The organism is Ruegeria sp. BC3 (assembly GCF_056539265.1).
Genome location: NZ_JBQFUP010000008.1, coordinates 1 through 56308 on the forward strand (window position 1 = coordinate 1; position 56308 = coordinate 56308).

The following is a 56308-nucleotide window of genomic DNA, read 5'->3' on the forward strand; positions in this document are numbered from 1 at the left end:
CCAACGCTAAGTGTCGCGGGATGGAGCAGCCCGGTAGCTCGTCAGGCTCATAACCTGAAGGTCGCAGGTTCAAATCCTGCTCCCGCAACCACTTGGGTCGAACAATGTGTCACACAAGCCGCCGCAAGGCGGCTTTTGTCGTTCTGGGCCAGCCCAATCATCGCTGCTAACGCACCCTCCAGTTCGATCTGCACGCCATCCCGTTCATGTTGGATCGTAACACGTTCGATCAAGCCCCGGATAATCTCCAAAGCCCCTGTACGGATCGACGGATCCGATAGAGCCTGCGCCAAATCTGCGACCTTGGAGCGATAGAGTTCGGGCAGATTTGGGTGCAGTCGCACCGGTGAGGGCGCAGGCTCAGACAGCTTCGCCTCAAGATCGGCAATCTGCGCTTCGAGCTCTTCGAGCCTCGCTTGAAGTCCGGGGGTGCGAATGCCCTCTGCGATTGCATCATAGAACCCATTCAGTTTGCGCTCAGCTTTGTCCCGCTCGGATTGTAGACGAGTCCGGGCTACCTCCGCTGTGCCTGCTTCCGCGTTGGCGGCTTCGCTGAAGGACTTGATAAAAGCGGCCACTGCGTCGGGCTGCATCAGACGCTGACGAAGCAAATCCAGAACGGCGTCTTCCAGGACATTGCGACGAATGGATTGCTTATGGGAACAAGTACCGAGTTTGCGAGCGGCAGAGCAGGCGAGGTAGTCGCGCCCGACTGTGGCGAGTGGCCCTCCGCAGGTGCCGCAGAACGCAAGACCTGTCAGAAGGTGCTTCTTGCGACGCTTCTCCCAAAACCTGGTTTCCTTGATGGCTTTGACGCGGGGATCGGCTTCGATCTCACCTTGTCGCTGTTTGACCGCCTCCCAAAGCTCATCCCCGACGATCCGCAGCTCGGGGACCTCCGCGATGATCCATTTGGACGGATCGTTTAGACGGGAAACACGTCTGCCGGTCTCCGGGTCCTTGATGTAGCGCAGCCGGTTCCAAACCAGGCGGCCGATATAAAGCTCATTGTTGAGAAGGCCCGTCCCACGCACTCGGTGCCCTCGAATGGCCGTGTCACGCCATAACTTGCCACGGGGACCGAGGACACCCTCGGTGTTCAGGCGGCGCGCAATGGCTTTGGGAGAATGCCCCTCGGAGAACTCTTGAAGCACCCGCCGGATAATCTCAGCTTCCGCTGCGTTGATCATTCGTTCTCCCGTGACGGGTTGGCCGTCGGGCCCAAGACGCCGGACGACGTCGTATCCGTAGCTGTTTCCGCCGCCGGAACGGCCAAGCTCGACCCGCCCGCGAAGACCACGCCGGGTTTTGTCGGCCAAGTCTTTGAGGAACAGTTGGTTCATGGTGCCCTTGAGACCTACGTGCAATTCGCTGATCTCGCCCTCAGCCAGTGTCACGATGCCAACCCCTGCAAAGCTTAGCCGTTTGAAGATCGCGGCGATATCCGCCTGGTCTCGGCTCAACCGGTCCAGCGCTTCCGCCAAAATCAGATCAACCTGTCCTTCCTGTGTTGCATGGAGCAGCGCTTGCAGACCGGGGCGCAACATGGAGGCGCCGGAGACCGCACGATCAGAATAGGCGTCAACAACGGTCCAACCCTCCCGCTCAGCACGTTCCCGGCACAGTCGCATTTGGTCATCGATGGATGCGTCTCTCTGCATTTGGCTGGAGAAACGGGCATAGATTGCAACTCGGGTCATCGCCGGGCCTTTCTCTTTTGGTTGATCAGATCCGCATAGTCGCGGCCCGCTTCAATTGTCTGGGCGTGGATGTAGTGGCGCTCGGCGGTTCCGAAGCTCGTATGCGCAAGAATTGGTCGAATTAGCTTGGCGTGTTCCGGAGAAGAGCGGGCCAGGGTTGTCGCGGCAGCATCCCGAAAGAAATGCGGTGGAATACGGCGACCCGTCAGCTTCAGTGTCTGCTCTGCGATCCGGGGGCTCAGCGCGTCTTTCTTCAAAGGAGTGCCAGACCGGCCAACCCACAGGACATTGTGATGCTGTTGTCCACGCTCCATAAAAAAGGGACGGGCTTCGTTGACATAACGGCGCAAGAGCGGCTCAACGCTCTGGGGAACATCAGCTTCCCAGGGATGCCCTGATTTGGTGAGGTCTCCCGGGAGCGCGACGGTCATCGTTTCTGCTGTGACATGCAGGGATGTGCCAATCCGAAGGCCCGCGAACGCACGTCGCCGCATCGGCATCAAGGCCAACATCGCTATCATGGTGCCATCCCGCAGGCACATCATTCTGCGCAGCGGTGTCGGCGCCGCTTCTGCATGACCCGTCGCCAGAGTCAGCCCTGCACGGAATAGAACCTCGCTGGACAACACACGCCCAAGTTTGCGATCCCGATCACCTCGACCCGCGGCGCGCTTCAATCCCGCTTTTAACTTCCGCTGAGCGGACCAGTCCCGCGTTGGGTCAGCTGCGAAGAGGATACGCAACACGCCATCAATGAACATCAACCGGGTCATCGGCCGGGTGTGTGAGAGGTCCCGAAGCCAAGCGGAAAGGCGCGGTAGGGTCCCGCGTCGAGCCGGAGGCAGTGTGATCGCCTCCGCATCGCTGGTAATCAGCCATTGCAGCCATCGGGCGTAGCGCAATTCTAACGTCTTCAACGAGGTCGCGCGTAGATGTGATAGCGCGCCGCAATCGTCAAGCGGGCCACCTTCCGTCTGAAGGTTGAGCCACATATCCCGGTCTTGTACGGGCCAATCAGACAGAGGCAGAACAAGGCTCATCAGCGACGCCCTTTCTTGGCGTCGATCAGGTCCGCAAAGGCGCGGGTTGCCGAACGCGCTTCAAGACCGGAATACATGTTGATCGTGTGGCTGACTTCCGAATGGCCGAGCAACCGGCGCGCAACCTCGTAGCCGCCGGGATTGGCGTCGAGCCAGTTCATCACCGCGAAATGCCGAAACAGGTGGGCGTTCATCTCTAACCCCGTTTCTTTCCGGATCCGTTTGGAGATGCGCGCAGACAGAACGCCGGGATCAACCGAATGCTGACCATCCCTCCGGGGAAACAGCCAAGGCGTTCCCGCGGGGCAGAGTTCCGGACAGCGAGATTTGAGATGTACGTCGATCATGCGCAATACTTCACGCGGGATCTCGAACTCGACAGGGCGCTCATTTTTGGTCTCGCCGTCTTCCAGAACCAGGTAGGCTCGGCCATCACCGGGACGGTGCAGGTGGCGTTCCAAGTGGATGTCAGCCAGGTTCTTCACGCGAACCGGGCAGACCAGCAAGATGGCGATGGCGAGCGCATCTTCGCGCGCCAGAGCCCAGCCGTACGGCTTGGACGTGCCGCGTGGTCGCGCGAATATCCGTTCAGGCAGAAGCAGCAGGCGTTGCTGATGCTGGTCCTCCTGCAACACCCGCAGCCGGCTTCGGTTTTTTTGGGTCATGCCATTCTGAGGTTTGACGGCCAGGCGCGCGGCAAGCCCCGACAGCGCGTCCCGGGTGTCATCGGGTGCGTTGAGTATCCGGGCCAAGTTGCGGAGCAGCGCGGCGATCTCGCTGATCATCTTTGTGGTCTGGTTGTTGGTGCGCGATAACATCTGGCGCAAACCGCGTTCAGCCATCACCGGATCGATCAGGACATCCAAACCGCCAATGTGCTTCATTGGGATGCCAGAGTGAACGAGTTCGGAGGCAAACCGAACCAACTGTCTTTGGTATTGGGACAGGGTCGCGGGTCGGAGCGCCCTGTTCTGACCGTCATCTGCCAAGGGGTCTGGATTGGACAGACGATGCATCAGTTCTGCAAGGGCAGTTTGGAATGGCGCTGGCAACGCGGTCATCGGAAAAGTGATGACCTTCTGACGCGATTCCAGAGGCAAAGTGACCTTGGGCCATTCCGGAATACGACGAACCGCCAGGTTCCAGCCGTTGACCGCAGCCCTATATGCAACATCAGGAGATTTGCTGATCTCATTATGCTCAAGGGCTTCTCGATAGGCTTGGGCATGCTCTTTACACACAATGGCAGGCTCAACGCCCTGCCGATTGAGAAAATGCACGAAACGGCAGAGCGCGGGTTGCAATGTCTTGTCACCGGACGCCAGCACATCCCCCCAGAGCGCTTTCCAACCGGGAGACAGATCATCGATCCGGTTGAAGCGCCGTTCTACCAGCCCGAAGTGGGCGAGCGCAGCCCGTGCATCACTGACCGCGTTTTGCCAGCTCTTTGGTGTGAGCCCAAGCGCAGCCGGCGTGACTTTGGCTAAACGAGGTTGCAGCCAGCGACTGTCGCAGGGCACGTCCCCGGGCGGCAGTCCAAGGGCTTTGGATGTACGACGCAGGCCGGAGATCATATCGCGGCGGCGTCCGTCTGTCAGAGAGCTATCGGAGCGCAGCTGTTTGATGACTTCGGCAAACATCGGAGTGTCGGCTTTGACGAAGGCCAGCGTCATTGGAACGGGGCTCTGCTTAGTCATCGGGTCAGCGTTCCTTTGGACAGATTAGGTCTCGGGTGGACGGGTGTGGACAGGAGGTCCGATTCGGGAAAAGCGTAGCACAGAAAGTTAGAAACTTACGGGCAGGCCCTCTTCCCGAAATGCACATAACGCACTGACATTAATGGACATTAATGGTCGCGAGTGCCTACCAGCAATGTGCCTGCCGGTAGGCGGCATGAGCTGCCGGATCAATGCGGATGAGGCGTCCGCCGGGGCCGACCCGGATAACCTCAAGCAGGCCTGCCGCAATTGCACGGCGCACCGTCTTCTCCGAGCAATTGTCCAGTTCAGCGACGTCTTTCACCGTCAGAAGCTTGCGGGTTTGTTTATTCTTCGCTTTGATATTTGGCATTCTGAGGCGCCTCCATTTGGTCAGAGGCGTTCCGACCCAGTTCCCGTACTGCTTGGGCAGCCAGCAATCGGACCAGCTGGTCAATCGCTGTCTCAACCTGCTGGAGTGCGTGGTCGTCAGAAGGGGGTAGGGCAGGAACGCGTGTCATGCCATGACCATGACAACGCGGGCTTGCTCATTCTAAGTGTATTGATTACCCGATTCCGGCGGTGCCCAACGCTCTTTCTCTTCGCGCTCAAGCTTGCCGCGAAAATCGTCAATATCCACTCGGATCGTCTCACCGCTCAGGATTTGCCCCGGCTCGGTGATCATCTTCACGACAGACTGGATGAAGTTGACGAGCGGACCTTGCCGTTGTCCTCCGGGGCGACCGTCTGAGTATGTCGTATAGGTCAGGGGGCGACCGGCATCTTTCCAGATATAGCAACAGCTCTCGACGATATACTGACGGCGTTTGTCGCGCGAGAACCGCTTGTCTCGGGGCGACATCTCCGCAACCGCGCCTGGCGTCCCATAAATGCGTCGGATGTCATCCACGATGTCTTGGCTAAGTGTCGTTGCGGACTCTAGCTTGTCGAGGACTTGAGGAAGGAGGTCTGCGTCTTCTGGCGTCGGCGCGAAATAAGTCGAAAGCGAGCTCAACGCGTTCCGGAGTTCTTGGGGAGCAATGGATCGCCTTTTGGCATTCCGCAAAAGTTGCTTGAGGTGCGTTTGACCTCGTTCAATCGCTTGCGAGCGTCGGACCTCGGTCAGATTGATTGCAATGTCGTCATCGTTGTTTAGGCAGTGACCAAGCATTGCGGACAAGTCGCGCACAAGCGGTGCTGGCAGGTCAAACTGGTCGCACAAGCCCCCGATCATGTCTTCTGTAAGTGCGCCTTGTTCTCCATAACTGCCGAGCTTCCACGACATAGAGGACTTGATCTCATCCATGTGCGGGTAGACGGAATAGTCACCTTCGGTATCTGCAACGTCTCGTTTGCCCTTCAGACCGCTGTCCGCGTTAGCGCTCATGTTATTCTCCGTTTGGGACACTCCGTAGTCGGGTCACACGTCCAATAGCCGACGCACATCACGGCAACACTGATTGCTGAGAAATCGTGCTAGTTGAGACGAGGCAACCGTTCCAAAAGTTGCACAAAAATAAGAGAACGGAAAGAGAACTATTTAGTCCCGGGTCTGTGTCGAGCCGCTGACCCGAACCGCCTGCGCTATTGGTGGGCTGCGGCGCTTCGGGTCAGCTAAGGTTTGTACAACTTGCGGCCGCGCGAAACACAAAGATCCCCAAAAAAAGCAGATCAATACACTTAGTCAGCAAGAGCGCAAAATCGGACGTTCCGGGCTGGGATGGGTCTTCCCCGTCTCCGTTGCGCCCGGTTTATACTTGCTGCTTTCCCTGGCAAACGATCAAAAAAAGTGGTGACCACGGTACGTTCACAACCGGCCTCCAAGGTGAACAAAGGTTCGGGGACTACCCCATCCCGCACCGAAGCGGCTCCTTCTGGCCCGGTGCAGAAACGCGACTACGGAACCCACCGGCCGACAGCTGTCTCTAGACACCCGTCGGATCGGGGATCGCCGAGACCGTGCGCGGTCAAAGCGGGGCAGGTGAGAAGCCTGCGGGGAAGCGGCTGGCCTCCGACAAAAGGCATCGCGCGGATACGAACCTGAAAGCGAAGGGCCTTCTCCCGCAAGACCGGGGGGAAGGAGCGGGGGCCGGATATTGTCTGGCAAGCAAGGGCGAAGATGTGTTTTTGGTAAAAACGGCCGTGGCAATCGCCTCAGCACTTCCTCTTGTATACCATTACATCTCCATGGCAGCTTTAGGTTGCAACCAGCCGCCAATGCACGGTCGCACTGACAAAAAAAACCAAATAGCAACTGCGACACTAGCGTGCTGACGCTGTCCGCCTTTCCTGCAGATTGATGCTAATGCGGCGCTGTATTAAGTGTGTTACTTCTGGCTGAGCAGAGTTGAGTACGAATCGGCCTCATTGCATTTCCCCTTGTGCTCATTGATCCGTGTCAAGATTTGCGCGGGCAAGAAGTGGTACAGTCAACGGTAATTCAGGGGGGGCTCATGGAAGAGTTGATTGAAATCGGAAGATCATTCGTCCAGGCCATGCGTGAGCGCAGGGGCCTTGGAAGTGTTGATGAGATGTATGCCGAAAACGCGCAGTCGATAGAGGCTGTTGTGCCTCCGGTTCGACAATTCCGCGTAACAAAGGGTCGAGAAGCCATCAAGGGAAAAAGAGAGGATTGGTTGGCGTCGCATGAAATCCAAGAACTAGAAGTGGATGGCCCCTACGTCCACCCACCCAACCGCTTTGGAGTGCGCTTCAGAGCTGAAGTGATTCAGAAGGCTACGGGTGAGCGTATGACCCTGCGCGAGATCGCAGTGTATTCGGTGGCGGACGGCAAGATTGTGCTGGAAGAGTTCTTCATGCTGCCGAAGTAAGGGGAGCGACCAACAACATTGTCTCTTCGTTGGTTTAATCCGTGCGCACGGCTCTCGGGCAAATTGAAATTCCGGACGGAGGTCGGGAATGCAACACAGAACAGTGGCATATTACGTAGGAATTGATACTGACGACGCGTCGATTTTGAAATGCGCTGAAAGTTCCCGTAACCAGAACAGTCACTTGAATTGCGTGTTGATCGCGGACTTACCCAACCTGCCTTACCTAAAGTATGGATCAAACAGGTTCGTTGAGGCGGGTCTTCCTTCAAACTGGTTGGATGCTCTCAACGAAAAAAATGCCGCCTTGAAGTCCCGCGCCACAGAAGTTGAAGCGCTCCTGGTCGGGCAGGGCGTATCTGCAAATGTAATTGCCTTTATGGGATCTGGAGCAGAGTTAAAGCATCTTGTGGCTGGCCAAGCCAATAGCTCTGATATCGCTTTTCTAGACGCTGAGTTGCGAAAATATCCCGATTTGTTTCATAAGATCGCCTACGGAGTATTATTCCATTCGCCAGTAGCCCTGATGATAAACGGAGATCCGTTTGCCCAACGCGACTGCATTTTTTTGGCATGGAATGATAGTCTGCCTGCGTCTAGGGTTGCGCATTTAGCCTTACCCATTCTTCTGGCGGCCAACGAAGTTGTGATTGGGTGTTTTGATTTGCCGTCGCCTGATGACGTAGAAGGTCTAGTGCCCGGAACTGACCTAGCTGGATGGCTTAGCCATCACGGTTGCACCGTGACCGTGTCGCAGTTTCCGTGCGGCGGGAATTCAATTGAAGACTGCATTCAGGAACGCGCACGAGAACTGGGGGCCGACCTCGTTGTTATGGGCGCTTACGGGCATTCCCATTTGCGTCAGTCGGTATTTGGGGGAACGACGCAAGCAATGTTGGAGCAGACAAGTTTGCCAGTGCTATTCGGGCACTGATGAAGAAAGCTAGCGATTGTGATTTGCTGGGATAGGCGGCTCTATGCGTTCATCGGGTAATACGGGAACAGCCAGTTGTTATTGGGTACTCGCTTGAGGTTAAAGTTGATTTGCCCGACCGGTTCCGCCAAGAAAATCTATCACAATTGACGTCAGTTCATCCCAGTCAGTAAATTCCCGCACCCCATCTTGTGGATCGATTTTTCGACCAAGCAAGACAACGTGCTTAAGGATCTCCCTCTCAAAATACCCGTAGTTTTCCGGCTTCACTGCGCCTGCGACCAACGCCGTTGCATCTGGTTCAAAACCTGTTCGCATTAGCATTTCGTTGAGATAGTCGCGCGCTTCTTCTCGACCTGACACGAAAGCAGCTTTTAGACCGATAGAAAGCACGAGAGACTTTCGTTTCATTAGGGCATCTCTATTTGAAGCGACAAAAGCCTCGAATGACTCGGGGTGTCTACGCTCGTGGACAGGGGCCAGAAGAACAACCTTGACCACATCGTCAAGCGATACGTGGCTGGACATTTCATCGGTATTGGTCAGCTTTGCATTGAAACCGGCATTCTTCGCGACACTGCTGATGAAGCGCGCAATCTTTGCTGTCTGGCCTTCAACTGTAGCGAAGGCGATGAGTACGGTCATTCCGATCCTCCCATAAATCGGTCTGAATAGATTGCTGATTATGAATAAGAGGCGTGCTTTGCCCTTGATCTCCATCAAAGGCGTTACTTGGGAGAGTTGTGAAATTCCTTTTCTGTCCACGCAGATCATGTCTTTTGAGAAAGTTCGCGACGACATACATCTCCACGCAAATCAGCCTTTTTCGGCTGATAATTTTGAAGTTAGCCAAGGCTCAATAGTCTGCCTGGTTACCGTAAGGAAAAGGCCAAGACAGCGATGAAGACTATGAAACTGATGCACCAAACTGCGAACTTCACCTGTTTGCGTGTGGGCAGGTTTCTGAGCAGTCTAATCATAGTCAAACCTTTCAGACAAAATCCGGTGGGACGCGGTGCCCCGTGCGATCAGATGATCTTCGACGGCGTCCATCATGGCAGGGGGGCCGCAGAGAACAAAAAGCCAGCTTTCAAATTGTTCAGAAGACAAATTGCGATCCAACAGGGGACCGTCGATCAAGCCTGTCTCTCCGGACCAATCCCTTGGCGGTTCGGATAGAACAAATACTGTTTCTTCTTTGGACAACTCCAGGCGAAAAACAATCTGCTCCTCCACCCGGTTGCCATAGATAAGCTTGAGATCGTACTGTTTTCCGCTCAACCGTACCTGACGCACAATGCTCAACATGGGCGCGATCCCGACACCACCTGCGATCAGAACAATGCCTTTCTCAGTTCGGTGGCTGATCGACAGATTTCCGTGCGGGGCATCCAGATAGGCCGTGGTTTGCGGAGCGATCTGTCCGAGGCCGCATGTGAAATCCCCAAGCTCCTTTATCACGAATGAAACTTCGGGGCCTTCGGCTGGTGCGGAACTAATCGAGAATGGGTTCTCATGCAGCGAAAAAACACTGTGGCCGACGTTTAGCCAAGCAAATTGCCCTGCTTCGAAGTTTAGTCCGCTGTGACCATCTGGCACGACGCGCAACTCCCATTGCTTCGGCGTTAGTCGAGACACAGACGTGACACGCCACGGCCTTTTCCTCTGACGCAAAGGTCGAACGAGATAGACATACAGCAAAGTTCCAACTGCAATACTGGTCAGGGTAAGCCAGAGATACGTCAACAGCGGATGCCCACCGTAGCGCCCAGCATAGACCGTGTGATTCAACAGCAGGCATGCGATCACCAAGGCTCCCAGCCCGTGTAAGAGGCGCCATGTTTCGTATTTGTAATCAAGGGATTTACGGGCAATTGCCGAGGCGACCAGAATAAACAGTAAAAAATATGCGCCGATGCCCGATACCAGCGTAGAAAAGTCGGTCGAAATCGTAAGTTGGTTTGTTTCATCCCACGGGCGGCGTCCGCCAGAAGGCGTACCCTGATACAGCAGCGGGTGTATCAGCGCAAAGCCGAGTGCTGTACGCGCCATCAACTGATGCACCCGCATAGTTACGTCCATACCCAAACCGGAAGAGATGAACCTGAACCGGCCAGACAGCAGGAACTCGACTAAGATTATTGAAAACGCAAGCATTCCAAGCCCGGACGCGAGCTCTTGATGAAATGATCGCGATGGCCAGCCCAGAGACCAAGAAAAACCCAAGGGAGCCAAGATCAGCAAAACGTAAATCAGCGCCAGATAAGGCCATTTCATACGGTTTCGCTCCACTGTGCTAAAGCTAGGCAGCTCGGGCTCATTCAAAATAAACGCTAGGCTGACCTGGGGTTCCGATCAAGACTACTGAGATTGGTGTTAAATCCACCACGACATGGCAAGCTTGGTGGGCGATGTTTCCCGTTTCTGTTCGTTCAACCGGTGCGTGCGATCTAGCGAAGGATGAGGTTGAATGCTTGCGCAAGATCAAGGTCCTTGACGGCTTTTTCTGCCATAATGTTGCGCGCGCGAAATCAGACCAAAGGAGGAGGCTCAAAAAATGCTAGAAGACAAAAAATCCCCGCAACTTTTCACTGGAACGCATCCGCTCTCCGACAATTTTCGACGTGAAATGGAAACTCTGATGTCGCGGTTTTTTGGGGGAGGATCACCTTTCCTACCTATGGAAACGGCTGCGCAACGCACGGGTTTTCCGTCTCTTGATATGACAGGCGCGATTTCTCCGGCAATCGATGTCCAAGAGACGGATTCTGCGATAGTCCTTACGGCTGAATTGCCGGGGCTCGAAGAGGATGATGTGGAAATTGAAATCAAGGATCGCAGGCTAATCCTGCGCGGTCAGAAGAAGATTGCGCATGACGAAACTGGCGATCTGCGGGTCAGCGAAAGAAGCTACGGCAGCTTTTCCAGAGCCATGTCGCTGCCAGATACTGTGGAAGTCGACAAGGTTTCAGCAACATTCGACAAGGGTGTTCTGCGTATTCAAATGCCGAAGAGTGAGCCTCAGGATCCAAGCCGTAAGATCAAGGTATCGTCGAAATAGACAGACTGTTGGCTCGATACCATGCAAAAAAATGCCAATGCAGAGGGTCGATCATGGATCGGCCTTCTTAGAGTTGCGGCCTGATAAGTGTCTTTGGTTGAATCCGGGCAGGTATCGCAAGTGTTTGTATAAATGCGTTTTTTGTACATTCGCACCAGGCCATGGGTTTGGTGTTGCAGCGTGGTAGAATGCCCTCACGCGTTTGGATAGGGGGCCATAATGCGAAAACCAGAAGCGAGTAGCATTACATCCTCAGGAAATGCTGGTGAAGGTGAGGTGCGGGCCTTTCTGGAGAGCCTGACCGGACCCTCGCGCGGAAACGTGAACTGGCTTGTAGATAAAACCCTAACGGTTTCAGTTGACAATGGCAGGGTGCTAAACCTTCGACCTAAAGACAACCTGCCTCCCCATGATAACGATATTGCGACCCTACAGTGGGCTGACGACGGTTACACAATAACCGCATCGGTAGGGCGCAATGTATGGGTAAACGGACAAAAAGCCTCATCGGCGTCTCTTAACCATGGCGACATGATCGAGTTTGGCGAAATGGGACCTATGTCTCGATACAGGTTGTGCGATCACTCATTTCCCGCGCACCATACAGTCGAGGATATCCTCAGTGATGCATATGCTTACACCCGAACGAGCCGTCGACCTTTCGCTAAAAAGATGTCTGGTGCCCTGCGCGATAGTGGGCGGCGGCTTGCCTCTCAAACGACGATATTGTTCAGGATCACAGTTCTTTCGACGCTTCTTGTGATCGCGGGGTTTGGGTACCTGCTTTACCAAAACGACCGGCGCTTGGCGGATAGTATTGAACAGGAGTCCCGCAAGATTGAAGCGGTCGCAGTTATGCTCGCTCAGACGCGAGAAGACGCGCTTACGCCTGATGACTTGGCTTCGTTGCGTGACGCTTTTGAGAACCAGGTTTTGTCGACCGAGCAGCGTCTTGGAACCTTGGAGCAACGGGCGGGGGCACCCACACGGGTGATAACTGCCTCCACTCGATCTGTAGCTTTCCTTCAGGGGGCTTATGGATTGCGCCACGTGGAAAGCGGGAAGATATTGCGGCACGTTTTGGGACCGAACGGAGAAAACCAGAGGACCCCGTTTGGCCAGCCTTGGATAGAACCGGACGGGACCGGCGAACCTGCAGAATTTCAGTTCACCGGAACAGGGTTTTTGATTGCTGGGGTGCCATTGATGGCCACCAACCGCCATGTCGCTTTGCCCTGGACCTCGGGGAACCGAGAGAAAGCGCTGAGCGACGCTGGTCTTGAGCCAGAGATGTTGAGGCTGCTGGCCTATTTGCCTGATCAGACGAAACCAATAGAGGCGCGTTTGGTCCGGTTCAGTGAAGCGGCAGACTTGGCGATTTTGGCAGTTGAGCCAAGCCGCGTTCAGGACCTCGGCCTTCCTTTGGCGGATGCCACGTCGCGCGTCGGTGAAGAGCTTTATCTGTTGGGATATCCAACGGGTTTGAAAGCTTTGATCGCGCAGGCTGGTCCGAGCTTTCTAGAGGAACTGGAGGCAGAAGGAACGATGAACTTTTGGTCGATAGCGTCCCGGCTTTCCGCTCAAAGCAAGATTCACCCGCTAGCAAGCCGGGGGATCGTTGCGCGGACGAGTGGGAGCGCCATCGTTTATGACGCTGAGACTACGACCGGTGGGAGCGGAGGGCCAGCATTGAATCGGCGGGGCGAGGTAGTTGCCATCAATGCTGCGATCCTGCCCGAGTTTGGTGGTTCAAACATCGGCGTCCCGGTCTCACATCTCAGAGTTATGATGGGAGAGGTGGAAAGCCAGTAATCATTCGCTCGTTCGGAAGCGCGAGTTTTGAACGACGAACACTGTAGCCAGTGGAACGATCACTGAGATCACGGCCACAGAGATCAGCAAGTATCCAAGTTGACTATAGTCCGCGGTGGACGTGACCTCACCGGTCTCAGGGTTGGTGACAGCGCGCGTGATTACGTACGTCTGGTTGAGGTACTTGGTGCTGAGGCTGCTGGCCGACAATGCCATGTTTGTGAACGATGCCATCACGGCAAAAAAGGTCGCTTTCAATTGAACTGGGGCATTGCGTGCGATCCAAGCCAACATCGGGACCATGGCAATCTGCCCAAGCGGCGATTCAACCGCTGTATCAAGAATGGCAATGAACCTTGCGTCGACAACTCCGCCGGTATGCGCCGCCGTCCATTCATGTACACCGTAGTAGAGGGCAAGGTTGGGCAGTGCGAGAACGCCCGCGGCGATCGTCAGCAATACTACCACATGCGCAATGGAGCGATTGGCCATAAACGGCCGGAGAACGATTAACCCCAGCAACGCCAGCAGCGAAGTTAACAGAGCCAGAATTGCTAGGAATTGTTCATCGAACCCCAGTTCATCGATTTCAAACCAAGTCAGGCCTGGTCCCGGCAGAGGAACGGCACGGAAAACAAAAATGATTGTCGCTGTCCCGATTAAGGCTTTGGCTTGGGCCGGTTCCAGCTCTTTGAGCAGGCGCGACATGAGGTACAAGATTACCGCCAGGGAAACCGCAAAGACTGTTTCCTGCGCAAATTCGAAATCAGCGGTTCCCAGCACGATGCTAAGCACAACGAATGCCAGGCCGCCCAGCAATATGGACCATTTGACTTCGGTGACTTCATCCGGTGTGTAGGGCGGATGGCCCGATCTTATACGCTGACGCTGGATCAAGCTGTGAAGGACGACGCCGCTTACGGACAATACAGGGATAGCCAGAGCTATCAGGTAAACTTGGCCATAAAGTGCAAGACGATCGGGCTTTTGCAAGTCCTCTTTTCCAGAGAAAATCCAGATGTTTACAGCCGCAACCGCGGCAAACCCTGAAATAATGGAAACTCTGCCCAAGGTTTGCATCGTCGTGTGCTGAGCACGGGTTTCTTCAGGCGAAAATGGTAGGCCGTTTGGGTCAACCTTTGGCACCGCCTCAACCGTCATGGCGTCGGCAACAACGTCCTGAATGGCATAGCCCGAAGGCGCCAATAGCAACGCGACGACATACCAGTCTTCCAGTGGCATAATGGACGCCATTTGCACGGGAGCGGTCACAAGCCCATACATTGTGAGCAAAGAGAATGTGATCAGGGATGCGCCGAACAGAATCAGCAGGGACTTCCAGCGCCAGAACAGGTCCACGACATGGCCAAGCGGCATTTTGAGGATCCAAGGGATACCGGCCCAAAACGCGAGTCCTGCAACGAAAGAGGCGGATAAATCGAGGTAATCTTTCAGGAAAAAAGCGCCGACGACCGAGGTCAGGCCGGACACGCCGGCCGCAAAATAGACCATCAATGGCGGCAGATAGGACCATTGCAGCTGCTGAACTAGATCCACAAACGTTCTATGCCACCAGGCCGAGAGTTTTGATCCTATGGAAGTTTGGTCAGTCGTCATATGCCGTGGTAGCTCGTGGAAGCCTTTGGGTCGTTGTATTTAGTTAGAGAAATCCAGATCCGAAAAGCAATGCACTGGTGATCGCCCCAAGGATCGGTACCATAAGAGGAACGCGGAAGTGTCTGACGTCAGAGCCAATGGGACAGTTTAGGTTTATTTGATAAGAGAGGGTTTCTGGCTCATCGTAACCGCCTCCGGCGGTTAGTTTAGATCCTTCTGCATTGCTGAAGTTCTTTGCGCATTGCCGACCATTCGAAAAATTGGCGCGCTGGAGTTTTCGGCCATTGCCGTAGCCGGACGAAACCGCTCGGAAGGACTTTTGTGACTCGCAGATGACATAAAAACGCTTGCCCGGATTGCCGTTTCTTGAAGTGCTGGGGCGGGTCGCATCCTTGGCAAGGTAGCAGGGGTTCCTTACTTCGCCTCGTCGTAGTTTTTTGATGTAAAGCGCTCGCGCCCTTTCCAGAACGATTGGCGCGATTTGCCCCTCACCCGTACCCACGTGCTTTTGTAGCCACGCTGGAACATCTTGCGCTATCGCATCGACACGGTTGGGGAGGGTGCCCACCGATATGGCAAATGTTATGACTGAGAGTGTGAGACGGAGTGAATTCGGTAGCAACGGGAGATCTCCTGCTAGAATGTCCTCTGGGGCAGCCTACCACAATTCTTACGCGCTTAGGGGCTGGCCAAGTTTACGAACGAAGCCCCCTGTTGCCTCAAATCCCACTTTTCGCTTGGGGCGGCTTTTCGAAGATCTTGGACAATAAATGCTGGGATATTGCCTAGGTGTCTGGACATTCGGAGATTTGTTTGCAAATGAATGACATGATCACACGTCGAAAGTTTCTGTTGGCGACCGCTATTGCAATGAGTGCTCCGTATATTGCACGGGGACAAACGATGGCGCTGGATGATGCAATAAGCGGTCTTCCGCAGTTGCATTCACTTCAAATTCAACGCGGAGACGAAGTCATTTTCGAGCGGGCCCAACAGGGTGCAGGCCTAGATAGGCCGGCCAATATAAAGTCTTGTTCGAAAAGCATTTTTGCTTTGTTGCTTGGGACAGCGATCGACCGGCAGGAAATCCCGTCTGTGGATGCCACCTTGCAGGAGGTTGCTCCGCAACTCTTGCCGGCCAATGCCACACCCGGTTCTGAGAGCATCACAATGGAAGATCTGGTGACACTGCGGGCAGGGCTCGAAAGAACCTCGGGCAGCAACTATGGAGAATGGATCAACTCTCCCAACTGGATCGCGGATGCTTTGACACGACCGATGGTTGCAGAGCCAGGACAGCAGATGCTCTATTCCACCGGATCGACCCATGTGCTTGGCGCAGCCTTGACTGTGGCGACCGGCCAAAGCCTTTTGAGATTGACGCGTGAGAGGCTGGGTACACCGCTTGGTATAGAGATACCTGCTTGGACGAAGGATCCACAGGGTTACTACTTGGGCGGGAATGAGATGGCGGGTACGCCGAGGTCGATGTTGAAGATCGCGGTGTTGCTTCGGGACCGCGGGGCTTTTGCCAACAGGCAAATCATTCCTGAGCGTTGGATCTTGGAATCGACCAAGCCACACAGCCGTTCGCCATTCTCTGGATTGGATTATGGCTATGGCTGGTTTCTGTCCCCTTCAGGCTATGCATTAGCGCGTGGGTACGGAGGCCAAATCATAGCGGCGCATCCTGATCAAAACCTTGCTGTCGCAATTTCATCTGATCCTACGCGCCCTGCGCGTTCTGGAGGTTACTTTGGAGATTTGGTCGGATTGTTGGATGGTCCGATCCTGAACGCCATTTAGCGGCGACTAAGCGACTTCGTTGTCAGTCCGAAAACAATCTAAATTTGAGCCGGGCCCAGAAATTCAGCGACGGTGTCCAAATGGTAATCATCCATATGCACCAGCGCGGCTAACGGAACCGCCTAGCTCTTTTGTGCGGTCAGCGATTGCACGACGGTCTCTGCCTGGTTCGACTTTCCGGATGAAGGGGGTGCAGCGATTGCGACAATCGTCCGAACCCCGACCTGCCTCCAAGAGGAGATCAGGTCTCACACGCGCGTTGCATCCTGCTCGATCACGCGGCGTCATCTTTTGGCGGTTCTTTGGCGCCGGTCATAAACGCTACGGCATCGGACATCGTGTAATCCTTGGGATCAATTGTGCAGAGCCTTTTGCCCAGCCGGTGCACGTGGATTCGGTCAGCTACTTCGAAGACATGTGGCATGTTGTGGCTGATCAGGATGATAGGAATGCCGCGTGCGCGTACGTCTTGTATAAGTTCAAGCACCTTGCGGCTCTCTTTCACACCCAAAGCTGCTGTGGGTTCGTCCATGATGATGAACTTGGTCGCAAAAGCGGCTGCGCGCGCAACGGCAACGCCTTGACGCTGGCCACCAGACAGTGTTTCTACCGCCTGGTTAATCGACTGCACGGTCATCAGTCCAAGCTCAGTTAGCTTTTCACGCGCGAACTTTTCCATTGCGGGCCGATCTAGCTGACGCATGTATTTGCCCATGAAACCCTGTTTGCGGATCTCGCGACCCATGAACATGTTGTCCGCAATTGAAAGGGCAGGAGACATGGCAAGCTGCTGATAGACGATTTCGATTCCCATGTTCCGGGCGTCGATCGGAGAGGTGAAGTTAACCTTCTTTCCTTCGATCAGAATCTCCCCCTCATCCGGGATTGTGGCACCGCATATCGCCTTGACGATCGAAGACTTCCCTGCGCCATTGTCCCCGATGACGGCCAGGATCTCACCCTGACGCAGTTCAAAGTCGGAATGATCGATGGCGGTGACGTGGCCATAGCGCTTCACGATCCCGCGGCCTTGGACGACTGGAGTTGTGTCCGACATTAGCCCGATACCTTTCTGATCCACTGGTCGACTGCGACCGCTGCGATGATGAGAAGCCCGATAAGCAGGAAGGTCCACTGTGCGTCCGCGCCCAGCAGTCTCAGGCCAAGGGTAAATACGCCGACAATCAATGCTCCGAATAACGATCCCAAAATGGAACCCCGACCGCCGAAAAGAGAGATGCCGCCGATCACAACAGCAGTAATGCTCTCAATGTTTGCCAATTGGCCAGATGTCGGCGAGACCGATCCGATGCGTCCTATCAGCGCCCAGCCCGCAAAGGCGCAGATCAGGCCGGACAACATGTATACGGACATAAGTGTCCTATGGACGTTTACACCAGATAATTCAGCGGCCTCTGGGTCGTCACCCACGGCATAGACATGCCGTCCCCAAGCTGTGTGTTTTAGCGCATAGGCCAGCACGGCGATCAAGACGAGCATAAAGATCACGCCCACGGTAAACGTTGCACCACCGATCGCGAATTTAGTCCCGAAGAACTGAAGGAAAGGGGCGTTTGCTTCGATGTCCTGACTTCGAATGGTCTCGTTCGCGGAATAGAGGAAGTTGGTCGCGAGAACGATCTGCCACATCCCGAGCGTTACGATGAACGGGGGCAGCTTGACGCGGCTGACCAGCCAACCGTTGATGGCCCCGATCAGGGTTCCCATCGCAAGCCCGCACATCACAGCAATGGGCACTGGGATGCCGTATCTGAATGTGAACTGCCCCATGATGACGGACGAAAACACCATAATCGCACCGACGCTCAGATCGATACCAGCGGTCAGTATGACCAGGCTTTGCGCTGCGGCCACAATCCCAACAATCTGAACCTGCTGAAGGATCAATGTCATTGCAAAGGGTGAGAAGAATTTGGAGCCCAGAAGCAGGCCAAATATTACGATTGCACCGACCAGCACGATAAGCGGGACAAAGGACGGGTTCACGTGGAGAAGGTGCTGTAACTTCCCTAGCACGCCGCGCCGATGATCTTCGAACTCTGCCACGGTTTCCGATTTGTTTGCGGCGGTTTCAAATCCCTGAGCGCCCTGGTTTGCTTCAGACATATCTCCCCCTTTTCGCGACTGACATTGCACCCACGAGATCAGTGTACAGGAAGTTTCGGTTAACTGGTGAAAGGAATGATGGGGCGCGCGTGCGCGCCTCATCCATTAAGTCTGCGTTAGCCCCAGCAGAGTTCCAAACCTTCGGCGACTGAAATTGACTCCACGCCATCAACAGGCTGGTCCGTGATGAGCGCTACACCGGTATCGTAGAAGTCTTTGCCCGGTGTATTTTCAGGCTTAACGCCCTCTTCGGCCCATTTCTTTACAGCCTCAACACCAAGCGAGGCCATCAACAGTGGGTATTGCTGGCTTGTCGCCCCGATTACACCGGCCTGTACATTCTGCACGCCGGGGCAGCCGCCATCGACCGAGACGATCAGCACATCGTTTTCGCGTCCAATAGACTTCAAGGCTTCATATGCACCTGCTGCTGCCGGCTCGTTGATTGTGTGAACCACATTGATCGTCGAGTCTTTTGCCAGAAGGTTCTCCATTGCGCGGCGCCCGCCTTCTTCGTTGCCGTCGGTCACGTCACTGCCAACCAGTCGGGCATCGGTCTCATCGCCGATAACATTTGGATCCGCTAGGTCCACTCCGAAACCGTCGAGGAAGCCCTGATTTCGCAGAACATCCACTGTTGGCTGACTAACGTTCAAGTCCAGCGTCGCTATTTTGGCGTCCGCTGCCGCGTCACCCATTTTTGCCTTTGCCCATTGGCCAATCAACAGGCCTGCCTTGTAGTTATCTGTGGCAAAGGTTGCGTCGGCGGAGTCAATCGGGCTTAGCGGTGTGTCCAAGGCAATTACCAGCAGGCCGGCGTCCCGCGCCTGCTGAACTGCAGGGACAATCGAGCTGGTGTCAGACGCCGTTAGCAGAATTCCCTTTGCACCATCAAGGATACAGGTTTCGATGGCCTGAACCTGGGTTTCGTGGTCGCCGTCGATTTTGCCCGCGAAGGCCTTTAGAGTCATGCCAAGCTCTTCAGCTTTGGCTGTAGCGCCTTCTTTCATCTTAACAAAGAATGGATTGGTGTCTGTCTTTGTGATAAGGCAAACCGTCTCCCCGGCCGCTTGAGCAGATGCAGCAGCGAGTGTGAGTACAGTCGCTGATGTGGCAAGCTTGAGTAGATTTCTCATGTTGTCCTCCCAGAAAGTTGTTGTTGTCCCGCGTGGCATGACAGCGAGACCCACCTCCATCCTCCAATGCAGGTTGCGTTCAAGCAAACCGCGATTCTAGCCTTCGTGTCAATAAATAAATAAAGTTTATTTATTAATTTGCTTCGGCATCTTTTCATAAGAAAACAAGGGGTTTATGTTCAGGCTTATGGAAAGAGAAGCGCTAAAAACACTGACTGGCGGGGTAAGTCAAAGCGGGGTTCGCGATCACAACGAACGTTTGATTTTGACGGTTTTACAAAGGCATGGCCCTGCCGCGGGTGCCGATGTCGCGCGACTAACGGGCCTGTCTCCTCAGACGGTCTCGATTATTCTTCGCAAGCTGGAAAAGGACGAGATTCTCAAACGCGGAACCCCTTTGCGCGGAAAAGTAGGTAAGCCCTCAGTCCCTATGGAGCTCAACCCGGAAGGCATCCTTTCAGTTGGGATGAAGATCGGGCGGCGCAGCGCAGATCTGCTTTTGATCGACTTTATGGGCAACCCGCGCCACCAACTGTCCACGACATACGACTACCCGTTGCCAGAGGTCATTTTCGGGTTTCTGGAGTCTGGCCTTCGAACACTTCTCTCTCGCGAACCTCAACGTCTTCGCGACCGCGTATGCGGTATCGGGATCGGCACCCCGTTCGAACTTTGGAAATGGCATGATCTGTCCGGGCTCGCCGCCAAGAAATTCAGGTCATGGAAAAACGTGAACTTCTTTTCTGAGGTCGCCAAGTTCAGCGACTTGCCGGTTTTTGTGGTTAACGACGCAACGGCAGCCTGTCACGCAGAGCACCTTTATGGCCGCGGGGCTGAGTATCGGGATTACTTCTATTTTTTCATCGGCTCGATGATCGGCGGTGGCGTCGCATTGAACGGCACCGTATTCGAGGGCAACCAGGGCAATGCTGGTGCGTTAGGCGCTATGCGGACTACGGGCCCATTGGGTGAAAGCCAGCAACTAATCGACACAGCTTCGCTGTTCCTGCTCGAGGACAGATTGATCGAAGCAGGTGTCGATCCTGAAATTCTCTGGAAGAAGCCTCAGGATTGGAGCAGCATATCTCGCTATGTCGAGCCATGGATCGGCACGACGGCGCAGGAATTGGCCAAGGCTGCACTGTCTATTTGCGCGGTCATCGACTTTGAGGCGATTTTCATTGACGGTGCATTTCCACCTGAAGTGCGGGAAGAGTTGGTCTCACGGGTTCGTCGATACCTAATCAACCAAGACAAACGCGGTTTAATTCCTCCAGTTGTGGAAGCAGCAGCAGTCGGGGAAAACGCCCGAGGCATTGGTGCGGCGAGCAGCCCAATTTTCCGCCAGTTTCTATTGAATACTAATGCAGGGCTTTCTGGTATGTAATCGCAACTCATTGCGGGCAAACTTCCTAGGTAGGACGGAACCTCGAGCCCTGCTCAAGGTGACTGCCTTAGAACGGCCCCTTTTTGGGCAGTTTCAGTGCCATGTAACAAATTGCAACTGAGGACTGCTTTGCGCCGGCTGCTGAGCATTCCAATTTCACCCAGCTGCGCATAGCAGATATCCACACAAGGCGTTCCACCGCGGTTTGTGTGAGGCGAAGAAACGGACGTATTGGGCTTCCTTGAGACCTTGGCTGCAGCGTCGGTCAATGGTCGGAATTTGCCTTGGGTCAGAAATGCTTGACGTTTGGGTCAGAAATGAATGACGTGACTTTTAAATCTATTGAGGCTTTGATCGTCGATTGGGTCAAAGGTCCGTGACGTTCCGCATGTACTACTATCTGCCGTGGTACTCGAACAGGCGATCACCCAGTACATCGATTACTATCGTTGCCACGAGATCATGGGCAACGTGACACCGGCGGACGCCTACTTTGGCCGCGCGCCGAAAATCTTGGAAGAAAGCAAACGATAAACGAGGAAAACCTCAAACTGCGCCGAATGCACAATCGAACGCAGGCCTCATAATCAGAAACAAGATGGCCGGAACCTTCCATTGGTCACGTCCGTCGACCGGCCCAAATTACCTGCAACGGACATTCGTAGGCTTTATGCCGCCGTGCGATGTGTCAGGCATCCGAGTTTATCAGATCGCTTGCCTTTTCGCCGATCATGATCGCCGGGGCGTTGGTGTTCCCGCTGACAATTTCCGGCATGATCGAACAATCCGCCACCCGCAGATTTGCTATGCCATGTACCTTCAGCTTTGTGTCGACAACAGACATCTTACTGCTTCCCATCGCGCAAGTTCCGGTTGGGTGATAGATCGAAGTCGAATTGGATCTGGCCCAATCCAGTGTGCCTTCATAATCGTCAGAGCTGAGCTCTGTTGTTGGTCGAAACTCTTCTGATATCTTCGAGGCCAAAGGGTTCTGCTTGGCAATTCTGCGCGCGATGTTCACACCGTCAACGATGGTTCGGCAATCCGTTTCTGTAGAAAGGTAATTCGGGATGATTTTGACATACTTGGACGGGTCGGGGCCATCCAGGCGCAGTTCGCCGCGGCTTTCCGGGCGCAGCTGGCAAACCGACATCGTGAAGGCCGAAAACGGATGCACGCCTTCACCGGGGCTGTCTGCAGACCAGGGCTGAACGTGGAACTGAATGTCCGGAGTTTCAACATCGGGTCGGGTTTTCATAAAACCTGTGGCAAGACTAGCGGCCATGGTCATTGGGCCCGCACGAAACAGGGCGTATTTCAAGGCGATGCGCGCCTGATTGAATATACTGCGGACTTCATCGTTCAGCGTCGGCTCATTGCATTTAAACACCAGCCGGGCCTGTAGGTGGTCCTGCAAACCCTTGCCAACTCCGGGAAGGGCGTGCAGGGGTTCGATACCATTTTCCTTCAGATGGTCGGGGTCACCGACTCCCGACAGCATCAGAATCTGAGGAGAGTTAATTGCCCCACCAGATAGAATGATCTCTCGCCGAACTTTTAGGGTTTGTTCGGCTCCAGTTCGGTCCCGGTAAACCAGACCTGTTGCCTTTTTCCCGTCCAGAATTACGCGCGAAACCAGTGCATTTGTGATGATATTCAGATTCTGGCGTCCTCGAATGGGTTTGAGATAAGCCACGGCAGCGCTGCACCTGCGCCCATTTCGAGTGGTAAGTTGGAAATAGCCTACGCCCTCTTGCTCGGCTCCGTTGTAGTCGGGGTTGAAAGGGTAGCCGGCGGCCTGCGCTGCCGCCACCCAGGCGTCGCAAATGGGCCGCTGAATGCGCATATTGGACACGGACAAAGGCCCGCCGACGCCGTGATACTCGTCTTCGCCGCGTTCCTGATCCTCGCAGCGCTTGAACAGGGGCAGGACGTCTTCCCAGCCCCAGCCTTCATTGCCCATCTGCCGCCAGCGGTCATAATCCTCTTTCTGGCCGCGCACGTACAGCAGCCCGTTCAGTGATGATGATCCACCCAACACTTTGCCGCGAGGCCAGTCGATGGATCGCCCGTTCAGGCCGGGATCGGGCTCGGTTCGGTAACACCAGTCGACCGAAGGGTTATGCATGGTTTTGAAGTAGCCCACAGGGATGTGAATCCATGGGTTGGTATCGCGACCGCCGGCCTCAAGCAGTGCGACAGTCACGTTGGGGTCGGTGCTCAGGCGGTTGGCAATGACACAACCCGAAGACCCGGCCCCCACGACAGCATAGTCCACTTCCATGATCACCTCCCTGAAACCAGTTTCAAAAAGTTCTAGCCAAAAGACGAGAAATACACTAGCATTTTTTGATACAAAACGTCTCATTTTTTGCGAACAGGGAGGTAAGCAATGGAGATCGGACGGAAACTGAGTGGTATTTCACGGCGGGATTTCTTCCGCGTGGCAGGCCGTTACGGCATGAGCTCGACGCTATTGGCTGCAGGTGGATTCGGTGGCGCGATGAGTCTTGCGAATTTGGCGCAGGCCGCCGAATCCACTTATGAGAAGCGCTTTTCGAAAGAGCCCAAGCACACGTTGAAGTTCGGTGCGTCGGGCTTTAATACGCGCAACCTGCTTATCGAGCGTGCTGGTGCGATCGAATTTGCACGCGATCTGGAAGAACGAACAGATGGTGAAATTCGGATCGAATTCATTGGCGACAACCAGATCTGTGGTCAGCTGAGCTGTGTTGAGAAAACCCAGCAGGGGATCGTTGATATCTATGCGGCTTCAACTCAAAACTCTGCCGGTGGTGCGCCTTACCTGAACGTGTTGGACTATGCCTATATGTTCCCCAGCCGCGCGGCGCAGTATCACTTCTTCTATAGCCCGGCGAGCCAGCGTATTCTGCGCGACCCATTGGAAAAGCGGCACGGGCTAAAATTCCTGTTTACGCATTGTGAACTCCGGGGCCTGCAAATGGGCTCCACCTTTGCTGACAAGCCGACCGTGACCAAACTGGAAGAGCTGTTCGGCACGAAGAACCGCGTGACGGGTACGCAGCTGGGCCGGATTGCGATGCAGTTGTTGAACCTCAACCCCGTGCCGGTGGCATGGGAAGAGACGCTGGACGCGCTGAAAACCGGCCTGATCGACGGTGCCGAAACCTGGGCGTCGGCCGTTGCATACGCGAACATGGCGCCGGTGGTTTCGCAATCGGTCAACCTTAAGTTCTTCTGTGGCACCGAGCATACTTCGATGTCGGCCAAGGTGTTCGACGGCCTTGGCGGCGAGTTGCAGGATGCAGTGATGGAGTCCTCGTATTTCACGCAGGCCCTTATCCAAGGCGCGAATGAAGCTGCGCTATTGAACACGGTTGGATTCTCGGAGCCTCAGCTTCCAAACACGATCTTCGCTGAAAACGGCGTTCGCCCGGCGTTCCTGCCGGATGATCAGATCAAGCTGGCCGAAGAGATGTGTGCCCCGAACTACAACCCGGAACCCTGGGCCCAGTGGCGTGAACGCCTGAATAAATGGGCTGGTGGTATCGATACCTATCAAGAGATCTACGACATCGCGCGCGAAATCCCCGCGGATACGTTGCCCGAAAATGTCGAGCCGCGCCGTTGGTGGATGGGCCAGGCCTAATCTAGACTCTATCGAACCGGCCCCGTTCGGGCCGGTTCCACACAACACCGACTGGGAGGACGGGGTTCATGTCGTTTTGGGCAGATACAGGTGCGATCTTCAGCGCCTTTCTCAGCCAGGATTCGTTTGAGATTCAATCCGCATTGGAATCCGATGCGACTTGGTTCTGGGGCGCGATAGTGTCAGCCCTTGGCGGGTTCGTGATCATGCTGATTTATCGGGCTGTGCCCTTTGTCGAGCGCCATCTGGAACGGTCGGTGATGGTGTATTCCTACCTGGCGATTGCTTTGATTATTTTCTGGGGCGTGATCGACCGGTTCGTGTTCAACGATCAAGAGCCTTGGTCAACCACGATCCCCCCACTTCTATTCATGGTTATGGCGTGGTTCGGAGCGTCCTATAACGTCCGCTTGCGTACACATCTGAGCTTCAGCGAGTTTCGCACGGCGATGCCCCGTGGCGGGCAATTGGCTTGCCTGATCCTCGACGCAGTTCTTTGGTTCATCTTTGCCGTAATCGTCATCGTGACGACGACCCGATTGGTGGCGCTGTCGGCGTCGAACTTTCAGATCGTTCTGGGCACCGACAATATCATGCAGTGGTGGTTCCTTCTGGCCGCGCCTCTGTCCTTCTTTCTTATGGTTGGACGTGTGTTTCAGAATCTCGCAGACGACCTGCACAACTGGAAAACAGGCGAGCCGCTGATCAAGCAGGCCGTGATCGGAGCAGACTGATGACAGACGGAACCATGGTCACACTGATCTCGCTTGGGGTCACATTTCTATTCATGTTGGGCGTGCCGGTTCTGCTGGTGATCGGCTATTGGGTCATTGGCTGTTCGTTTGTCCTTGGGCTGACGCTGGACAACACGGGGGCTGAGCTGCTGAACGTCTTCAACAAGGGGTTCGCTCTGCTGGCGATGCCGCTGTTCATCTTGACCGGAGACCTCATCAACAAATCCGGCATTGCGAGACGGCTCAGCGATTTCGCCTATGCCTGTTTGGGCTGGATACGCGGCGGGCTGGCGATGGCGTCGCTTGGGGCCTGTGGGTTGTTCGCGGCGATTTCCGGGTCGAACTCGGCGACGACGGCCACGATTGGGTCGATGCTGCACCCCGAGATGGTCAAAGGGGGATATGACGAACGCTTCAGCGCGGCAACCGCCGCTGCAGGTGGGACGGTGGGGATCATCATTCCTCCGTCGATTATCTTTATCGTCTACGGCTTTCTGATGAACCTGCCGATCTCCGAACTGTTCGTGGCGGGTATTCTGCCGGGCGCTTTGATGGTCTTTGGCATGCAATTCGCCTGCTGGATCATCTGCCGAATGAACGGCTGGGGTCACCTGATCCCGTTGCAACTGAACCGCGTTCTGAAAACCGCGTTCGGCGCATGGCTTGGTTTCTTCGCTATCGGGCTGGTGCTGTGGGGCATCTATACAGGCAAGTTCTCCCCGACCGAAGCGGCGGGTGTGACCGTTGGCTTCTGCGTCATTGCAGGTCTGGTCAGCTACCCGATCAACCGCATCATGGGCGCGCGGAACGACATTCCGCCCACCGAGAAAACCTTTGCCGAGATGTTCGTAGTCGAAGGCTTCACGATCCCGGAAATCCCGTCGATCGTGATCCGCTCGGCGCAGATTACCGGCATCCTTGCACCACTGATCGCGATCTCAGTGGTGATGCAGCAAATCTTGTCTTTGCTTGGGGCCCAGGAAACTATTGGGAACTTTGTAACCTCGATGGGCGGCTACCACGCTGTTCTGTTTACCTCGATGGTGATCGTGTTCTTCTCGGGCATGGTGCTGGAAAGCCTTCCGGTTACGATCATCCTTGCACCGATCCTTGCACCGATTGCGGCTTCGGTGGGCATTGACCCGATCCATTTCTCGGTAATCTTCCTTGTGGGTGCTTCCATCGGGTTCATTACCCCGCCTTACGGGTTGAACCTCTACGTGGCTTCGGGTGTGACCGGAGTGCCATATTTCCGGCTGCTGCGCTATACGGTGCCCTATCTGGTGGCCCTGTTGTCCGTCTGGATTTTGGTATCGCTGGTGCCCGATCTGGCCTTGATCCTGCTGCCAAATAACTAGACTGTTGCGGGATGGCCGAGACGGAAACACAAGATAAAGAAACTCAGATCCCGACCAACCTGCGCCTTCTTCTCATTCTTGAGGAGGTGGCGCGGCGGGGGGTCGCCGTTAAACCATCGGAACTTGTCGAGGCATTGGGTCTGGCCAAGCCGACCGTTCACCGTCTGCTGCAAACCGCAGAAGCCGAAGGCTTCTTGCAGCGTGACCTTGATGGGCGCTCTTACGGCCCAGGACTTCGTCTCCGGTTGCTTTCGGTTAATACGATGTCTTCCGAACATTTGCGCACGGCGCGGCTGGCAATATTGCGCAGCGTAGCAGAGGAGGTTGGCGAGACATGCAACCTCGCCATCCCGGACCGAGAGGGTATGATCTATCTTGACCGGGTGGAAACAAAATGGCCGCTGCGAATTCAGCTTCCGGTGGGTACGCAGGTGCCGTTCCATTGTACTGCCAGTGGCAAGATGTACCTGTCCACTCTGCGGCAGAAAACGCTGGATGGGTTCCTGTCTGCAGGGAATCTTAAGCCGCGAACTGAACGCTCTTTAAGTGATCCAAAAGTCTTGCGAACGGAAATCCAAAATATCGCCGAGAATCGTTTCTCGACCGATGATGAGGAATTCATGGCCGGAATGACGGCACTCGCTGTGCCCGTTATGGATGGGCAGGGAAGGTTGGTGGCAACGCTTTCGGTGCACGCCCCAATGCAGCGCCACGACGTCAAAAGCCTAATGTCGTTTTTGGGGATACTTCAAAAAGCGGCGGACGACCTTTCGTCTCTTTTGAACGAGTGAATTGCGTCAAAGGTTGCAATCAAACGTGAGCTTTTCCAACCAACTGCGACTTCAATCATCGACTGGCTTTTTTTGGGGGGGAGGCTCAACACTAGTTCATGAGAGCGCGATCAAAGCCTAGTACATCCCGTTCGCGCTATGCGCGAGTTTGAGGACTCGCTGAAATCAGGCCACCACGCTGCCGTTTCCCGTGTCAGCAGCGCTGCGTCCCACGAGGGGCGGAGTGAGGTTCGTCCTGAGCACTGCCACCAGCCGAAAAAACTATTGTCTGATTGGGACGATCCTTGGTTTAGCAAATTTGAGAACCCAAATCTCACCCGCCACCACAAGTCTCCGATGATGTCTTTCCTGGCGATGGAGCCACGTGTCGTCCGGCACGAGATCATCTTGCGCTTGAAAGACTATGAGACTTGGGCGGATTTGGACTTTGAAGGCGCAGAGCGATTGACGGCAGACGATGTCGCCAGGATCAAGTCTGGCGTCTCGGACTTTTTTGCGACTAGAAACCCGCTCGCCGTCGACGGCAAGCCGATGAAACCAGAAACGGTACAGGTTTCACGTATCGAAGTCGGGGCTGAAGGTTTGCGTGTTCTTCCGGATGAAGCCGAGGCAAACCGAAAGACGATGCTATTGGGCGTTGTCCTCTCCTACCCGGTTGCGACCTTGCCGAGCCAAGTTGATCTGGCATGGGAGCTTTTCCCAGATGGTCTGGATGTTATTCCGATCACCCTCTCTGATCCGGCAGGGGCGGTCCCCTCGCAGATTTACGCACCCGATCCAGTTGTAAGTTGGAACAATCACCTGACAACTTGGACAAACCCAAAAACGGGCCCGGTCGTTGTCAAAACCGCAGGTGTAACACGGGTGCCCTTGATTGCGTTCGGTTTAGGTTTTCTGTGTTTGATATGCGCATATTGTTCGCTGCAGCGTGCAAACGGCCAGCGTCTGATCTTGCTTGGCCTGACCGGGGCATTCGGTGCCGCTGCGATTGTCACATATTCGCTGAACAACCTGTCGACAGGGCCCAAGCCGGATGAAGTCGCGACGCATCAAATCGTAGAAGGCCTGTTGACCAACATCGGAACCACGATGCTTGAGACGCGAGATGATAGTTCCGTGGCGGCGATGGAGCCTTATGTCGAAGCAATCAATCGCGACAAGGTCCAAGCAGAAATGCGTCGTGGCTTGTCAGTTACCTTGCCCTCTGGCGCCGTGGCTCGCGTCGAAGCGATTTCAGACCTGAGCGTCGAGAGCTTCTCGCCCAGCGAAGACAGAAACCAGCATCAGGTCCTCGCGAATTGGACTGCCCGCGTAAGCGGAGGTCATTGGGGGCACATACATAGGCAAGCGGTGTCCTATCGAGGCTTGCTAGACGTTTCGCGGCACGGCGATCATTGGATGCTTGATGACCTGACGATTATCAGCGCCAAAACGGAAGGGTAGTTCAATGGTGGTCGTAAGGTTGTTCTTTGCCACATACTTCTTGGCCGTGGTCTTTTTGACTGCTGACAGAGCAGAGGCGCATTTCAATCTAAACCAGAATGTCCGCATACATCATGTGGCTCACTCAGAAGATGGGCTTGATGTCTATTTGCGCCTTCCGATGCCTTTTTTGGTTGCGCAACTCGTCGGTCCCGAAGGTCCGGACGGTTTGCCTGCACCGGCTCCATACACATACAATCTGATCGAAGATGGCGTGCTCATGCACTATTTGGATCAGGCCGCATTGCACAAAGATCCGACCGGCTTGGCTCGTATTGCTGAAAACGGGCTTGTGCTGTCTGTCGGCGGTCATCGACAAACCCCAGAAATCGTCTCGATAAGACTGCACCCTTTGGGGCAGGAGCCTGGATTTGCTACGCTCAATGAGGCGCGCTTGGCACTTGCGCCTAGGGACGTTTTTCCAACCACTGAGGAGATTTATGTTGGCGAGGTGATGGTTGACGTGCACCTGCGGTTTGTGACGGGAGAGGTAGGAGCATACAGTTTGTCATATACGTCAGATCCGGGTCTTCCTGGACAAGATGACACGGCGAACCTGATCCTCGATTACAACGGGCAAGATGTTCGGACATTTCGTGCACGGGGCTTGATGCATACCCCGGTCGACGTTTCCGGATCAGCGACCGCGGCCGCTTCGACCTTCTTTGTTGAAGGTATTCGGCATATTTTGGAAGGTCCCGATCATGTTCTCTTTGTGCTTTGCATGATTATCGGTGCCTTAAACTTGCACAGCCTTCTCGCCCGCGTCACAGGCTTTACCTTGGGCCACACAGTAACACTGATTTTAGGTTTTTTTGGCTTCGCGCCGAGCGGAGAGTGGTTCATCCCAACTGTCGAACTGGCAATAGCACTTTCGATAGTCTACGCAGCCGCAATGGCGATTTGGCCGCCAGAGAAAGGACATGGGGACTTGAAGGCCTTTGCCATCACGTCCGGGATTGGGTTGCTGCACGGGTTTGGCTTCTCTTTCATGTTGCACCAAATTCTCCGAGTTGATGCACCGAATGTTTGGCACAGCTTGCTGGCGTTCAATGTTGGAGTAGAGGCTGGGCAAGTCATGATCGTTCTTTTGATCTGGCCCTTGGTGTTGTTCTTGCGCAATCAACCAGGTCGAATCTGGAACGACTCTCGCGCTGTCGTCGCCGCATGTGCAAGTCTGGTCGCAATGGTTTGGGTCGTGGAACGGGCAGAGTTCTTTCTCTGACACTTAAGTCGATGACATGAAGTACGCAACTGCTGGCAATCTGACACGCTGCATTCGCCGATGCATGGTCAGTTCGTTGCGCGTCACTCAACCTGCATAGCTCAGTTGCAAATGTCCGCTTAGGGATGTGATCGACGGGTTGCGCTGGCGAAGCGTTGAAGCCAGTGCAATGACTGCATTTGGCTCAAACCACATGCCTGAACCCACCGCAGAGAATGTCCGCGAGGAGCCCAAAGTCGCATATGCTGCAGTTTGCACGAAGTTCAGCTAAGTACGGATAGTCGACATCAATTGCAGCTGAGACTGTTGGTGCGCAAGGTCTTTTTGCGCGCACCAATCTCAGCTGAATCTTATCTCAACTCCACTACGACTTTTCCGACAGCAGATCCATTCGTAAGGTGGGCGTAAGCTGCGCTGACATCAGCCCACCCGAACTCCCGTTCGTCAACAATCGGTTTGAGCGCGCCGTCATCCGCCAGACCCGCCAGTGTCCGCAAGATGTCGCCGTGGGTTTGTCGTCCGACATTGTGCATCATCGGGATCAACATGAAGACCACGTGCAAGGACAGGCCTTTAAAATGCGCAGGCGTCAAATCAATCTCGATCAGCGCGACCGTTGAAGCAACATGGCCATTAAGCTTGGCAGCTTCGAAAGAGTTCGTCATGTTCGACCCGCCTACGCTGTCGAATACCACGTCGAAGCCGATGCCACCGGTATGCTCGGCAACAAAGTCTTCGACACGCTGCGTTGTGAAATCCAGGGGGCGCGCACCGAGACCCTCGATCAGAGACATCTGATCTGCGCCGCGACCTGTCGCCGACACTGTTGCACCAAGGTGGCGGGCGATTTGAACCGCAACATGGCCCACACCGCCAGCGCCGCCCTGAACGAGCACGGTCTGCCCTTTGCCGACACCGGCGCGTGTCAACCCTTCGTAGGCGGTGATGCCGACGAGAGGCAGAGCTGCAGCTTCCCGCATGCTCAGGGTCTTGGGTTTGTGTGCGATCAGACGGGAATCCGCGTTGATGTATTCCGCGAGAGAGCCTGGCAGGTCCATCAAACCGCCAGCGCAGCCATACACCTCATCGCCTATGGCAAAGTCAGTCACGCCTTCACCAATTGCGACAATCGTGACAGCAAAGTCCATGCCAAGCAGAGCGGGCAATTTGGGGGACAGCGGCAGGTCTGCACCCATGCTTCGGATCATGGTATCGACGGTATTGACGCTGACTGCGGCCACTTTGACCATCACATGTCCGGGTGTCGCGACCGGATCAGGCATTTCGGCGAGCTCGAACGGCGCTTCGGGGCCGTATGAATTTAGAACCATTGCTTTCATTGGGGTATTCCTTGTGTAACACCACGCCAGGGGCACGTCGCAATAGCGCACACCTAACGAGATCCTTTTGTTGGGGGGTGGGTCAGTTGATGTCCTGAACCTGCATCACCAGATCGCCCCATTTGCGCTGGTTCTCGATGTCGTGTTCCAAACCTTGTTCATCCGCGATGGTGAACCGTTTGACGGCCGGAGTTTTGCTGGTGGCCTGATAAAGCCAATAGGCTTCGGCCTTCAGCGCCTCATCAATTGGCTTGTCGATTGATTCATAGACCATCTGTTTGCAGGCATTGATCGACTCTGCCGGAAACTGTGCTATCCGCTTAGCCAGCGCGGTCACGTACGGACCAATTTCATCCGGCTCCAAAGCTTTGTTGATGGTACCTAAGCGCTCTGCATCATCTGCGTCATAGTCTTGCGCGCTCAGGATGATCTCTAGCGCTTTTCCTAGCCCAGTTTGACGCGCCATGCGCGAGGCACCGCCGCCACAGGGCAAAATGCCCATTCCAACTTCCATCTGCATGAACTTGTATTTTCCCCGCGCGGCAAAGCGCATGTCGAGCGCCAACGCCAATTCATGCCCGCCGCCACGCGCAAACCCTTCCAGCTTTGCGATAGTAGCCTGCGGCACCTTACTGATCCGCTCGCAGACTGACTGCAGATCCAAAAGCTGAGCGTCCTCGCGGGACACAGCTTCAGTCGACATGTCCTTAAGTAGCTCGGTATCGTAGTGGCAGACCCAGATTTCCGGATTGGCTGATTGAAAGATAACGACCTTAGTGTCGCGGTCCCTCTCTAGCCGCATAGCCAGACTGTTGAGATCGGCCAGCATTTCCTGGCCCTGAACATTCACAGAGCCAAAGTCGAATGTCACCGTGGCGATGCCGCTTTCAACGGCTACGTCAAAGGTTTGAAAGTTCTCGTATTTCATCAGGCAATCCTTTCTTGGGCCTCGACGCAGCACACGTGAGGGGTAAGGGAGTGTTAGTGGTGGGAGTGCGTGGCGTTTTAGCGCCGCGCGGGTCAGTTGGTGTGGTTAACCAATTCTCTGATGGTGTTCATGACGTCGGCAGCGTGACCTTTGTCGAGTGCAGCCGCGTGTAGATTTGAGAATACCCCACTGTCATTGTCAAAATAGGCGCCCCTCGCGTCAGCGAACCGCTCGCCCAATGCCGCATCAACCAAGATGTCAGCGCCGATGTTCATATCGTTCCCAGCCAAGCCAAAGCCTTCTTTCACCATCTTTGAGGCCAAAAGCGAACCTGGATTTACTGCGACCATGACAGGCGCATCGGATAGCGATGTGCCCCATTCCCGGGTCCAGATGGTGATGGCCAGCTTGCTCTGAGCATAGGCGTCCATATCCGCCAGCGGGACATTGCCCTGCATGGCCCGGATGTTGACCGGGGCCTGCGCGGCCGATGACAGGTTCACCACGCGCCCTTCGGCGGGAATAATTGGCAGCAGCAACTCGGTCAGCAGATATGGCGCAAGCGTATTCACGACAAAGCGAATGTCCTGCCCGTTCTCAAGCACAGTTTGCGGGGCTTTTAGCACTCCTGCGTTGTTGATTAACACATCAAGATTGGCATGCTTGGTGCGTATTTGTTTGGCCAGTTTTCGAACTGCGGCCAGGTCGCTCAGATCTGCGTTATAGGTTTCGACATCCCTACCAACCTCGGCAGCTGCGCTCTCCAACTTGGGAACATTGCGACCATGCAACAGCACTTTGTGTCCACCAGCGGCCAGCTTCTTTGCTGTAAGCAATCCAATGCCGTCGGTCGAACCTGTAATGAGAATAGTCTTGGTCATCGGTCTGATCCTTTTAGGAAAAGTCAGGCAGCACAACGTCCGCCAGATGTTCGAGGGTGGAATCGATAGATGCTTGGTTGAACCTTAAGTTCAGCGCGACGTGATTGATCCCGAGCGTTTCAATCTCGCGCAGATAGCTGCGCAGGAAATCGGTGCCAGACTGAAACCCAAGATGGATCGGGCGCGGAGGCGCAGCGGGGTCGGCAACGACATCGACATAAAGCGATTGCATGACGGGCTTATCCGGTTGACCCGCCGCCTGCACACGCCGCCGGTAGTCCGCGATGACCTGGCCCTGAGCTGCCGCATTGCGCGGATAGGTCATCCAACCGTCGCCGTTCTGCGCCACCCAATCGGGCGATTGCTGGCTGCCACCGGTGATGAGCATTGGTAGCCGTGTGCCATGCGGCTTTGGCAAGAGATCGATCCCGCCAGACAAGGTGCCCTGAGCGCTTTCGAGCTTAGGATAATCCGAACCGACCGCTCGTATATATTCCACGCTATCGCGAAATCTAGCCCCCCGATCGTCAAAGCTCTGGTTCATAGCCGGGTACTCCTCGGGCCGGTCACCGGAAGCAACGCCCAAAAGCAACCGCCCGCCCGAGAGCATATCTGCGGTCGCTGCTGCCTTGGCGACATTCGCGGGGTGGCGTAATGGCAGGATCACACTCGAGGTTCCAAGCGCTATCCGGTTGGTCGACGTTGCCAACGCACCCAGATAAACGAATGGATCGAAAACCTGTCCGGGGTCACCGAAGCTTGGAACATTAAACGGGACGTCCCGCAGCCAAAGTGCCGCAAACCCAAGTTCCTCTGCCCTCCGGGCCGCTTGCAGATGCCACCGCAGCGTCGGCTCGGTGCCGACTGCGTATGCTTCGAGCGGCAACACAAGGCCAATGCTCAGTCGCCCGGGACGAAAGACCTTATTGTAGGCCTCGTTGATTTGGGCAAACTCGGCAGGTTGCATTTCATCCAACATTTCTGCCCCCTTCAATAGCGCACCAAGGTGCGGCTCTCGATGCTTTTGCGAATGGTGGTGACGCCCGGATCCTCGACCAAATCGAGCGCGCTATGCGCAATCGACGGTAACCCTTGATTGTCATAGATGTTGAAGATCGCGACCTCATCCGGCGTCATCTTGGATTGATAAATCCATTCATGCTTGTGGTTTCCTACCAGCCCCATGATTTGTCCTTTTCGGTCGGGATAGATCAGGTCCAGCAGAATCCAATCAGACGGGTCAACCGATGACGGACGCACAAAACCAAGAGGGGCTGAGTTGATCGGCTGTTCGACGGGACGCCAAACATTGACAAAACCATAGTGGCCTTGCGCCCATTCCGCAGCGACCTCGGCACCCAGCAAGTCGACAAGCCGCTGTTCGGCTCCATCCTTGCTGTAGTCACTGTGGACATTGCGCGCAGGTTTTCGCTCCGCGCCTTGGTCATCAATGCGAACGGTATGATCAAAAACCACAACCTCGCGCGCGCCAAGCCTGTCCGAAAGCGTCGCTGTCAGCTCAGCATTGTATGTCGGTTTCCAGGCGTCGCCTGCAAAATCCCGAACCTGCGTTTTCAGGGTGGTGAATTCGACAGTATCAGACGCAATTGTGACAGGGACAGCCGTTGCGCGGACGTCTTCCACTGCAACAGCCTTGGAGACCAGCTCGGGAGAAACCAGATGTCCAGCGATCCCGCCCGCATCCAGTTCAAAGGCTTGCCGGTGCGGTTTGTGAACGTGGTAGTTGACTGTGGCTGTCCGCGTCATCTGCGCCTCCTTCTTATGCTGTGTTGCGTCGTTGGGAGGTATTTAAGACTGATCAAATTTCATATAAACTGCCTATTGGCGGAATGATAATTCGGGTTTTCGATATAATGGGGCTTGATACAGAGGCGTTGCGATTGTTTGTCAGGGCGGCAGAAATGCTGAACATAAGCGCGGCGGGGCGCGCATTGGGTATGGCACCGGCCGTATCCAGCGCAAAACTCGCCAAGTTGGAGCAGAACCTGGGTTCCGAATTGCTCCATCGCACAACGCGCAAAGTGTCGTTGTCGGTCGAAGGTGCCGACTTCCTGCCGTTCGCCCGAGAGATCATCGCGCAGGAAGAGGCCGCGCTTGCTGCTCTGGGCAAGCAAAAAACAACGATCAAAGGAACATTGCGCTTCGCTGCGCCCAGCAGTTTTGCACAACTCTATATCGCGCCGATCCTGCCCAAGTTCCTTGAACAGCACCCCGACCTCACAATCGATCTGCGTCTGTCGGATGTGCAGTTCGACTTGATCGAGGGAAGTTTTGATCTGGCACTCAGAAACGCGCCGCTGGTCGACACGAGCCTCAAGGGTCGCAAACTGGCTGATGACCAGCGTATTCTTTGCGCCGCGCCACACTACCTCGACACGCACGGAACGCCGGAAACTCCTGATGACCTGAAAGCCCACCATCTGATCGCTTTCCAAAACCGCCAACCACGACCGCTGACAGGATCGGCAGGCGAGAAGGCAATTTTCGATCCGGCATCAGCCAAAGGTCAATTGATTATCGATGACGGTCAAAGCCAGGTCCGCGCCACATTAGCCGGAGCGGGTATTTCATTGAACGCTCTGTGGAGCGTGCATGACCAATTGAAGTCAGGCCGTTTGACACGGGTTCTACCAAACTTTGAGGCCAGTGAAGACAACGTCCTGTGGCTTATTTATCCCAAGTCCAACGTGTTGTCCCCCAAAGTGCGGGTGTTCATGGAATTTCTGATCGCGGAGATTGGAAAAAAGCTTCCTTGGGAAACATGAGCGCCAAAAAAGTCAAGCGCGCTATCAAACATCCTGACGCTGATGCCGGAGACAGGTGTTGAGCAGACATGCCGTGTCAAATCTCAAAAGTCTGGTTTAGCCGCAAACCGACTATCCAAGTCGCCACTCGTTTAGGTTGCAGTACTCATTGCCGTCAATGTCTGCTGTGCGCAGTAGGCGGGCTTTCTAAATTTGGTCAATTCGCAAAGTAGCTGACGTCAGACAGACCGGCCATTTGAAGTTGTTGCCTTTCTAAGTCTGAAGTCGTTTTTCTCTTATCTTGCGAAGGAGAGCCAGTTCGGTATCTAACGAATGTTGTGCTTCTGAATTGGCGCATTATTCTTCTTAAAAGCAAACATTTAGGAATTACATTGAGACCCCTGATAAAGATCGCCGCTATCGGTGCAATACTCTATTGCTTTGGTACACTTCTTTGGATGCTCCAAGTGGCGAAGACGCCGCTAAGCATGACCCATTTTTGGCTCTTGTTGGGCGGGATATTCGCAGCTTTCGTTGCGCTGATGGCCAAAGAGCCATGGGATATGGACAGCCGCGAATTGCAACGCCAGGTTGAGCCGAAAAAATCGCGAGCTGACATGACTGTTGATGAGATGCTCTCGGGTGTCGATTCCCAGGAAATCGTAACCAGTCCTGGAAGAGCTGGAAGGTCATGCGACGAGACCAGCCGAAGTGCCGGGCTGGGCCATACGATTGGTGTCCCCTTATGCAAACACACCTCCGCCGAATTCGTGGTTCGGTGGGCGGCCCGCACTTCCGGCTGATTTTGAATGGCCGGGAAACACTGCGGGGCAAGCCATGAACTTTGTGGCTCAGATCGATCTCGGCGAAATCTCTCCGGAACCAAAGACTGGTCAAAGACTACTCGGGCTTCCCGGGGCAGGCACCATGGTGGTCTTTGCCAATTTCAGAGGCGATTTGGGCCATTTGATCACGATCTTACCAGAGCACAGTCAGTTGCAGGAACGGTCAGAGCCAGAAGATCTGGAGGCCACTTGCCATTATCGCCGCAGAGCCGTGTTCCCAAAGTGGCATTTTGAACTGAAACCCTATTTGGACAGCGCCGACGCAACTCCGCCAGGAATATTGCGTGAAGAAGGGCCCCACGAATGGATCACGAACTGAGGCCTCGCTCTGGCAGAACTGGACGCTGCATCCTATTCAATCCGGAGCCATCGGGGTGACCGAAACAGGCATCTGAGCGACTTGCGTCGAATGAAGCAGAGTGAATGGCCAGCGGCGCGCGGCAACCCAGAGATACTGGAAAAAACAAGGTTCTACCGGCAGGTCTCGAACCTGTTGCCGCCCTTGCAGAAAGAGATTGCAGCGTTTCGAAAGCTTGCGGAAAACCACCATCCAAGCGACCCCATAGACCAAGAAGCCTTGCAACGCCTGATGACAGCACGGAAGGACCTTGTGGCAAATCTGCCTGCGAATGCCAAATACGGTATCGCTTCGCTCAACAGCGATCACCAATCAAACATACTCCATAGCTTGCTTCTGGAAAGAGATGTGACACTTGAGGAAAAGTTGTCTGACGTGCCCGAGTGTTTCCACGACTTTGTGAACAAGCACATTAGCGCCTGGCGCGGACACAGGCTTTTTGGCCAGAAGCTTCCAAACACGACTTCGATCCTAGACTTCCGCAGCGTCCAGTGCGTGTTGGATATCAAAGCTGACTTTCTTCTGAGCATAGAGAGCGAACACGAAGATGGGTTTTCTTTCTGGACTCCGTTCGAAGCGCTAACCGCCGGGGATTGGTCGAAGACAAAGGTGTATCATCACACGATTGTTTGAAGATGGACCTGTCGCGGTTTTTCTGTTGCTCCGGGTGCTCGATTTTGCCATCTAGATCTGCCGGTCAACAGAATTCACGAAATAGAGGTGACGTTTCGGCAGGTCGGGCGGAAAATGGGCTTTCTCTGCAAGTGCTGTGGCCGAGGCCTAAGTAACGCAGGTAGGCCTACACCAAATTCATTAACCATCCGAAAATGAATAGTGCACCGGAGACCGATCCTGGCTTGCGGCGAGAGTTAGTGTGGCTGTCAGGTCAGAGTAACATATTCCGCTATCGCTCCCCGACTGCCACTTTTCCAGATCGTCGTCATCCACGCGGTGAAGGCTTCGGAGAACTGTTTGCTGATGTTCGACGCACCATAATACTGGCGTTGGTTCAGCCAAAGTTCCGGATCGGTTTTGGACGCCAATGCCGTTTTTTGCAGGTCTTCCCACTGCGGGTCGTTCGGGGCAATTTCGGAGCCGTCTTCGCGAATGCCAGTACACATCCTGCACCAAAACGCTTCGGCCAATGCCAGCCCATGTATGGAAGACCCGGATACAACCGCATCGCGCAAAGATGGGAGCAAGAAAACCGGATGTCGGGAAGAACCGTCAAATGCGACCCGGCGTGTTGTGTCGTGGACTGCACTGTTGGAAAATCGTTTCTTTATCAATTCAAGATACTCCTCGCCGGTCGTCCCAGGTACAGCGTGGACGTAAGGCAGAATTTCTTCCGCCTGAACTTTCTCGAAAAACGCCACGATGTCCGGGTCCTGCATGCAATCCGAAATCGTCGGGACGTTCAGTATTTCCCCGACATTTGCGAGCAGCTGGTGCCCCCCGTTCAATATGCGCAATTTCATGGTTTCATAGCTATGAACATCGTGGGTCAGCGTAACCCCAACCTGTTCGAGCGGCGGTCGCCCCGCGCAGAAGCTATCTTCGATCACCCATTGGCGAAAATTCTCATGTGAGACCGGAGCATGGTCGTCGACACCAAGCGCAAGGCATTGCGATACCACTTGATCCGTCGTCGCAGGAACGATGCAATCCACCATCGAATTTGGGAACGCGCCGTTTTGGTCAATCCAGCCAGCCAGCTCAGGGTCGGACAGCCGCGCCAAACCCACTATGCAGGTTCTCAGAATTGCACCGTTTCCCTGAAGGTTGTCGCAACTGAGCGCGGTGAAGGGTTTCAGGCCATTTCGGCGTCGTTGACGAAGTGCGGCGACCATAGCTCCGAAAGCCGTGCGCGGTTCGTCCGGGTTTTTGGCATCGTGCTGAATGTCTTCGTTATCCGCGTTGAACGCGCCGGTATTGGCATCCAGAAAATACCCACCTTCGGTAACAGTCAGCGAAACAATCCGAATGGCGGGGTCGGCCATCGTCTGGATAAGCGTTGCATTGTTGTCCTCGATCGGCAGGTAGTCGATCATTGGGCCAATGACCTCTGCCGACATTCCGTCTGGGTCCAGTTCGATCAGTGTGGTCAGGCAGTCCTGCGCCAGCAATCTTTCACGCATGTCGGCGTCATAGCTTCGCACACCCGCGCCAATGATCGCCCAATCCTGAGCCTGCCCTTGCTGCAACAGTCGATGAAGATACCAAGCCTGGTGCGCGCGGTGAAAATTGCCGACCCCGATATGAACTATGCCCGGCGTAAGGTCCGCTGGTTCATACGCAGGCGTCTTTACGGTTTTCGACAGGCCAGACAGGTTGCCGCGTCGCAACCGTACTGGAGGTTTTGCATTCGCCACAGGGTCCATCAGCTCATCCAATTTCCGCCGTCGACATTGTATGTTTGTGCGACGATGTACTCGGCTTCGTCCGAGGCGAGAAACACCGCCATCCCGGTCAGATCTTCGGCGAGGCCCATCCGACCGTAGGGGACAGCCGCAGCCACTTCTCGTTTCTTCTGACCCAGCGGTTTGCCCTCATGTTTGGCGAAGAATGCGTCGACGCCGTCCCAGTGCTCGCCGTCGACAACGCCCGGAGCAATCGCATTCACGTTGATCCCATGCGAGATCAGGTTCAGCCCTGCCGACTGGGTCAGAGAAATGATTGCCGCCTTGCTGGCACAGTACACGGCGACCAAGGGCTCACCCCTTCGCCCGGCTTGCGATGCCATGTTGATGATCCGACCTTTGGTGCCGTGTTCGATCATGTGGCGCGCGACAGCTTGCATTGTGAACAATGCGCCAGCGACGTTGATTTCGAACACGCGGTCATAGTCAGCGCGCTCAATCTCGACAATTGGTGCAGCAGTGAAGATGGCTGCATTGTTGATAAGAATGTCGATGGGGCCGAGAAGAGAGGCCGTTTTGGCGACAGCATAATCTATGCACTGTTGGTTGGTCACGTCCATTTCGATCGCGACCGCTGCCTCGCCTATTTCGTCGGCGGCGGTCTGCGCGCGTTGGGCGTCGATGTCGGCAATGGCGACACGCGCACCCTCTGCCACATAGGCTTTGGCAAAGGCCAGCCCGATGCCTCTCGCAGCCCCGGTGATCAGGGCGGTTTTGCCTGCCAGACGAGTCATTCGATCCGCAAACCTTGCGCGTCAAACCGGTGGATTACGTCGGCGCGCGGTGTCAGGTGAATACGATCCCCGTGGCGGAAGCCAACCTCGCCGTCCGCACGGACAGTGATCGTCTCGGCCAAACCAGTTTCGTGAACATGGAAAAAAGTATCCGAGCCGAGGTGTTCCGAGACGCTGACAACCCCGGACCACTCACCTTCGGTTTCCGAAACTGCGATATGCTCGGGCCGGATTCCGATAGTTTGGGCACCGTGTTTTGCGGCCTCGGGTCCTTCGATGAAGTTCATCTTGGGTGAGCCGATGAACCCCGCGACAAACAAGTTTCGGGGTGTTCGGTACAGCTCTAGCGGGCTGCCGACCTGTTCGATCACACCGGCCTGCAGGACGACGATCTTGTCGGCCATGGTCATCGCTTCGACCTGATCGTGGGTTACATAGATCATCGTGGTCGCCAGACGTTCGTGCAACTCGCTGATCTCAAGACGCATGCCCACACGCAGTGCCGCATCGAGGTTTGAAAGAGGTTCATCGAACAGGAATGCGGCGGGTTCGCGGACAATCGCGCGCCCAATAGCAACGCGCTGACGCTGACCGCCGGACAGTTGGCCGGGGCGGCGGTCCAGATAGTCGGTCAGGTTCAAAACGCTCGCGGCCCCTTCGACGCGTTTGTCGATCTCGGCCTGATCAAGTTTCGCCATGCGCAGCGGAAAGGCGATGTTCTTGCGTACTGTCATGTGCGGGTACAGCGCGTAGGACTGGAACACCATCGCCAGACCCCGCTTGGCGGGCGGCACATCGGTGGCGTCCGCACCGTCAATGTCGATGGACCCCGACGTGATATCCTCCAACCCCGCAATTAGGCGCAGCAAGGTGGACTTGCCACAGCCCGATGGGCCGACGAAGACTGTGAACTCGCCGTCTTCGATGGTCAGGTCCAGCGGGGGAATGACCTCAACGTCGCCGAAGCTTTTGGTCACGGACTTGAGTTGAATGCGTCCCATGTGTCGTGTTCCTTATTTCACAGCGCCGAAGGTCAGGCCGCGGACAAGTTGTTTCTGGCTGAACCAGCCAAGGATCAGGATTGGTGCGATTGCCATGGTCGAGGCTGCGCTGAGCTTGGCAAAGAACAGGCCTTCGGGGCTGGAGTAGCTGGCGATGAAGGCCGTTAGAGGTGCCGCGTCGACGGCTGTCAGGTTGAGCGTCCAGAACGCCTCGTTCCACGCCAGGATGAAGTTCAACAGCACGGTTGAGGCGATGCCAGGAATGGCCATCGGCGTCAGGACATAGAGGATTTCCTCTTTCAGCGTCGCGCCGTCCATCCGAGCGGCTTCCAGAATTTCACCCGGGATTTCGCGGAAATAGGTGTAGAGCATCCAGACAATGATCGGCAGGTTGATCAGCATAAGGACGACGACCAACCCGCCGCGCGTGTCCAGCAGACCCAGACGGATGAACAGCAGGTAGATCGGGTAGAGAACGCCAACCGCTGGCAGCATCTTAGTGGACAGCATCCACAGCAGGATGTCCTTGGTGCGTTTCGAGGGCACGAAGGCCATTGCCCATGCTGCAGGCACAGCGATGATCACACCCAGTATGGTCGAACCACCCGCGATGATCACCGAGTTCCACAGGAACCGCATGTAGTCTGAGCGCTCCTGCACGATGGCGTAGTTCTCCAGCGTCCAGTTGAAGTTTAAAAAGATCGGCGGGCTGGCAATTGCCTGTGCCTCAGTTTTGAAGCTGGTCAGTATGGTCCAGAGGATCGGGAAAAAGATCAGTAATCCAACTGCCCAGGCGAGAACTGTGTTCAGCGATTTGCGGCGGGTTGTGACAGCGCGGGCCATAGTTGTTCCTCCTCACGCGTCCAGGTTCTTGCCGACGATGCGCATCAGGAAGATGGCAACGATATTGGCTAAGATGATTGCGTAGACACCTCCGGCTGATCCAAGGCCAACGTTCTGGCTTTCCAACACACGCTGGAAGATCAGGTAGGTGAGAGTGCGGGTGCCGAATGCGCCGCCGGTGGTCACGAAGATTTCGGCGAAGATCGACAGCAGAAAGATCGTCTGGATCAGAATGACAATCGTGATCGCGCGGCTCAGATGCGGCAGGATGATGTGATAAAAGCGTTTCAGTACCGGAGCACCGTCCATCTCTGCGGCCTCCAACTGTTCACTGTCCAGCGACTGAATTGCGGTCAGCAAGATCAGCGTCGCGAATGGCAGCCACTGCCAGGAAACGATCATGATGATCGAGGTCATCGACGCCTCGGACAGCCATGAGATCGGCTCGGCCCCAAAGAAACGCCACAGATGCGCCAGCAGGCCGTTGACCGGGTCCATGAACATGTTCTTCCAGACCAGCGCGGATACTGTAGGCATAACGAAGAAGGGCGCGATCACCAGAATGCGGACAACGCCTTGCCCCCACATCGGCTGATCAAGCAGCATCGCCAGCAGGATACCTAGAATGACCGTAATGATTAGCACACCACCCACGATCACCAGGGTCGCCTGAACTGCTGGCCAGAAAGAACTGGAAGAAACGAAACGGACGTAGTTGTCAAACCCGACCCAGCCAAGATCGCCGCCACGCAGGGGCAGATATTTCTTGAAAGAAAAGTACAGCGTCATCGTCAGTGGCACGAGCATCCAGCCAAGCAGCAGGACCACTGCGGGTGCCATCATCAGGCGAGCAACGGATCGGGAATGTTGAGTAGCCATGACGCAAGACCTCTCTGTTCAGGCATAGCTTAGCCTGCGAGAAAAACACGTGTTGTGGAAGGGTGGGGCGGGGGGCAGATGTCTGCCCACCCGCGGGTAGAAGACGTCAGTACCCTGCGGCTTCCATTTCTTCGGCAGTGAAGGCCTGCGCTTTGGCCAGCGCTTCGTCCACCGATTGCTGTCCGGCATAAACTGCCGAGAACTCCTGGCTCACCTGCGTGGCAATGCCTGCGAATTCCGGAATCGCGACGAACTGGATGCCAACATAGGGCGTCGGTTGTGCGCAGCAGTTATCCGGGTCAGCCGCAAGGATCGAATCCAGCGTCATCTTGGCGAACGGAACCTTCTGGTACTCGGGGTTCTCATAGAGTGACGTCCGTGCACCCGGAGGCACATTGGCCCAGCCTTCATTCTCGGCCACCAACTCGATGTAGTCTTTCGAAGTTGCCCACTCGATGAACTGTTTGGCAGCATCTTCTTGTTGCGTGCCTGCCGGAATAGCCAGTGCCCAAGCCCAGAGCCAGTTGGCGCGCTTATCGACACCTTCTGAATTCGGTGCGAGGGCAAAGCCAACCTTGTCAGCCACGGTCGAGTCGTCGGGGTTGGTCACAAAGGACGCCGCAACGGTGGCGTCGATCCACATGCCGCACTTGCCTTGCTGGAACAGCGACAGGTTCTCGTTGAAGCCGTTTGTGGCATATCCCGCCGGGCCGGATTCATTCATCATGTCCACGAAGAAAGTCAGTGCCTCTTTCCACTCGGGCTGATCGAACTGAGGTTTCCAGTCTTCGTCGAACCAGCGCGCGCCGAAAGAGTTTCCGGTCACGGTAATGAAGGCACCGCCCTCACCCCAACCGGCCTTGCCGCGCAGGCAGATACCGTTGATGTCGTTGTCACGGTCGGTCATCGCCGCTGCAGCTTCACGGATGAACTGCCAGGTTGGCGCTTCGGGCATTTCCAGACCGGCCTGTTCCATCAGGTCGGTGCGGTACATCACCATCGAGCTTTCGCCATAGAATGGCGCCGCGTATAGTGTGCCGTCGTTGCTGAGACCGTTGCGCATTGCGGGCAGGATGTCGTCCACGTCATACTCGGCGGACATGCCTTCCAGTGGAACAAGCCAATCGTTCGCGCCCCAGATCGGCGTTTCGTACATGCCGATGGTCATGATGTCGAACTGACCGCCCTTGGTGGTGATGTCGGTGGTTACGCGCTGGCGCAGCACGTTTTCTTCCAGCGTCACCCACTCGACTTCGATGCCGGTCGCTTCGGTGAATTTGTCGGTATAGCCCTGCATCCGGATCATGTCGCCGTTGTTTACAGTGGCGATTGTGATGGATTGCGCGTGGGCCGCTGCCGTGGCGACGAAAGTCAACGCAGTCGCCGCACGAAGTGCGTGCTTCAGATACATCCCTGTCCTCCCTGAGCTTGGATGTCGTGCAGGAAGCCTAGAATGTAAATTGTCGCGCCGTCAATAAAAACTTTACGCGCGTTAAGATTAATGAGCTATGCCGAGTCCCTCAGAACCAGCCGGGCTGGAAAAAGCGTTTCGGTGCGAGAGTCAAATTTCCCACCGTTTTCAATGAGTTCAAACAGTGTTTCGACGCTTCGTGCTGCCACGTTGTCATAGTCATGCGCAGCCGTGGTCAGCGAGGGGCAGGTAAACTTTGCAAAAGGGTGATCGTCATTTGAGGCCACACGCAAGGTGCAATCCTCCTTACGCCCGACGCGAATCCCCTGTTCGTAACAGGCCGCAAGAAACCCGATGGCAAGGCGATCATTGCTGCACAAAACCGAGTCTGTGGGCAGGCCGCGCTCTGACAGAATTTTCAACGCCCCCCTGTGCCCAATCTCTTCGAATGCCCAGCCCTTGCCGTCGACTTTGATAATATGGGGCTCGAACCCGAGGCGCTCCATCACGTCAACATAGGCTTTCCGTCGTTTGTTGGCGTTCGGATTCGCCGGAGTGCGCATCTCGAAAAACGAAGGCGGTTCGCCCGTTCGGGTCATGTATTCGACTGTTTGTGAGACAAAGCTGAAATTGTCCGATCCAACAAACGCTGCCCCCAGTCCATCGAGATTACTGTCAAACAGAACGGTTGGGACACTTGCGCAGAACCTCTCGATCGCGGACCTGTCCGAGATGCGCCCTAGCGGTGCCAACAATACCCCTGCGGGCTTCATGGATTTCAGCCCGTCCAGGATTTCGTTCTCGAGTTTTTGTTCCCCGTGAGAGCTGAAAAGCGACGGGCGATAACCCGCTGCGATACAGGACTGTTCCAGATAGCGCGCGATCTCGGCAAAGAACGGGTCCGATAGGTACGGCACGACAATGCCGATATTCTTGGTCAACTTCCGGTTCTGATTTACCGCGTAGATATTCGGGCGATAGTCAAAACGCTCCAGCGCCTCTTCGATGCGGGCCCTTGTCGTCGGGCGAACACTGTCGGGATCGTGGAAGTATTTGGACACTGTGGGCCGCGAGATACCGCTGAGGGCCGCGAACTCTTCCATATTCTTTATTTTGGTCATGCCAATCTGCCTGCGGATCATAGCCGCCTTGATCTTATCATCGTTTTACATATTCTTTGCGCGCGCAAAAAAGATCAATAGCCAGGAAAATGCCGGGCAAGGGGTTTGAATGTATCTCGGGATCGATATCGGAACGTCAGCGGTCAAGCTTGTCTGTGCGGACACCGATCGAATTCTTGCGTCGTCTTCCGTCGGAATCCAGACCTCCTCGCCGCAGCCCGGCTGGTCAGAGCAACATCCCGAGCTCTGGTGGCAGGCGACGCGTGATGCGCTGACCCAACTTGCCGGGCAAATCACGCTGTCGGAGATCAAAGCCATCGGGTTGTCCGGCCAAATGCACGGCGCTGTTTTGCTGGATCGCGGTCTGCGCCCGATCCGTCCAGCAATCCTGTGGAATGACAGCAGGGCAGTACAGGAATGTGAGGAGCTGCGCGCGGCCCAGCCGGAGGTTGGCCATATTGCGGGCGTCCTTCCCTTGCCGGGCTTTACTGCGCCCAAAATTGCTTGGCTGAAAAAACATGAGCCCGCCACCTATGCAGAGCTTTCCCATATTCTCCTGCCCAAGGATTACATTGGGTTATGCTTGCATGGAGAATTGGCAACAGACGCGTCTGATGCCGCCGGGACATTGTGGCTGGATCAGGCGTCGCGCAACTGGCATGCCGGAATCGCCGAGGCTTCTTACGTGGCACGCGATTGGCTGCCGCAGATTTTCGACGGCCACAATGTCGTTGGCGCTGTGACGGCACAGGCCGCAACTGAGACTGGATTGAGACCTGGCGTACCAGTTGTGGCCGGAGGAGGGGACGCGGCGACCGGGGCGGTGTCTTTGGGTGCCACCGAACCGGGTCGAGGCTTCATCTCTTTGGGAACGTCCGGCCAGTTGTTCGTGGCGGATCGGGCTTACAAACCCAATCCCGAACGTTATGTACATGCTTTCGCGCACACGTTGCCTAGCCGTTGGTACCAAATGGCGGCGATGCTGAACGGTGCCAGACCAATTTCGTGGATAGGTGGACAGCTTGGGCTTTCCGCAGCTGAAGTTGTCGCCCTTGCCGAAACGGCGAGAGGCGATCGCTTGCCGATTTTTCTTCCATATTTAACAGGTGAACGCAGCCCTCTCGGCGATCCACATATCCGGGCCGGTTTCTTTGGGCTCGAAGACTCAACAACACGCGCGGACATCTGCCGTTCTGTATTGGAGGCCATTGCGTTCTGCTTTGCCGATGCAGCGCAGAGTTTCGGTGACACGATCAACGGCTTGCCGGAACTGGCCGCTATCGGAGGGGGCAGCAGATCAGATCTTTTGCTGGGTATGATCGCATCGGTTACTGGAAAACCCATTGTTCGCTCCGAGGACGCGGATTCCGGTCCGGCCTTCGGAGCGGCCCGATTGGCAGCCTGCGGCGACAGCGCATTGAGCATGACGGATCTCGCGCTTCGGCCGCCGGCTGTCAAAACGTTTGAACCCTCTGACCCATCTGCAATGTCTGAGCGATTAGTGCGGTTTCGCAGGCTTTACTCTGCGGTCAGAGCGGTTGATTAGTTACTATCTCGTTGAATGCACGCATCGGCCAACGAGAAGTCAAAGCCTGCTTTGACTGCGATCTGAAAATTTGGCTGTCTTCAAGCTCTGCGCTTGAAGCGAACAACAGCAATACGGGTGCAGCAGCAGTGATGATGGTTCCCATGAACGCCAAAACCTTTTCAGGGTTTGGGTCGCTCGTGGCAGTTCAGTGCATTTTGACCCTGCTCGGTAAATTCAGTCGGATCGAGTAGCTTGAGGCTTAAACGCACAACGCGCTTCACCCCGTCCCTGAGTGACGCTAAGATTCGACCCGAGCAATGTTGAAAGGAGCCGCCCCATGTCCCTCTTCTCGAAACTCTTAGGTGGCGGCGAAAAGCCCAAGCCGGAGCCGGTCGTGTATAATGGGTTCGAGATCTTTCCCGACCTGATGAGCGAGGGCAGTAAATATCGCCTGTTGGCCCGTATCGAAAAGACCATCGACGGAGATCGTAAGACCTATACGGTGATCCGGGCAGATGTCTTTGATAGCCGTGATCAGGCCGAGAGTATTAGCATCGCTAAGGCAAAGCAGGTGATTGACGAGCAGGGTGAACGCATTTTCGATAAGTGAAACGGTTAGTTTGAAGTCTGCTTGGCGATCGTGGCTGCCAGATTAACGACGCCTCGCGCGCAACCCCGAGCACGCTTCAACATACAAGCCTGAGCGCACGTCTTGGGCTTTCATTAGTTAGACATAATTTTGGCTCCACAAGACATGAGCCGTCAAGGTTTTCGACTTGGTCCAAAGCCCGTCGGCAACAGAATGTTCCTGATATCCTATGGGAAGCGTGGTGATGGATCGCGCACTTTGCCGGAAGCCGTCGATTGAGCCACGAAGTCGAAGAAGCACACGGATTAGCGGAAGAGCTGTGATGAATTTTCAAGGAGAATAATGGTGGAGCCTAGGGGAGTCGAACCCCTGACCTCTTGCATGCCATGCAAGCGCTCTCCCAACTGAGCTAAGGCCCCATCATGGTACCGCTGTTGCGGTGGACGGACGTTTATGAGACGGCGGCGTTGAGTGCAAGTCCAAAAATGGATTTTGCAGAAAAGTTTCTGCCGTGCATCCGAGGGTGGTTTGAGGCGGCGAAAGGGCCGCCCCGGACCGGTTTTAGTTCTCGTCTTCCGACGACATATCAGTGATATCGTCCAACGAAACGTCGTCGTTGCTGTCGTCGTCGTCATCCAGCAGATCATCGTCCAGTTCGACGTCGACATTATCGTCATCGTCCAGCACCAAATCCTCATCCGACGCGTTTTCGCGTGCCTTGGCCGATGCGGCGTCTTCCGCGTCTGCGGCGATCATCCGGCTTTTGCCGGTCTCAAGCTCCACGATCTCGCCGGTATAGGGGCTGATGATCGGGTCCTTGTTCAGGTCGTAGAACCGCTTACCGGTGGTCGGGCAAACGCGTTTTACGCCCCATTCTTCCTTGGGCATGTCAAATCCCCTTGATATCAGGTGAGTCGTAATAATGATTCAGGTCACGTGCCACATGCAGCGGGCACTGTCAAAGCCTTTGAGCAGGAGAAACAGGCATATGGGGGACCACGCATTGCCCGGAAAACCGCCGGTGCCGCTGACGCTGCGCAAATCGGCGCGGGCGCGACGTATCAGCCTGCGGATTTCTCAATTGGATGGGCGGGTTACGCTCACCTATCCAAAGGGCGTGGCCGAGGCTGAGGCGCTTGATTTCGCCAGACTTAAAGAGGACTGGATCCGTCAGCATCTTCAGGACCGGCCGGCTCCGGCGGCTGTTACATTCGGCCACACGATCCCCGTTGAGGGTAATAACAGGCGAATCGTCGCCGCCGAGGGTCGGCGCGTTCTGCTGCGCGATACCGAGATTGCAGTGCCGCAAGGGGCCGAGGCTCGCCGGTTGGCCCGTTTCCTGAAGGAACTGGCGCGGGATCGACTGACCGAGGCCTGTGACGACTACGCGGCGATGTTGGGTCTGCCCTATTCCAGCCTGACCTTGCGCGATACGCGGTCTCGCTGGGGGTCCTGCAGTTCGACCGGCGGGTTGATGTTCTCTTGGCGCCTGATTTTGGCGCCTTCGGACATCCTGCACTATGTTGCGGCTCATGAAGTCGCACATCTCGCCGAAATGAACCATTCGCCCGCCTTTTGGGCTCAGGTCGAGCGTTTGTTTGGTCCCTGTAAAGACCAAAGGCAGTGGCTGCGCGACAACGGGGCGCAGCTGCACCAGTACAGATTTGACGCGTCGGTGAGTTGACCCAAAGGCGATTTGTGATCACATGGGAGAATGTTAAGCGCCCGTCCATCTGACTCTCAGCCCGCAGCCCATGATCTTGTCTATCGGGCGCTCCGCTCTCGTATCATGCATGGCGAGATAGCGCCGGGGCAGGCCCTGACTCTGCGCGGGATTGGCAAAGAGTTCGATGTTTCGATGACCCCCGCCCGCGAGGCGGTGCGGCGGTTGGTGGCCGAGGGTGCCCTGTTCTTGTCTTCGTCCGGCCGTGTGTCGACGCCCGAACTGACCAATGACCGGATCGAAGAGCTGGCGGCCCTGCGCGCGCTGCTTGAGGTCGAGCTGTCCAGCCGGGCATTGCCCCGTGCACATATGGCTCTGATCGACCGGCTGCAGAGCATCAATATGACCGTTGCGGAAATGGTCACCAAGCGGGACGCCGTCGGCTACATCCGCTCGAACCTTGAATTCCACCGCACACTTTACCTGCGTGCTCAGGCGCCAGCGATGTTGGCGATTGTTGAAACCGTGTGGCTACAGTTGGGGCCCACGATGCGCGCGCTGTATGGGCGGCTGCGGCGGACAGAACCGCCCCATTACCACAAGTTGATCATCGCCGCCCTGAAGGCCGGGGATGAGCCCGGTTTGCGGTTGGCGGTGCGCTCAGACGTGACCCAGGGGTTGCGGATGCTGGTCAGTTAAGCGGCTTGTTGCCGAGGCGGCCAGGTTGCCGGTAAGCAACATCACCATGCTGGCTTGAGCGCCCGCTCTGCGGTACTCTGAGGCAAATCACAACAAGAGCAGATTTCAGCCATGATCAATCGACGCCTTTTTTCTATTGGACTTGGGGCAACTATGCTGGCCGCCTGTTCCGGCGGTACGCCATCCAGCGCCCCGGCAACGCGAATGCGCGCGGTGCCCAACGCGGGCTGGGACGCCTGGGTTGCCGGTTTCAAGTCACGGGCCGCTGCGCAGGGTATTTCGCAGACCACTGTCAATCGCGCGTTTCAAGGGGCCGGGTATCTGCCCGACGTGATCGAGCGCGATCGCAATCAAGTCGAATTCAAACGCTCGCTCGAGGACTATCTGGCGATTGCCGCCTCGGACGAACGGATCGCGACGGGCAAGCAGATGCTGGTGCGCCATGCCGGAACGCTTTCCGCGATCGAGGCGCAGTATGGCGTCGACAAAGAGGTGATCGTGGCCGTCTGGGGCTTGGAAAGCCGCTACGGCGCGCGCCGGGGGGATGTGCCGGTTATCTCAGCGACCTCAACGCTGGCCTATGACGGACGGCGCGGGGCGTTTTTCGAGAAGCAATTGGTTGCCGCGCTGAAGATCATTCAGGAAGGTGACACAACACCCGCGAACATGACCGGCAGTTGGGCCGGGGCGATGGGACATACGCAGTTCATCCCGACCTCTTATTTGGCCTACGCGGTGGATTTCACGGGCGATGGGCGTCGGGACATCTGGTCCGAAGACCCCACAGACTCGCTGGCCTCGACCGCGGCCTATCTGGCGCGTGCCGGTTGGGTGCGCGGACAGCCTTGGGGTGGTGAGGTCGGCACGGTTTCCGGAGCGCCGGTCGCTGTACTGCAGCCACAGACACCCGGGCCACGCATCGCGGTGTTCCGCAATTTCCAAGTGATCAAGCGTTACAACAACTCGGACAGCTATGCGATTGGCGTCGGGCATTTGTCCGACCGGATTGCGGGTGGCGCGCCGTTCCAGGCCTCGTTCGGCCCGGATGCCACCGGTTTGACGCTGGAAGATCGCAAAGAGCTGCAGCGCCGCCTGACCTCGGCAGGGTATGATACGCAAGGCGCGGACGGGGTGGTCGGAAACAACACCAAATCCGCCATCAGCGCCTATCAGCGCGCCAATGGACTTACTGTGACCGGTGAGCCGTCGGCGGCGTTGTTACGCCAGCTTGGGGGGTGACGGTTTAGGCCGCCAACCCTTTTGAGCCGATATCCAGGAATTTCTGACGGCGGTCTTTGATCAGGGCCGCCGCATCCTTGCCATCCAGCTCTTTCAGCATGGCGGCAATGGCTGCACGCACCGACTCGACCGTAGCAGGACGGTCGCGATGGGCGCCGCCCTTGGGTTCGGTGATGATGCGGTCGCAGACACCCAGCTTGTAGAGGTCCTGCGCAGTCAGGCGCAGGGCTTCGGCGGCCTCGCGCATCTTTTCGGAGTCTTTCCACAAGATCGACGCGCAGCCCTCAGGCGAGATCACCGAATAGACCGAATGTTCAAGCATAGCTACGCGGTTTGCCGTGGCAAAGGCCACAGCCCCGCCGGAACCGCCTTCGCCGATGATGACGGACACCAGCGGCACGCCAATCTTCAGGCACATCTCGGTCGAACGCGCGATCGCCTCCGATTGGCCGCGTTCTTCGGCCCCTTTGCCCGGATAGGCTCCGGCCGTGTCGATCAGCGTAATCACCGGCAGGCCGAAGCGGCCCGCCATTTCCATCAGCCGCACGGCTTTGCGGTAACCTTCTGGGCGCGCCATGCCGAAATTCCGTTCGATCCGGGATTTGGTGTCCGAACCCTTTTCATGGCCAATCACCATGACCGGCTGGTCGTTGAACCGCGCCAGGCCGCCGATCACCGCCAGATCGTTGGCAAAGTTGCGATCCCCGGCCAAAGGCGTGAATTCGGTGAACAACTCTTTGACATAGTCCTGGCAATGCGGCCGCTCGGGGTGGCGGGCCACCTGGCATTTCCGCCATGGGGTCAAATCGCCATACAGCTCGTCCAGCAGCTTGGCGGCCTTGGCGTCCAGCGCAGCGGCCTCTTCGGCCACATCCATCTCTTCGTTGGCGCGGGCCAAAGCGCGCAATTCCTCGGCCTTGCCTTCAATCTCGGCCAGGGGTTTTTCGAAATCCAGATACTGGGTCATGACGCCTCTCAACGCGGAAGTTCATTGCTATATGACCTGACGTCGCTTGGGATGCAACTCGGCAAGGCTTGCCAGAGCGGATTATGCGGCTGAGCAGGCGTTGCGGATGCGCTGCGGGGCGATCTCAGTTCGGCCAAAGAACCGGGTATAGCGATGCGACAAGCAAAGTGGCCATCGTCCAGTTGAACACGACCAACCTGCGTGGGTTTGTTAGAAAACGGGCCATCTGTTGGCCCAGAACGGTCCAGGTGCTGACCGAAGGCAGGTTGACCGCGCCGAACACCAAGGCCACGACCGCAATTGCTTGAAGGGTTTGGTCTGGCGTGTAGGCCGTGGTTGCGGTCAGGGCCATGGCCCATGCTTTGGGGTTAACCCACTGAAATGCCGCTGCCTGCAGAAATGTCATGGGCGTGCCTGTCTCACTGTGTCCTTTCGCCGGCGCGGCATTGGCGATCTTCCACGCCAAAAACAGCAGATATGCGACTGAGGCGATTTTCAGCACCGTATAGCTGACGGGGTAGGTGTCGAACAGCTGCACCAGCCCGGTACCAACCAGCAGCACCATGAAGGTGAAGCCCAGCCCAATACCAAGCATATGCGGAATGCTTCTGCGGAACCCGAAATTCGCACCAGACGCCATCAGCATCAGGTTGTTCGGTCCCGGCGTTATGGACGAGACAAAAGCAAAGGCGATCAGGGCCAGAAGGATATCATAGGTCATGTTGCGGATAATTGCTGCAAACTCGGCAAATGAAATTGCGTTTTAATGCGACACTGGTCTAGTGTCGCAATCAATGGCGAAAATTGATCACATTAACCAACAAATATTGCGAGAGCTGTCACAGGACGGCCGCATCAGCAATCTGGATCTGGCCGACCGGGTGGGCCTGTCACCTTCGGCTTGTCTGCGCCGTGTACAGGAGTTGGAGCGGTCAGGCGTGATCTCGGGCTATCGGGCGGTTCTGAACCCGTCTGCGCTGGGCGTTGGGTTTGTGGCCTATATCGGCGTTGGATTGGGTGAGCATACCAAAGCTGCGCAGGAAGGGTTCGAACGCGCCCTGCAACTTGCCCCGGAAGTGGTCGAGTGCCACAATATCACGGGCACCATCGAATACCTGTTGCGCGTCGAATGCGCAGACCTGCCGTCGTACAAGACATTCCACACCGAGGTGCTTGGGACGCTGCCGCATGTGACCTCGATTACGTCTTATGTGGTGATGGATTCGCCTAAGGATATGCGCGCCTGACGCTGGAAATGTGATCTCTTACCGACTTGCAGGGTGAATTTTCACAGCCTACTGTCTTTTCAAAGGTCAAATTGGGGGTAACACCCAAAGGCCGCACACAGGGAGAAGACAATGAAACTCTTACGGATCGGAGCGCTGGCCACTGCTGTGGCGTTGTTTGCTGGCGCGGCATTTTCTGCACCGCTCAAGCTGCAACCGGCCAATCCTCAACCCAGCCCGCAGGCGGGTTTAAATGTGAAATATGCGTGGGAGGGGAACCCGCCGCGCAAAATCCAAAACTTGAATAAAGTGGGCTTTCTTCTGAAGAAAGCAAAGCCCGGTGCGCCGCTACGTGGGTTGGACTATCGGGACACGAACGAAGGCGATCCTGTTCTGACCTTCAATCAAGCATACAACGTTGCTGCAGAGGTCACAGGCTTTATTCGGTTTGATTCACCGGGGGTTTATGAGCTTGAAACCTGGTCGAATGATGGCATCGACGCTTGGGTCGGGGGGCAGCAGATCGGCTATTTCAATGGCAGACAAGGCTGCGAAGCCAATCAACGCACCGCTGTAGAGGTGCCGCAAGCGGGGTGGTATCCGCTGAAGATCACGTATTTCCAGAAATACGGAACGTCATGCCTAATGATGAAATGGGGGAAGCAGGGTGAGCGGTTCACCTGGACGCCAAACAACGTATTCGGTCGTTAAAGCTAAGGCGCCCCGCGGGGCGCCTTTTTCGTTTGGATCAGTTGGCCGCGATCAGTTCTGCCTGAGCAACGATCACCTCGGCCTGTTTAATCGAGGCGATGTCGACCAAGCGGCCTTTGTAGACGGTGGCACCTTCACCGTTGGCTTTGGCCTGTTCCATAGCTGCAAGGATCTCGCGGGCTTCGGAAACAGCGTCGTCCGACGGGGTAAACACTTGGTTGGCGAGTGCGATCTGTTTCGGATGGATCGCCCATTTGCCGACCATACCCAGCGTGGCCGAACGTTTCGCCTGCGCGATATAGCCCTCGTCATCCGAGAAATCGCCAAACGGGCCATCTACGGGCAGAACGCCGTGTGTCCGGCAGGCGGCCACGATCGCGGCTTGCGCCCAGTGCCACGGATCGGACCAGTGCTTTTCGCCTTCGCGCAGCATGTAATAGTTTTCTTGCGTTCCGCCGATGCCGGTCGTCTGCATACCCATCGAGGCCGCAAAATCCGCAGCACCCAGGCTCATCGCCTGCATGCGAGGGGAAGAGGCTGCGATCTCTTCAACATGGGCGATACCAGCGGCGGATTCGATGATGACCTCGAAACTGACTGGCTTGGTACGTCCCTTGGCGCGCTCAATCGCGGTGACAAGCGCGTCTACGGCGTAGACGTCTTCAGCGCAGCCAACCTTGGGGATCATGATCTGGTCAAGACGGTCGCCCGCCTGTTCCATCAGGTCGACCACGTCGCGGTACCAGTAAGGTGTGTCCAGACCGTTGATGCGGACGGACATGTATTTGTTGCCCCAGTCGATGGTGTTTAGCGCTTCGATCACGTTCGCACGCGCAACGTCTTTGTCCGAAGGCGCAACCGAGTCTTCAAGGTCAAGGTTGATCACATCCGCCGCCGATGCGGCCATTTTAGGGAACAGTTTGGTGTTTGAGCCCGGCCCGAACAGTTGGCAACGGTTGGCGCGCGCAGGGGCGGCGGGTTGAATGCGAAAGCTCATCTGGACCTCGTGAGAGAAAGGAAATTACGATTTTCTTGCTTCATGAGGTATTAAATTGCGCAAGCCATAGCAAGCGCCTTTGTGCAGATGCGGCAATGCAACCGCAGCAATTGCCGATTTTCGGTAGCCGTGCAGTGATTAAAGTTTAATCTCTTTAAAAACTTGGAAGGATAATGCGCCAATGGAAGTAAATGCGCAAAAATTTCCCGCGCGACGGGGCGTTGCCAGACGAAAACGCGAAACACTCGTTGAAATCGTCCCCTAGGCTGCGTCGGAATCAAAGGAGTGAACCGCAATGATCGAGACACCGTACCTGCTGTTTTTGGGCGATGCGCCCGACCAATTGGCGGCCAAAGTTGCAATCGGCATCAGAGATTGGCGCCCCGAAAACGCCGTAGGTCAGTACCGTATGGATGGCTGCAAAGCTGATCTGGGCTTGACCGATATGACACTGGCCGAGGCCAAAGAGGCCGGCGCAAAGACGCTGGTAATCGGCGTGGCCAATCGCGGCGGTGTTATCAGTGAAGCCTGGAAAGAGGTACTGATTGCGGCTCTGGATATGGGATATGATCTGGCCTCGGGCCTGCACAACCTGCTGCGCGACGAAGGTGATCTGGTGGCTGCGGCGCAGACACATGGTGGCACTCTGCATGACGTGCGCGTGCCTACAGTTGGCTATCCAATTGCCAATGGCAAAAAGCGCAGCGGTAAGCGCTGTCTCGCGGTTGGTACTGATTGCTCGGCTGGCAAGATGTACACGGCCATGTCCATGGATGCCGAGATGCGCAAGCGTG

Annotated in this window: 52 protein-coding genes and 2 tRNA genes (1 of these 54 cut by a window edge); 25 read left to right on the plus strand and 29 right to left on the minus strand. The window is 55.8% G+C overall.

The genetic code is table 11. From position 1 onward, the window contains the following. The first annotated feature begins 14 nt into the window (after positions 1-14). Positions 15-91 (plus strand) — tRNA-Met (locus ACR0MV_RS18165). On the opposite strand, the gene ACR0MV_RS18170 is transcribed toward ACR0MV_RS18165, so the two are convergent. From ACR0MV_RS18170 to ACR0MV_RS18190, 5 genes are all read right to left on the minus strand, one after another. Then, positions 48-1700 carry a recombinase family protein gene (locus ACR0MV_RS18170; RefSeq protein WP_480703284.1) on the minus strand — a complete coding sequence of 551 codons (1653 nt, stop codon included), beginning with the start codon at positions 1698-1700 and terminating at the stop codon, positions 48-50. The genes ACR0MV_RS18165 and ACR0MV_RS18170 overlap by 44 nt on opposite strands. After that, positions 1697-2740: a tyrosine-type recombinase/integrase gene (locus ACR0MV_RS18175; protein ID WP_480703162.1), complete on the minus strand. Its 1044-nt coding sequence runs from the start codon at positions 2738-2740 to the stop codon at positions 1697-1699. Before ACR0MV_RS18175 ends, ACR0MV_RS18170 begins: the two co-directional genes overlap by 4 nt. Further along, a complete protein-coding gene (locus ACR0MV_RS18180; protein ID WP_480703164.1) occupies positions 2740-4437 on the minus strand; it encodes a tyrosine-type recombinase/integrase in 1698 nt (565 codons plus the stop codon). The genes ACR0MV_RS18175 and ACR0MV_RS18180 overlap by 1 nt, the downstream gene beginning before the upstream one ends. Positions 4438-4603: 166 nt before the next feature. Continuing rightward, positions 4604-4810: a helix-turn-helix domain-containing protein gene (locus ACR0MV_RS18185; protein ID WP_480703166.1), complete on the minus strand. Its 207-nt coding sequence runs from the start codon at positions 4808-4810 to the stop codon at positions 4604-4606. Between the two features lie 180 nt (positions 4811-4990). After that, entirely contained in the window at positions 4991-5824 is an 834-nt protein-coding gene (locus ACR0MV_RS18190) for a hypothetical protein (protein ID WP_480703168.1), read from the minus strand. 1066 nt (positions 5825-6890) lie between these two features. Between ACR0MV_RS18190 and ACR0MV_RS18195 the strand changes: the two genes are divergently transcribed. Next, positions 6891-7268 carry a SnoaL-like domain-containing protein gene (locus tag ACR0MV_RS18195; RefSeq protein ID WP_480433003.1) on the plus strand — a complete coding sequence of 126 codons (378 nt, stop codon included), beginning with the start codon at positions 6891-6893 and terminating at the stop codon, positions 7266-7268. 88 nt (positions 7269-7356) lie between these two features. Then, the gene (locus ACR0MV_RS18200) at positions 7357-8202 is read left to right on the plus strand and encodes a universal stress protein (protein ID WP_480703170.1); all 846 of its coding nucleotides are present in this window, start codon (positions 7357-7359) and stop codon (positions 8200-8202) included. 99 nt (positions 8203-8301) lie between these two features. Here the strand turns inward: ACR0MV_RS18200 and ACR0MV_RS18205 are convergent, their stop codons facing one another. Together ACR0MV_RS18205 and ACR0MV_RS18210 are read right to left on the minus strand one after the other, a co-directional pair. Next, complete coding sequence (locus ACR0MV_RS18205; RefSeq protein WP_480703171.1) at positions 8302-8847, minus strand: flavodoxin domain-containing protein; 546 nt, start codon at positions 8845-8847, stop codon at positions 8302-8304. Between the two features lie 327 nt (positions 8848-9174). Then, positions 9175-10479: a ferredoxin reductase family protein gene (locus ACR0MV_RS18210; RefSeq protein WP_480703172.1), complete on the minus strand. Its 1305-nt coding sequence runs from the start codon at positions 10477-10479 to the stop codon at positions 9175-9177. A gap of 280 nt (positions 10480-10759) precedes the next feature. On the opposite strand from ACR0MV_RS18210, the gene ACR0MV_RS18215 reads away from it, so the two are divergent. Both ACR0MV_RS18215 and ACR0MV_RS18220 read left to right on the plus strand, forming a co-directional pair. Continuing rightward, on the plus strand, positions 10760-11263 hold the full coding sequence (locus tag ACR0MV_RS18215) for an Hsp20/alpha crystallin family protein (protein ID WP_170787350.1): 504 nt from the start codon (positions 10760-10762) through the stop codon (positions 11261-11263). Between the two features lie 219 nt (positions 11264-11482). Next, the gene (locus tag ACR0MV_RS18220; RefSeq protein WP_480703173.1) at positions 11483-13075 is read left to right on the plus strand and encodes a trypsin-like peptidase domain-containing protein; all 1593 of its coding nucleotides are present in this window, start codon (positions 11483-11485) and stop codon (positions 13073-13075) included. On the opposite strand, the gene ACR0MV_RS18225 is transcribed toward ACR0MV_RS18220, so the two are convergent. After that, positions 13076-14692, minus strand: a complete 1617-nt coding sequence (locus ACR0MV_RS18225; protein ID WP_480432997.1) for an MFS transporter — start codon at positions 14690-14692, stop codon at positions 13076-13078. 828 nt (positions 14693-15520) lie between these two features. Here ACR0MV_RS18225 and ACR0MV_RS18230 point away from each other — a divergent pair. Further along, entirely contained in the window at positions 15521-16498 is a 978-nt protein-coding gene (locus ACR0MV_RS18230) for a serine hydrolase domain-containing protein (RefSeq protein ID WP_480703286.1), read from the plus strand. A 274-nt stretch (positions 16499-16772) separates the two neighbouring features. Here the strand turns inward: ACR0MV_RS18230 and ACR0MV_RS18235 are convergent, their stop codons facing one another. From ACR0MV_RS18235 to ACR0MV_RS18245, 3 genes are all read right to left on the minus strand, one after another. After that, the gene (locus ACR0MV_RS18235) at positions 16773-17555 is read right to left on the minus strand and encodes an ATP-binding cassette domain-containing protein (RefSeq protein ID WP_480703175.1); all 783 of its coding nucleotides are present in this window, start codon (positions 17553-17555) and stop codon (positions 16773-16775) included. Further along, positions 17555-18625 carry an ABC transporter permease gene (locus tag ACR0MV_RS18240; RefSeq protein WP_170429653.1) on the minus strand — a complete coding sequence of 357 codons (1071 nt, stop codon included), beginning with the start codon at positions 18623-18625 and terminating at the stop codon, positions 17555-17557. The genes ACR0MV_RS18235 and ACR0MV_RS18240 overlap by 1 nt, the downstream gene beginning before the upstream one ends. Before the next feature lie 116 nt (positions 18626-18741). After that, the gene (locus ACR0MV_RS18245) at positions 18742-19761 is read right to left on the minus strand and encodes a substrate-binding domain-containing protein (RefSeq protein ID WP_480703177.1); all 1020 of its coding nucleotides are present in this window, start codon (positions 19759-19761) and stop codon (positions 18742-18744) included. A gap of 187 nt (positions 19762-19948) precedes the next feature. Between ACR0MV_RS18245 and ACR0MV_RS18250 the strand changes: the two genes are divergently transcribed. Beyond that, the gene (locus tag ACR0MV_RS18250; RefSeq protein ID WP_480703178.1) at positions 19949-21148 is read left to right on the plus strand and encodes an ROK family transcriptional regulator; all 1200 of its coding nucleotides are present in this window, start codon (positions 19949-19951) and stop codon (positions 21146-21148) included. A gap of 688 nt (positions 21149-21836) precedes the next feature. Here ACR0MV_RS18250 and ACR0MV_RS18255 read toward each other — a convergent pair. Continuing rightward, positions 21837-23432 carry a GMC family oxidoreductase gene (locus tag ACR0MV_RS18255; RefSeq protein ID WP_480703180.1) on the minus strand — a complete coding sequence of 532 codons (1596 nt, stop codon included), beginning with the start codon at positions 23430-23432 and terminating at the stop codon, positions 21837-21839. 108 nt (positions 23433-23540) lie between these two features. Here ACR0MV_RS18255 and ACR0MV_RS18260 point away from each other — a divergent pair, with 108 nt between their 5' ends. The 6 genes from ACR0MV_RS18260 to ACR0MV_RS18285 all read left to right on the plus strand — a co-directional run bounded on the left by ACR0MV_RS18260 (position 23541) and on the right by ACR0MV_RS18285 (position 30369). Continuing rightward, positions 23541-24779 carry a TRAP transporter substrate-binding protein gene (locus tag ACR0MV_RS18260; RefSeq protein ID WP_170429646.1) on the plus strand — a complete coding sequence of 413 codons (1239 nt, stop codon included), beginning with the start codon at positions 23541-23543 and terminating at the stop codon, positions 24777-24779. 68 nt (positions 24780-24847) lie between these two features. Continuing rightward, the gene (locus ACR0MV_RS18265; RefSeq protein ID WP_170429644.1) at positions 24848-25513 is read left to right on the plus strand and encodes a TRAP transporter small permease; all 666 of its coding nucleotides are present in this window, start codon (positions 24848-24850) and stop codon (positions 25511-25513) included. Further along, positions 25513-26871, plus strand: coding sequence for a TRAP transporter large permease (locus ACR0MV_RS18270; protein WP_480703181.1), 1359 nt, complete (start codon positions 25513-25515; stop codon positions 26869-26871). Before ACR0MV_RS18265 ends, ACR0MV_RS18270 begins: the two co-directional genes overlap by 1 nt. An 11-nt stretch (positions 26872-26882) precedes the next feature. Then, positions 26883-27662 (plus strand): IclR family transcriptional regulator, encoded by a 780-nt coding sequence (locus ACR0MV_RS18275; protein WP_480703182.1) that lies wholly within the window; start codon positions 26883-26885, stop codon positions 27660-27662. Positions 27663-27998: 336 nt separating this feature from the next. Further along, a complete protein-coding gene (locus tag ACR0MV_RS18280; protein ID WP_480703183.1) occupies positions 27999-29105 on the plus strand; it encodes a hypothetical protein in 1107 nt (368 codons plus the stop codon). 4 nt (positions 29106-29109) lie between these two features. Then, entirely contained in the window at positions 29110-30369 is a 1260-nt protein-coding gene (locus ACR0MV_RS18285) for a HupE/UreJ family protein (RefSeq protein ID WP_480703184.1), read from the plus strand. Between the two features lie 350 nt (positions 30370-30719). Here ACR0MV_RS18285 and ACR0MV_RS18290 read toward each other — a convergent pair whose 3' ends face one another. From ACR0MV_RS18290 to ACR0MV_RS18310, 5 genes are all read right to left on the minus strand, one after another. Beyond that, positions 30720-31709 carry a zinc-dependent alcohol dehydrogenase family protein gene (locus tag ACR0MV_RS18290; protein WP_480703185.1) on the minus strand — a complete coding sequence of 330 codons (990 nt, stop codon included), beginning with the start codon at positions 31707-31709 and terminating at the stop codon, positions 30720-30722. An 82-nt stretch (positions 31710-31791) separates the two neighbouring features. Next, positions 31792-32637, minus strand: a complete 846-nt coding sequence (locus ACR0MV_RS18295) for an enoyl-CoA hydratase/isomerase family protein (RefSeq protein ID WP_480703186.1) — start codon at positions 32635-32637, stop codon at positions 31792-31794. Positions 32638-32729: 92 nt separating this feature from the next. Continuing rightward, positions 32730-33518 carry an SDR family NAD(P)-dependent oxidoreductase gene (locus tag ACR0MV_RS18300; protein ID WP_480703187.1) on the minus strand — a complete coding sequence of 263 codons (789 nt, stop codon included), beginning with the start codon at positions 33516-33518 and terminating at the stop codon, positions 32730-32732. A gap of 13 nt (positions 33519-33531) precedes the next feature. Beyond that, positions 33532-34497, minus strand: a complete 966-nt coding sequence (locus ACR0MV_RS18305) for an LLM class oxidoreductase (protein WP_480703188.1) — start codon at positions 34495-34497, stop codon at positions 33532-33534. Positions 34498-34508: 11 nt separating this feature from the next. Then, on the minus strand, positions 34509-35285 hold the full coding sequence (locus ACR0MV_RS18310; protein WP_480703190.1) for a CmcJ/NvfI family oxidoreductase: 777 nt from the start codon (positions 35283-35285) through the stop codon (positions 34509-34511). 107 nt (positions 35286-35392) lie between these two features. On the opposite strand from ACR0MV_RS18310, the gene ACR0MV_RS18315 reads away from it, so the two are divergent. The 4 genes from ACR0MV_RS18315 to ACR0MV_RS18330 all read left to right on the plus strand — a co-directional run bounded on the left by ACR0MV_RS18315 (position 35393) and on the right by ACR0MV_RS18330 (position 38119). After that, positions 35393-36304 (plus strand): LysR family transcriptional regulator, encoded by a 912-nt coding sequence (locus tag ACR0MV_RS18315; protein WP_170429098.1) that lies wholly within the window; start codon positions 35393-35395, stop codon positions 36302-36304. 446 nt (positions 36305-36750) lie between these two features. Further along, positions 36751-37086, plus strand: coding sequence for a hypothetical protein (locus ACR0MV_RS18320; protein WP_480703291.1), 336 nt, complete (start codon positions 36751-36753; stop codon positions 37084-37086). After that, positions 37019-37447, plus strand: coding sequence for a DUF1963 domain-containing protein (locus tag ACR0MV_RS18325; RefSeq protein ID WP_480703191.1), 429 nt, complete (start codon positions 37019-37021; stop codon positions 37445-37447). The genes ACR0MV_RS18320 and ACR0MV_RS18325 overlap by 68 nt, the downstream gene beginning before the upstream one ends. 90 nt (positions 37448-37537) lie before the next feature. Next, a complete protein-coding gene (locus tag ACR0MV_RS18330; protein WP_480703192.1) occupies positions 37538-38119 on the plus strand; it encodes a hypothetical protein in 582 nt (193 codons plus the stop codon). A 248-nt stretch (positions 38120-38367) separates the two neighbouring features. Here ACR0MV_RS18330 and ACR0MV_RS18335 read toward each other — a convergent pair whose 3' ends face one another. From ACR0MV_RS18335 to ACR0MV_RS18365, 7 genes are all read right to left on the minus strand, one after another. Further along, entirely contained in the window at positions 38368-39867 is a 1500-nt protein-coding gene (locus ACR0MV_RS18335) for a mannitol dehydrogenase family protein (protein ID WP_480703193.1), read from the minus strand. Next, complete coding sequence (locus tag ACR0MV_RS18340) at positions 39867-40640, minus strand: L-iditol 2-dehydrogenase (protein ID WP_480703194.1); 774 nt, start codon at positions 40638-40640, stop codon at positions 39867-39869. Before ACR0MV_RS18340 ends, ACR0MV_RS18335 begins: the two co-directional genes overlap by 1 nt. Beyond that, positions 40637-41641: an ABC transporter ATP-binding protein gene (locus ACR0MV_RS18345; protein WP_480703195.1), complete on the minus strand. Its 1005-nt coding sequence runs from the start codon at positions 41639-41641 to the stop codon at positions 40637-40639. Before ACR0MV_RS18345 ends, ACR0MV_RS18340 begins: the two co-directional genes overlap by 4 nt. A 12-nt stretch (positions 41642-41653) precedes the next feature. Next, on the minus strand, positions 41654-42484 hold the full coding sequence (locus ACR0MV_RS18350; protein WP_170429081.1) for a carbohydrate ABC transporter permease: 831 nt from the start codon (positions 42482-42484) through the stop codon (positions 41654-41656). A gap of 12 nt (positions 42485-42496) precedes the next feature. Continuing rightward, positions 42497-43363, minus strand: coding sequence for a carbohydrate ABC transporter permease (locus ACR0MV_RS18355; protein ID WP_170429079.1), 867 nt, complete (start codon positions 43361-43363; stop codon positions 42497-42499). Positions 43364-43469: 106 nt separating this feature from the next. Continuing rightward, the gene (locus ACR0MV_RS18360) at positions 43470-44774 is read right to left on the minus strand and encodes an ABC transporter substrate-binding protein (RefSeq protein ID WP_170467691.1); all 1305 of its coding nucleotides are present in this window, start codon (positions 44772-44774) and stop codon (positions 43470-43472) included. 95 nt (positions 44775-44869) lie between these two features. Then, positions 44870-45895, minus strand: a complete 1026-nt coding sequence (locus tag ACR0MV_RS18365) for a LacI family DNA-binding transcriptional regulator (protein WP_480703196.1) — start codon at positions 45893-45895, stop codon at positions 44870-44872. 109 nt (positions 45896-46004) lie between these two features. Here ACR0MV_RS18365 and xylB point away from each other — a divergent pair, with 109 nt between their 5' ends. Both xylB and ACR0MV_RS18375 read left to right on the plus strand, forming a co-directional pair. Next, complete coding sequence (xylB, locus tag ACR0MV_RS18370; protein ID WP_480703198.1) at positions 46005-47441, plus strand: xylulokinase; 1437 nt, start codon at positions 46005-46007, stop codon at positions 47439-47441. 319 nt (positions 47442-47760) lie between these two features. Next, positions 47761-48033, plus strand: coding sequence for an HlyU family transcriptional regulator (locus ACR0MV_RS18375; protein ID WP_480703199.1), 273 nt, complete (start codon positions 47761-47763; stop codon positions 48031-48033). A 322-nt stretch (positions 48034-48355) separates the two neighbouring features. Here the strand turns inward: ACR0MV_RS18375 and ACR0MV_RS18380 are convergent. Together ACR0MV_RS18380 and ACR0MV_RS18385 are read right to left on the minus strand one after the other, a co-directional pair. Next, positions 48356-48431 (minus strand) — tRNA-Ala (locus tag ACR0MV_RS18380). 142 nt (positions 48432-48573) lie between these two features. Next, positions 48574-48900 carry a TIGR02300 family protein gene (locus tag ACR0MV_RS18385; protein WP_170429064.1) on the minus strand — a complete coding sequence of 109 codons (327 nt, stop codon included), beginning with the start codon at positions 48898-48900 and terminating at the stop codon, positions 48574-48576. Positions 48901-49000: 100 nt separating this feature from the next. Here ACR0MV_RS18385 and ACR0MV_RS18390 point away from each other — a divergent pair, with 100 nt between their 5' ends. The 3 genes from ACR0MV_RS18390 (at position 49001) to ACR0MV_RS18400 (ending at position 51613) form a co-directional block, all read left to right on the plus strand. Further along, positions 49001-49696: a M48 family metallopeptidase gene (locus ACR0MV_RS18390; protein ID WP_480703200.1), complete on the plus strand. Its 696-nt coding sequence runs from the start codon at positions 49001-49003 to the stop codon at positions 49694-49696. Positions 49697-49726: 30 nt separating this feature from the next. After that, on the plus strand, positions 49727-50374 hold the full coding sequence (locus ACR0MV_RS18395) for a GntR family transcriptional regulator (RefSeq protein WP_170429057.1): 648 nt from the start codon (positions 49727-49729) through the stop codon (positions 50372-50374). 111 nt (positions 50375-50485) lie between these two features. Then, positions 50486-51613, plus strand: a complete 1128-nt coding sequence (locus ACR0MV_RS18400; protein ID WP_480703201.1) for a lytic murein transglycosylase — start codon at positions 50486-50488, stop codon at positions 51611-51613. Between the two features lie 4 nt (positions 51614-51617). Here ACR0MV_RS18400 and ACR0MV_RS18405 read toward each other — a convergent pair whose 3' ends face one another. Together ACR0MV_RS18405 and ACR0MV_RS18410 are read right to left on the minus strand one after the other, a co-directional pair. Further along, positions 51618-52580, minus strand: a complete 963-nt coding sequence (locus ACR0MV_RS18405; RefSeq protein ID WP_480703202.1) for an acetyl-CoA carboxylase carboxyltransferase subunit alpha — start codon at positions 52578-52580, stop codon at positions 51618-51620. A 124-nt stretch (positions 52581-52704) separates the two neighbouring features. Continuing rightward, positions 52705-53301, minus strand: coding sequence for a LysE family translocator (locus ACR0MV_RS18410; RefSeq protein WP_480703204.1), 597 nt, complete (start codon positions 53299-53301; stop codon positions 52705-52707). Positions 53302-53374: 73 nt separating this feature from the next. On the opposite strand from ACR0MV_RS18410, the gene ACR0MV_RS18415 reads away from it, so the two are divergent. Next, positions 53375-53827: an Lrp/AsnC family transcriptional regulator gene (locus ACR0MV_RS18415; protein ID WP_170469611.1), complete on the plus strand. Its 453-nt coding sequence runs from the start codon at positions 53375-53377 to the stop codon at positions 53825-53827. Between the two features lie 147 nt (positions 53828-53974). Continuing rightward, positions 53975-54517 (plus strand): PA14 domain-containing protein, encoded by a 543-nt coding sequence (locus ACR0MV_RS18420; protein ID WP_480703205.1) that lies wholly within the window; start codon positions 53975-53977, stop codon positions 54515-54517. Positions 54518-54554: 37 nt separating this feature from the next. Here the strand turns inward: ACR0MV_RS18420 and ACR0MV_RS18425 are convergent, their stop codons facing one another. Beyond that, on the minus strand, positions 54555-55514 hold the full coding sequence (locus tag ACR0MV_RS18425) for an L-malyl-CoA/beta-methylmalyl-CoA lyase (protein WP_480703207.1): 960 nt from the start codon (positions 55512-55514) through the stop codon (positions 54555-54557). A gap of 295 nt (positions 55515-55809) precedes the next feature. Between ACR0MV_RS18425 and dgcN the strand changes: the two genes are divergently transcribed. Then, on the plus strand, positions 55810-56308 hold the 5' portion of the coding sequence (dgcN, locus tag ACR0MV_RS18430) for an N-acetyltransferase DgcN (RefSeq protein ID WP_170469603.1). Its footprint extends 503 nt past the window's final position; the window shows 499 of its 1002 coding nt (coding positions 1-499); its start codon is at positions 55810-55812; the stop codon falls past the right edge of the window.

Excerpts from the sequence above, each read along its gene's own strand:
- ACR0MV_RS18170 (WP_480703284.1), bottom strand. The coding sequence starts at position 1,700 with ATGACCCGAGTTGCAATCTATGCCCGTTTCTCCAGCCAAATGCAGAGA.
- ACR0MV_RS18175 (WP_480703162.1), bottom strand. The coding sequence starts at position 2,740 with ATGAGCCTTGTTCTGCCTCTGTCTGATTGGCCCGTACAAGACCGGGAT.
- ACR0MV_RS18180 (WP_480703164.1), bottom strand. The coding sequence starts at position 4,437 with ATGACTAAGCAGAGCCCCGTTCCAATGACGCTGGCCTTCGTCAAAGCC.
- ACR0MV_RS18185 (WP_480703166.1), bottom strand. The coding sequence starts at position 4,810 with ATGCCAAATATCAAAGCGAAGAATAAACAAACCCGCAAGCTTCTGACG.
- ACR0MV_RS18190 (WP_480703168.1), bottom strand. The coding sequence starts at position 5,824 with ATGAGCGCTAACGCGGACAGCGGTCTGAAGGGCAAACGAGACGTTGCA.
- ACR0MV_RS18195 (WP_480433003.1), top strand. The coding sequence starts at position 6,891 with ATGGAAGAGTTGATTGAAATCGGAAGATCATTCGTCCAGGCCATGCGT.
- ACR0MV_RS18200 (WP_480703170.1), top strand. The coding sequence starts at position 7,357 with ATGCAACACAGAACAGTGGCATATTACGTAGGAATTGATACTGACGAC.
- ACR0MV_RS18205 (WP_480703171.1), bottom strand. The coding sequence starts at position 8,847 with ATGACCGTACTCATCGCCTTCGCTACAGTTGAAGGCCAGACAGCAAAG.
- ACR0MV_RS18210 (WP_480703172.1), bottom strand. The coding sequence starts at position 10,479 with ATGAAATGGCCTTATCTGGCGCTGATTTACGTTTTGCTGATCTTGGCT.
- ACR0MV_RS18215 (WP_170787350.1), top strand. The coding sequence starts at position 10,760 with ATGCTAGAAGACAAAAAATCCCCGCAACTTTTCACTGGAACGCATCCG.
- ACR0MV_RS18220 (WP_480703173.1), top strand. The coding sequence starts at position 11,483 with ATGCGAAAACCAGAAGCGAGTAGCATTACATCCTCAGGAAATGCTGGT.
- ACR0MV_RS18225 (WP_480432997.1), bottom strand. The coding sequence starts at position 14,692 with ATGACGACTGACCAAACTTCCATAGGATCAAAACTCTCGGCCTGGTGG.
- ACR0MV_RS18230 (WP_480703286.1), top strand. The coding sequence starts at position 15,521 with ATGATCACACGTCGAAAGTTTCTGTTGGCGACCGCTATTGCAATGAGT.
- ACR0MV_RS18235 (WP_480703175.1), bottom strand. The coding sequence starts at position 17,555 with ATGTCGGACACAACTCCAGTCGTCCAAGGCCGCGGGATCGTGAAGCGC.
- ACR0MV_RS18240 (WP_170429653.1), bottom strand. The coding sequence starts at position 18,625 with ATGTCTGAAGCAAACCAGGGCGCTCAGGGATTTGAAACCGCCGCAAAC.
- ACR0MV_RS18245 (WP_480703177.1), bottom strand. The coding sequence starts at position 19,761 with ATGAGAAATCTACTCAAGCTTGCCACATCAGCGACTGTACTCACACTC.
- ACR0MV_RS18250 (WP_480703178.1), top strand. The coding sequence starts at position 19,949 with ATGGAAAGAGAAGCGCTAAAAACACTGACTGGCGGGGTAAGTCAAAGC.
- ACR0MV_RS18255 (WP_480703180.1), bottom strand. The coding sequence starts at position 23,432 with ATGGAAGTGGACTATGCTGTCGTGGGGGCCGGGTCTTCGGGTTGTGTC.
- ACR0MV_RS18260 (WP_170429646.1), top strand. The coding sequence starts at position 23,541 with ATGGAGATCGGACGGAAACTGAGTGGTATTTCACGGCGGGATTTCTTC.
- ACR0MV_RS18265 (WP_170429644.1), top strand. The coding sequence starts at position 24,848 with ATGTCGTTTTGGGCAGATACAGGTGCGATCTTCAGCGCCTTTCTCAGC.
- ACR0MV_RS18270 (WP_480703181.1), top strand. The coding sequence starts at position 25,513 with ATGACAGACGGAACCATGGTCACACTGATCTCGCTTGGGGTCACATTT.
- ACR0MV_RS18275 (WP_480703182.1), top strand. The coding sequence starts at position 26,883 with ATGGCCGAGACGGAAACACAAGATAAAGAAACTCAGATCCCGACCAAC.
- ACR0MV_RS18280 (WP_480703183.1), top strand. The coding sequence starts at position 27,999 with ATGATGTCTTTCCTGGCGATGGAGCCACGTGTCGTCCGGCACGAGATC.
- ACR0MV_RS18285 (WP_480703184.1), top strand. The coding sequence starts at position 29,110 with ATGGTGGTCGTAAGGTTGTTCTTTGCCACATACTTCTTGGCCGTGGTC.
- ACR0MV_RS18290 (WP_480703185.1), bottom strand. The coding sequence starts at position 31,709 with ATGAAAGCAATGGTTCTAAATTCATACGGCCCCGAAGCGCCGTTCGAG.
- ACR0MV_RS18295 (WP_480703186.1), bottom strand. The coding sequence starts at position 32,637 with ATGAAATACGAGAACTTTCAAACCTTTGACGTAGCCGTTGAAAGCGGC.
- ACR0MV_RS18300 (WP_480703187.1), bottom strand. The coding sequence starts at position 33,518 with ATGACCAAGACTATTCTCATTACAGGTTCGACCGACGGCATTGGATTG.
- ACR0MV_RS18305 (WP_480703188.1), bottom strand. The coding sequence starts at position 34,497 with ATGTTGGATGAAATGCAACCTGCCGAGTTTGCCCAAATCAACGAGGCC.
- ACR0MV_RS18310 (WP_480703190.1), bottom strand. The coding sequence starts at position 35,285 with ATGACGCGGACAGCCACAGTCAACTACCACGTTCACAAACCGCACCGG.
- ACR0MV_RS18315 (WP_170429098.1), top strand. The coding sequence starts at position 35,393 with ATGGGGCTTGATACAGAGGCGTTGCGATTGTTTGTCAGGGCGGCAGAA.
- ACR0MV_RS18330 (WP_480703192.1), top strand. The coding sequence starts at position 37,538 with ATGAAGCAGAGTGAATGGCCAGCGGCGCGCGGCAACCCAGAGATACTG.
- ACR0MV_RS18335 (WP_480703193.1), bottom strand. The coding sequence starts at position 39,867 with ATGGACCCTGTGGCGAATGCAAAACCTCCAGTACGGTTGCGACGCGGC.
- ACR0MV_RS18340 (WP_480703194.1), bottom strand. The coding sequence starts at position 40,640 with ATGACTCGTCTGGCAGGCAAAACCGCCCTGATCACCGGGGCTGCGAGA.
- ACR0MV_RS18345 (WP_480703195.1), bottom strand. The coding sequence starts at position 41,641 with ATGGGACGCATTCAACTCAAGTCCGTGACCAAAAGCTTCGGCGACGTT.
- ACR0MV_RS18350 (WP_170429081.1), bottom strand. The coding sequence starts at position 42,484 with ATGGCCCGCGCTGTCACAACCCGCCGCAAATCGCTGAACACAGTTCTC.
- ACR0MV_RS18355 (WP_170429079.1), bottom strand. The coding sequence starts at position 43,363 with ATGGCTACTCAACATTCCCGATCCGTTGCTCGCCTGATGATGGCACCC.
- ACR0MV_RS18360 (WP_170467691.1), bottom strand. The coding sequence starts at position 44,774 with ATGTATCTGAAGCACGCACTTCGTGCGGCGACTGCGTTGACTTTCGTC.
- ACR0MV_RS18365 (WP_480703196.1), bottom strand. The coding sequence starts at position 45,895 with ATGACCAAAATAAAGAATATGGAAGAGTTCGCGGCCCTCAGCGGTATC.
- xylB (WP_480703198.1), top strand. The coding sequence starts at position 46,005 with ATGTATCTCGGGATCGATATCGGAACGTCAGCGGTCAAGCTTGTCTGT.
- ACR0MV_RS18375 (WP_480703199.1), top strand. The coding sequence starts at position 47,761 with ATGTCCCTCTTCTCGAAACTCTTAGGTGGCGGCGAAAAGCCCAAGCCG.
- ACR0MV_RS18385 (WP_170429064.1), bottom strand. The coding sequence starts at position 48,900 with ATGCCCAAGGAAGAATGGGGCGTAAAACGCGTTTGCCCGACCACCGGT.
- ACR0MV_RS18390 (WP_480703200.1), top strand. The coding sequence starts at position 49,001 with ATGGGGGACCACGCATTGCCCGGAAAACCGCCGGTGCCGCTGACGCTG.
- ACR0MV_RS18395 (WP_170429057.1), top strand. The coding sequence starts at position 49,727 with ATGTTAAGCGCCCGTCCATCTGACTCTCAGCCCGCAGCCCATGATCTT.
- ACR0MV_RS18400 (WP_480703201.1), top strand. The coding sequence starts at position 50,486 with ATGATCAATCGACGCCTTTTTTCTATTGGACTTGGGGCAACTATGCTG.
- ACR0MV_RS18405 (WP_480703202.1), bottom strand. The coding sequence starts at position 52,580 with ATGACCCAGTATCTGGATTTCGAAAAACCCCTGGCCGAGATTGAAGGC.
- ACR0MV_RS18410 (WP_480703204.1), bottom strand. The coding sequence starts at position 53,301 with ATGACCTATGATATCCTTCTGGCCCTGATCGCCTTTGCTTTTGTCTCG.
- ACR0MV_RS18415 (WP_170469611.1), top strand. The coding sequence starts at position 53,375 with ATGGCGAAAATTGATCACATTAACCAACAAATATTGCGAGAGCTGTCA.
- ACR0MV_RS18425 (WP_480703207.1), bottom strand. The coding sequence starts at position 55,514 with ATGAGCTTTCGCATTCAACCCGCCGCCCCTGCGCGCGCCAACCGTTGC.